Source organism: Roseomonas aerilata DSM 19363 (assembly GCF_000711725.1).
In the GTDB taxonomy this organism is placed as follows: Bacteria; Pseudomonadota; Alphaproteobacteria; order Acetobacterales; family Acetobacteraceae; genus Roseomonas; species Roseomonas aerilata.
The window spans coordinates 1-55823 of sequence record NZ_JONP01000023.1; the positions used below are offsets into that span (position 1 = coordinate 1).

Here is a 55823-nt window from a genome sequence, read left to right on the forward strand (position 1 = left end):
TTGGCAAGTTGTTTGACCAGAAAGCCAGTTTAGCCGCGTGGATCGAGGATTCGGCAGGATCAGGAAGCCGCCTGGACGCAGGTCTCCTGCTGCCAGATCTGGAAGGTCTTGGTGCGGGCGCGTCGGTACTCGCCGGCGGCCATCAGGTGCCGGCGAGAACGGAAATGCCCGTAGATCATGCTGTGGGCTGACAAGAACCGCTGAGCCTGCTCGGGCGACTTGAGCCGCTGCATCTGCCGCTCTCGCCGTCGGGCGGGCCGGTGCGAGTTCTCCGCCCGATTGTTCAAGTACCGACTGCTGCGATGCCGGACTTCGGGTAGGAGCTCGCGCCGAGCGAACCCGTAGCTCTTCAGCCCGTCGGTGACCAGCCGACGGGGCTTGTACTTGAGGCCTGCAAGCAGGCGCTTGAAGAACCGCTTGGCTGCACTTCCGTTCCGCCGGTCCCTGAACGAGGATGTCCAGCACCACGCCGTGCTGGTCCACTGCTCGCCAGAGGTAATGCAACACGCCGTTTATGCGTAGAAACACCTCCTCGAGGTGCCAGGTGTCGCCCGGCTTTAGCCTGCGCTGCCGCAGCTTGGCCGCGAACTCCGAACCGAACTTGCGGCACCAGTTCCGGATGCTCTCGTGCGTGACGGTGATGCCGCGCTCGGCCAGGATCAGCTCCACGTCTCGCAGGCTCAGGCTGAACACATGATAGAGCCAGACGGCGTGGCTGATGATCTCTGCCGGAAGGCGGTATCCGGGATAGGTGGCGGGCTCTGACGTCATCCCGTCAGATTGCCCCGGCTCGGTTGTTCCGACCACAGGTCATCAACTTGCCAATGCCCGCGGGACATATCCCTGCACGGGTCAGTTCTCGATGAAAACTCCGGTCAGTTCTCAGCGAAACTCAACAGCCCAGCTGCCGGACACCCTTATCAGTGACGATAAGCAGTCGTGCAATGCTGGCGAGCCGCAGCTCCGCACCGAGCTGCGCGATCTCGCCGAAGCCAAAATGTATGCGCATCACCTAGTTAATCAGGCCCATGCCGTCACCTCCGAAACCTTGGCCTCGGTCTTCCGCGACCCCGACGGGGCATCGGAACCCGCCGACGATAGATTCAGCGCAGAATGCGGCGGTACCGCAAATCCACCGTCGTTCGGCGGCCCTATCATAAGAAGAGCATCAGCCCTCGCGCTCAACTGGGCCTTGAGCTCCAGGACCTCAGCCGAGGTCATTGAGCCATTTGCATCCCTAGCTGAGAGCGTGAGCCCAGACGGGTCCAGACCAGATGTCCGTTTGAGGTTGGGCTAGCCGGCCTCGAACTGTGCAGGATGATCGAGGGCTGCGCCGGGTGGGCCCTCAGCAAGTTCTGTCAGCGCTCGCGCCACGGGTACCCGGGCTGGCAGAACCAGATGGCGAGGCACGAAGGTGGGCTCGCTCATTCGATCGGCAATCCCAATTCGCGCACCAGCCGCCCTAAGACGGCACGATCCCGTTCCAAGGCAGCGGCCGTGGCCGCGGGTCCGGCAGGGAAGACGAGCGCGCCGAGTTCGCGCAGCAGGCGCTCACGCAGATCGGGCATCGCCAGCACTGCCGCAACGTCGGCCGCGATGCGCTCGGCGAGCGGCGTGGGCAGCCCAGCTGGGGCGAGAAGGGTGAACCAGCCGTTCATCTCGAAGCCGGGAAGAGTCTCGGCCACCGTCGGCACCTCTTCCAATCCCGGAAAGCGCACGGCGGAGGTGACAGCAAGCGCTACCAGGTTCCCGGCGCGAAGCTGCGGCGCGATGAGCGGCGTACCGTCGATCATCAGGTCAGTGCGGCCCGCGATCGTGTCTTGCACGGCTTGCGGGCTGGCAGGATAGGGAACATTGGTTAGACGGAGGTTGAGACCACGCGCTACCTGCTCGCCCACGAAGCGCGGCAGGCTGGTTGCACCGCCGGTGGCGAAGGTCAGCCCCTCCGGCCGTTCCTGCGCCCGTGCGGCGAGGTCAGACAGCGTGCGCATGCCAGCATGGGAATTTGCAGCCAGGACAAAGGGTGTGCTCATCGTCAGCGCGACCGGCGTCAGGTCGCGAGCCGGATCAAAGGGCATGGATCGCATCAGGTGCTGGTTGAGCGCGAGCGGCGAGGTCTGCGCGAAAAGAAGTACATGGCCGTCGCGCTCAGCCCGCGCCGCGGCCGCGGTGCCGACGTTGCCGCTGGCGCCAGGCCGGTTGTCCACCACGACCGGTTGGCCCCAGCGTGCCGAGAGCCCCTCGGCAAGAAAGCGCATCGCCGTATCCGGCCCGCTGCCCGCCCCGGCCGGCACGATGACTCGCACCGGACGCACGGGAAAGGGGTGTTGCGCGCGAACTGCGAAGGACCGCGTTCCGCCAGCGAGGGCAAGACCCGCTGTTGCCGCAAGCCAGACACGGCGTCCACTTCTCGTCCTTCGCCCCAGTTCCTTATCACCCGGCACCGGGTCAGGAGCCCACGGCTCGCGCATCGCAAACATCGCGCCCTCCCTCATTCTCTCGGCAGGCGGCGGGTCTCCACCACCCGGTTGAAGCTCGCGATCTCACCGGCAACGCGCGCGTGGAATGCCTCTGGCGTACTCGCTGCGGGCACCGCGCCCATCTCCCGCAGCCTGGCATCCACATCAGGCATAGCGACGATCAGCCGTATCTCCTCGCTCAACCGGTGCATCAGGGAGCCAGGCATGCCGCCCGGTCCCATCAGACCGAGCCAGGACTCGTAGGAGAAGCCCGGGACTATCTCGGAGGCGAGCCGGACGCCGGGGAGCTCCGGCATCGGCGCGGTGGAGGTGATGGCAAGCGGCCGGATCGTCTCCTTCCGCGCCATCTCGAAAGCGATGGTCATGGTATCGATCATCAGGTCCACGCGGCCTGCCATGAAGTCGGGCAGGGCGGCGGCCGAGCCACGGTAGGGGACGTGCACCATCTCCACTCCCGTCGCGCCGAGCAGCCACTCGCCGATCAGGTGATGCCCCGAACCGATGCCGACGGAGTAGTAGCTCAGCGTACCCGGCCGAGCACGCGCCGCCGCGAGGAGGTCCTCAAGCCGCGCATAGGGCGACGACGGGCGCACCGCGAGCATCATCCCGTAGGTCACGAGCGTCGAGAGGAAGGAGAAGTCGCCGAGGGGATCGAAGGGGAGAGCGGTTCGCATCGCCGCGGCGGTGGAGTGCCAGCTCGCGGTGAAGAGGAGCGTGTGGCCGTCCGGCGCGGCGCGGGCGACCTCGGCTGCGGCGATGAGCCCAGTCGCGCCCGGCTTGTTCTCGACAACCACCGGCTGGCCGATGCGCGCGGCGAGCCGGGCGCTAACGATCCGGGCGCCGATGTCGGCGCTGCCGCCCGGAGTGGACCCGACCAGGAGGCGAACGGGCCGCGTGGGCCAGGCCGGCTGCGCCCCGGCAGGCGCGGCGCGCGCTGTGATGATGCCTGCGGCAGCTACTGCCGCCAGCCTCCGTCGCATCAGCATCGGATTTGTCCTTCCCGGCCGCCTTCCCGTCACCACGCCACCCGCAGATGGCGGATGGGTCGCCCCGGCGCCACGGCCTGAGCGGCGGTAGCGATACCCTGCGCGTCGATGCCGTAGTGGCGGCGTAACTCGGCAATCGTGCCGGTTTGACCGAAATGCTCCACGCCGAGGGCGCGGGTACGGTGGCCGTACACGGCGCCCATCCAGGCGAGTGTTGCAGGATGGCCGTCCAGCACCGTGACCAGCCGGCAATGGGAGGGCAGTCCGCCCAGCAGGCGTTCGACATGGCTCTCGGCCTCCGGCGTGCCCTGCTCGCGGGCGCGCTGCGCCTCCGTCCAGTCCGCGTGCATGCGGTCCGCGGAGGTGACCGCGAGCAGCCCGACGTCACGCCGGTCCTCCGCGATCAGCCCCACCGCTTCGATCGCTTCCGGCGCCAGCGTACCGGCATAGGCAATCACCACCTGAGGGTTAGGACCGGGACGGCGCATCCAGTAGCCGCCTGCCAGGATGTCGGCCGTCAGTTCCGCCGTCATCGCGCGGCGCGGCTGCTCGACCACGCGGGTGGAGAGTCGGAGGTAAGCCGAGGCACCGTCGGGTTCCTGCATGTGCACGAAGGCTTGGCGCAGGATCACGGCCAGCTCGTCGACGTAGGCCGGTTCGAAGCTGACGAGGCCGTCCTGCGCCAGGCCGATCAGCGGCGTGCGGATCGATTGGTGCGCACCACCCTCGGGCGCCAGCGTGGTGCCGGAGGGCGTGGCGACAAGGATGAAGCGCGCCCCCTGGTAGCACGCGTAGTTCATTGCATCGAGACCGCGCTCGATGAAGGGGTCGTAGAGCGTGCCCACCGGCAGCAGCCGCTCCCCAAAGGTCTCGTGCGACAAGCCGAGCGCCGAGAGCATGGTGAAGAGGTTCATCTCGGCGATGCCGAGTTCCATGTGCTGGCCGGAGGGTGAGAAGGTCCAATTGAAGGTCGAGGGGATCCGTTCCTTACGGAACAAGTCCGCCATTTCTTCCTTCGCGAAGAGCCCCCGCCGGTTAACCCAGGCACCAAGATTGGTGGAGACGGTGACGTCAGGGGAGGTGGTGACAATCCGCCGCGCCAACTCGGTGTCGCCTTTGGCAATCTCGTGCATTAGCAGGCCGAAACCTTGCTGCGTGGACATGGCGGGCGAGAGCGGGACGGCGAGGCTCTCCGGCACCGGGACCGTCGGTGCCGCCGGCCGCGCCGCCCGGCGGGCATGCGGCACGGCGGCAAGGAAGCGCTCCAGCGCCTCGGCCGGCGTATTCAGCCCCTCGAAGCGGTCCCATTCATGGCCCTCGCGCACGCGCATGGTGCGCCGGAAGCCCTCCATCTGCTCAGGGTTCATCAGCCCGGCATGATTATCCTTGTGCCCCGCCAGCGGCAGGCCGGAGCCCTTGATGGTGTAGGCGATGAAGCAGGTCGGCCGGTCGTGCCGGCGCGCCGCCTCAAAGGCTTCCAGCAGCATCGGCAGGTCGTGCCCGCCCAGGTTGCCCATCAGCGCCGCTAACTCCTCGTCCGAGCGGCGGGCGATGAGGGCCGAGACCTCACCCTGGTCGCCCAGTTCGTCCGTCAGCCGCCGTCGCCAGGCCGCGCCGCCCTGGAAGGTGAGCGCGGAGTAGAGGGGGTTTGGGCAGGCCTCGATCCACGCCCGCAGCCGCTCGCCGCCCGGCTCCGCGAAGGCGGCCTGCTGCAGCGTGCCATGGCGCAGCACCACCACATCCCAACCAAAGTTGCGGAAGGTCGCCTCCAGCCGTGACCACAGCCCCTCCCGCACCACGGCGTCCAGGCTCTGCCGGTTGTAGTCCACCACCCACCACGTGTTGCGGAGGCCGTGCTTCCAGCCCTCCATCAGGGCCTCGAAGATGTTGCCCTCGTCCATCTCCGCGTCGCCGAGCAGCGCGATCATCCGCCCTTCCGGCGCCGGCCCATTCCAGTCGCGCGCCCGCAGGTAGTCCTGCACCAGCGAGGAGAAGAGCGTCTGCGCCACGCCGAGGCCGACCGAGCCGGTGGAAAAGTCCACCCCGTCCGTGTCCTTGGTGCGGGAGGGATAGGATTGCGCGCCACCAAAGCCGCGAAAGTTCTGCAGCTTCTCGCAGCTCTGCCGTCCCAGCAGGTACTGGATGGCGTGGAACACCGGGGAAGCATGCGGCTTGACCGCCACCCGGTCCTCCGGCCGGAGCACGGCGAGGTAGAGGGCCGTCAGGATCGTCGCCATGGAGGCGGAGGAGGCCTGGTGCCCGCCGACCTTCAACCCGTCGCCCGTGTCCCGGAGATGGTTGGCATGGTGGATCATCCAGGTCGCCAGCCAAAGGACCTTGCGCTCCAGTTCCGAGATGAGGGCGAGGTCCGTGGCAGGCGTCTCTGTCGTCGCTTGCATGGTGGGCTCCGGGCGCAGTTCGGCCGTGATGAGGGGAGGAAAGGTCGGTTCAGTCGAGCTGGATGCCGAGCTCGCCCACGAGCGGCCGCCACGCTGCCCGCTCCGCCGAGACGCGCTCGGCGAAGACCATAGGCCCGCCTGTTAGAACGTAGGAGCCAATCGCGCGGGCGCGCTCGTGAATAGCCGGTTCGCGCTGCGAGACGAGAAGCGCAGCCGAGAGTCGCTCGACAATCGGGTCCGGCGTTGCCGCCGGGACGACGAGCCCGTTCCAGGCCTCCGCGACGAAGCCGGGGATGTCGAGCGCCTGCTCGATGGTCGGTACCTCCGGCATGTCCTCCAGCCGCTCCGTGGAACAGACGGCAAGCGGGCGGAGCTGGCCGGTCTTCAGCGCCTCCTGCGCCGTCGCGATGTCGATTACGGCCGTGTCCAGCCGATTGCCGATCAGCTCCGTTACGCTCGCGACGGAGCCGCGGGTCTGCACATCCATCATGCGCGTGCCGGTGGCCTTCATCAGCCGCGCCATGGCGAGGTGGTGGATGAAGCCCACGCCGGGCGTGGCGTAGTTCAGCCGGTCTGGCTGCATCCGCGCCGCCTCGATGAGCGCGCGGGCATCCCTGTACGGGGACTGGGCCGGGACGACGAGGAGCATCGGCACTTTCACCGTCAGGCCGAGCGGGCGGAAGTCGCGCTCGTCGTCATAAGCAAGGTTCCGGAAAAGGGCGCGGTTGAACACCATGGTCGCGTTGTCCACGCCGAGCAGGGTGTAGCCGTCGGGTGCCGAGCGGGCCGCCGCGGCAGCGCCGATAGCGGTGGCCGCGCCGGGCCGGTTCTCCACCACCATGGTAGCGCCGAGCTGCGGCCCCATGCTCGCCGCGTAGAGGCGGCAGAAGACGTCGAAGCCGCTCCCCGGCGAGGAGGGCACAATGAGACGGATCGGCCTGTCGGGATAAGCGGCGCGCGCCGTTCCGGACGCGAGCAGCAGGCCGGGCGGGGCCGCCAGTATCGCGCGGCGGCCAATGCGGGTATTCATCTTTTTCTTTCCTCCCTCTCGATGCCCGCGTTCAGGCAGGCAGCATGTCCACCGGCGTCTTGCCGGCCGGCAGGTCCGGCCGCTGCAGTAGCGCCTCCTCCGGCAGGCCGGCCTCGTAATCCCGCAACAGCTCCTCGGGATCGAAGGTCACACCGATCGGGTTCGCGGCGAAGTCGGGGCCGTGGAAGAAGGCCGAGGCCTCTGCCTTGGTGTGGAACACGTCCACCTGGAGCTCCACGGCCAGCCCGTCGGGGTCGCGGTAGTACAGTGAGACGGTGGGCCCGTGCCGGATCGGCCAGTAGGGATGGATCCCCGCCTTCGCCAAGCGCCGGTAGGTGCCCAGCAGGTCTCCCAGCGTCCGGTAGGTGTAGGCGATATGGGCCACCGTACGGTCCGCCGGTGGCACTGGCCTCAGGCCGGGAACGTGGCGGATCGCAATGCGGTGGTGCTCCTCGTCGTAGGTGAGGAAGCAGAGGCCGTGCCCTTCAAACACCACCTCCGCGTTCAGCACGGTCTGGTACCAGTCCCTCAGCCTCTCGGGCTCGCCCGTTCGCAGGACCACATGGGCGAAGGTCCCCGGAGAGACCGGCGCGGCGGGGACGGTGCGGCGTGGCGGGGTCGTGTCCATGGCGTTCCTCCTGTTCCGTTCTTCAGTCGGCGGTGCCGGCCAGCGCCGCGACGTGGCCAAGGATGTTCCGCATTGCTTCGTGAAGTGCGGCCCGTCGGTCCGCCCCGCCCTCCGGCTCCACCCAGGCGATGCGCCCATCCGGCCGCACCAGCACGGCGTAGGCCGGGCCGCCCCAGAAATCGGCTGTGCAGGCACTCCCCCCGCGCATCGCGGTGGAGAGCCGCCGGACCTGCACAGGCATCGTCCTGGGTGACAGGGTCGCGCATGCGGCCGCCCATTCCGCCTCGCTCCCCTCGGGTGCGAGAAGGGTGAACCTGTCCGGCCGCATCAGGTCGACTGTGGAGACGCCAGGCGCGATCCAGAGGTGCGGGACCGGACCGCCCGGCGCGAAGCTTGGCTGGTACCCTTCGCTGGCGGGCACCGGCCGGGCGATGGGCCGCCCGGGGGGCAGGAAGGCCCCCTCCGCCGCTGTGGCTGCCATCTCCAATTCCAGGAAGGCGAAGTGAGGAAGCTGTGCGTCGACCGCAGCGCGGATTGCCGCGAAGGCCGGGTGGCTAGGGTCGGCCCGCATCGCCGCCAGGCGGGCCTCCACAGCCGTGCCTCCGAGCCCGATCGCGTCGTCCACTTCCTGCATGCGCCGGTGGTTGCTGACCGACTGGTCGCAGTTGCGCACCGCGACAGGTCGTGTCTCCCGGGCGTAGCTATCCAGCAGCGCCGAACCGGCCTCGCCGCGGATCACGGCACCCAGCTTCCAGAGCAGGTTCTCGACGTCCTCCACCCCGGTGTTGAGGCCGAGCCCGCCCGTGGGCGGGAAGCGGTGCGCCGCATCGCCCACCAAGATCACGCGGCCGCGGCGGTACTCCGTCGCCACCTGCGCCGACATGGCCCATTGATCGACAGAGGAGATGACGAAGTCATGTGGCGCGCCGATCGCCTCCCGCACGATGTTAGCGCAACAGTCTCGGTCGAAGCTTTCGAAGGGCGTCTGTTCCGGGTCGAACCGCATCATTAGCACCTGCGAGCCCACGGGTTGGTGCATGATGAAGAAGCCCTCAAAGCCTGGACGGCGGATGAAGAACAGCACCCCCGGGGCGCGGCGGAGGAACGGTGTGACGTCGGAGCGGATGTGCACGGCGAGGAAGTTAGCGAGGACGCGCGGCCCCTCGAACCCGATGCCGGCTGCCCGACGTACGGCGCTACGGGCGCCGTCCGCGCCGATCAGGTAGCGAGTTTGGACGCGCTCATCACCACCGGGACCAGCCAGCGTGGCCATTACGCCGTCGCCATCCTCCTCGAAGCCGCGGAAGGCAGTGCCGAAACTCACCACTTCCGCCCCAGCTAACTCCACGGCACGGCGATGCAGGATGGGCTCTAGCAAGCTCTGGGGGATGTTGGCTGAATGGGCCGGGCTCACCGCGCGGAAGCGGGGCACGTCCCCCTTCATCCCTGTCAGGTCCAGTTGGCCGTAGATCAGGCCAGCGACGCTCTCGCACCACGTCACGCAGCGCTGCAGATCCACCGGCGTTGCCGCTGCTAGGACAGCCTCCGCCACGCCGAGGCGGCGGTAGACCTCCATGGTGTGGGTCTTCAGCACGTGGGCTGCGGGTTCTTTGTGCAACTCCTGCCGAGCCTCGACGACACGATGGCGCAGCCCGAGCTGCGACGCGAACATCGAGGCGAGCAGGCCGGCCGGCCCGGCGCCGACGATCAGCAGATCGAGCCTGTCATCTCTCACGGCGGCCTCCCTTCGCCACGGGGCGCGCCCGGGTGGGTGGAACGGGGCGGAGAGCCTCGCCGCGAAGCAGTTCGCCCAGCCGCTCGCGGGAACGGTAGCCGTGCTCCCGCATGAGATAGTCTGCCCGGTCCCCTTCCTCGCGCCGGAGGGCGTCGAAGATCCGCAGGTGGTCGCCATGCGCGTCGACCATGCGCGCGTAGGCATCGTCGCGCCGATCCGTGGTGAAGAGAATGGCGACGGGGGAAACCAGCGGCATGCGCGCGGTGAAGTCGTACACCTTGCCGAGCGCGCTCAGCCCGGCAGCATCCACGATGGCGGCGTGGAAGGCTCCGTTGCAGGCCGACCAGCGGCGCATACCCTCCGCGTCGCACCGACCCTGTGCGACGAGCGCCTCCCCCTCAAGGATGCACGCTTCCAGCCGCTTGATGGTGCTGGGCTGGAGGCCGCGCTCCACCGCGGTGCGGGCGGCGAAGCCCTCCAGCATGCTGCGGACCTGAAAAGCCGAGAGGATGTCCTCGGAGCTGAACGCGTTCACCACGAAGCCGCGGTTCGGGCTACCGCGCACCAGCCCCTCTGCGGCCAGGATCTCGAGCGCTACCCGGACCGGTGTCCTGGACACCTTGAGCAACTCGGCAAGGTCACGTTCTGGGACGCGCGCGCCGGCCGGTAGGGCGTGGGTCACGATCATCTCGCGCAGCTTTACCGTCACGTGCTCCACCCGGCTGGACGCGGCAGCAGCCCCGTCGCAAGCCGTGCCCGCGTCCGGCGTCAAGCGATCGTCAGGCATCGGCTATGGCATGCCATTATTTGGTATATCCCTTGGAAGATCCCTATAATCTTCACGTTGGCATGCCATACTGCCTGAATGCAAGGCCATTGCAGTTTGTGCAGGACCGCCGGCCAGGCCTGCCTTGCCGCGTCATGGCCAGCTTGCGGCATCAGTTCGGTTCGATGCCGATCTCCCGAATCACGCTGGCCCAGTAAGGGATGTCCCGCACCAGCCGCTCGCGCAGTACCTGGCGCCCTCCCCCAACCGGCGTCATGCCGAAGGTTGCGAGATGTGCCACCACGCCTGGTGCACGGATCGCTGCTTCGAGCTGCCCGTTGAGCGCCTCCAGCATCGCGGGCGGCGTGCCGGCCGGGGCGCAGAGCCCCTGCCAGTCACTGATCCGGAAATCGGATATGCCCGCCTCGGCGAAGGTCGGCACGTCCGGCGCATAGGGCAAGCGCTCGTCCGCGGCGCTCGCGAGCACGACCAAGCGTTCGTCCCTGGCGGCGTTCACGGCCGTGGAGACAGGAGCCATGAGCGCGTCGATCCGCCCGGCGACGAGATCCGGAATGACCTCCCCGGATGACCGATACGGAATGTGCGTTGCCTGGAACCCCGCCTTGCGCCGCAGGATCTCCATGCCGAGGTGCAGCACCGTGCCGATGCCGGCGCTGCCGTAGCGCAGCGTGCCCGTCCGGCGCGCTCGCTCGAGGAACTCACCGATCGTCGCCCCGGCCGTCCGGTTCACAACCAGCGCGAAGCCGACCTGGGACGCCTCGATGATCGGCTCGAAGCTCGTGAGGGGATCGTAGCCGAGGCTGCGGAAGAGCGAGACATTCGTCGCCAGTGGGCTGGCGGCTAGGAGGAGGGTTTCTCCGTCGGGAGTCGCCCGAGCCACGGCCAGGTTGCCGATGTTGCCCGACGCGCCGAGCCGGTTCTCGACAACTGTGGGCACACCGATGACGCGCGATAGAAGATCGGACAGGGTGCGCGCAGCGAAGTCAGGCGCGGAGCCCGGACCGTAGGGCGTGATGATGGTGATGCGGCGCGGCAGTGCCAGGGCAGCTGCCTGCCCCGGGGTACTCCGTACGGCCAGCGACGCCAGCATTCCGCCGAGCGCGAGCCGCCGCGTTGTGCGGCACGCGTGTTCCTTCTCCGCCGCTTCCATGTTCCAATCTCCCGTTCTTGATCTCGTTGACGCTGCCCGCACGAATGCTCCCCCGCCCCGTAACGGGCAGGCGCTGCCCGGCGCAGGGCGGGACCGCGCCGGGTGCTATGGACCTCAAGGCGGTTCCGCCCGACAGCGTAGGCTGGAGGCGACTTCTATCCGGGGCCCTTCTGTCGGGTCGCCACGACCCGGCGATCAGTGCCGGGCGCGAGCGCCCTGTCGAGGAAGCGCTGAAGCGGGTCCGGCATGTCGAGACCCTGTGCCCGGATTTCGTCGTGCAGGTTCTCGCGCGAGATGAAGATGTGCTCGGCCATGAGGCGCTCCGCCCGCACGGCCTGCCGGCGGCGCAGGGCGGTTAGGACAGCCTCGTGCTGCTCCTGCGCGCGCTGCATGTGGTGGAACAGCCGCTCCAGGTTGCCGGTGCGGAACGCGATGGCGTTCGGTGCGGTGAGCGGGTGCTGGTTCACGAGGTGCAGCGAAGCAGCCAGGGAGGGATTTCCGCTCGCCTCGACGATGGCGGCGTGGAACCGGCCGTTCATCTCGGTCCAGGGTCGGATCGTCGTCGCGTCGAAGAAGCCCGCCGCCAGGAGCCGCGCGCCCAGGGCGATGCAGTCACCGAGCGCGCGGTCCTGCCCGTCCGTCAGGCCGTGTTCCGCCACGATGCGGCAACCATAACCCTCAAGAACGGAGCGGATGTCATAGGCCGCAAGGATCTCGGAGACGGTGAACTCCCGGACCGTGAAGCCACGGTTGGGCTCACCGCGAACCAGCCCCTCCTGCTCCAGCACGGCGAGGGAGTTGCGGACTGGCGTGCGGGAGACGCCGAGCCGCTTGCTGATCGCAATCTCCTGGACGCGGCCGCCGGGCGGGAGCTCCCCGTTCAGGATCATCTCGCGGAGCTGCAGCAGGACCACCTCAAAACGAGTTTTCGGATCGTCGTCCCTGCGCATCATGCCGCTCCGCTCCAGGCCTCGGTGGAGGATGGTGCCGCGATGCACGGCACGGCCATCCCGCGCACCCGGTCGATGATGGCGTCCGCATCCGCCGGGAGTTGGTCGCAGCGCATCGCGACGTGGCCATCGGGCCGGACAAGGACGAAGCGCCGGCCGTAGAGCCTCGCGATGCCAGCGTCCTCCAGACGCTCATGCCGCATTGGGACACCGCTCCGCGCCGCGGCCACCAGCAACGGCGCCGGCGAAGCGCCATCGTCGAACTGGAGGAGGACGAAGCCCTGCCCAAAGAGGTCGAGCGTGGAGCGGCCATCCGGGAGCCAGGCATGGGGCGCGCGCGCCCCTGGCGCGGCGGAGGGACAGTAGTTCACGGGGTCCGAGTGACCAGCCTCCGCCCCGCTGCTTCCGATCCCTTCATCCACGACGATCGGCGAGCCGGCGTAGCTGTAGCCGAGGTGAATCCCCATGGATTCCCACTCCTCGCTCATCGCCCCCCGTATCTCGGAGCCCAGGCGCGACCGCGTCGCCGCGTCCATGGTGGCGGGCAGGCCAGGAACGGTGCGCATCCTCTCGAAGTTAAGGGTGGATCGCCGCGCGTTGCGGATGGCGACAGGCCGCCGCTCCACCCCGTAGCTGGAGAGCAGGTCGGGTCCACCCCAACCGTCGAGCGTCGCCGCTAGCTTCCAGGAGAGGTCGAACGCGTCGCCCAGCCCCGTGTTCATGCCGTACCCGCCGGTGGGCGAGAACTGGTGCGCGGCGTCACCCGCGAGGAAACACCGGCCAGCCGAGAACCGCTCCATCACGACCTCGCGCCGCGTCCAGGGCACGATCGAGACGAGGCGGTACGGAAAGGAGGCGCCGATGGCGCGGAGAACGGCGGCGTGCGCCTCCGCCTCGGTCCAGCCGGGGCGCCTGTCGTCGCCGAGCACCTGGAGGCGCCACATATCGCGCCCATCCATGTTGACCATTGAGGCCCAGGCACCCTCCGGCCCGATGAGGATGTGGCGGTAGCCGCCGGGTGGCGCGATCCGTTCCTGAAGGCCAGGGGCGCTGATGAACAAGTTGGTGCTGCGCGCCAGGGTGGTGCCCTCTGGTGCACCGATGCCGGCCAGGCCGGCCACGAGGCTACCGCTGCCGTCGCACCCCGCGACGTAGCGCGCCGCGACGGTGTCGCGCCGCCGCGTGGCGCTGTCCTCCAGTTCGCAGAGGACGCCGTCCTCCCCATCTCGCAAGCCGACGAGGCTGGTACGGTAGCGGATCTCGGCGAAGGCACTGCGGTGCGCGACGGCCTGCAGCGCCGGGTCGAGGAAGTTCTGTGGGCAGAGCTCATGCTTCTGCGGGCTGAAGGGTGGCGGCGCGCGCGTCGCATCCGGCTCGAAGGGCTCGCGGGCAAGTTCAGCATCGAGCAAGGCGGTCGTGAAGATCACGTCGCGTCGCAGATCGCGCGGGAAGCCGGCGGCCTCCACCACGTCCGCAATGCCAAGGCGGCGGAAGTGCTCCATGGAGCGGATGCCGACCTGGTCCATCCGCGGATGGCTCGCGCGCGCCGCGCGCTCGTCCCGCTCGACGAGAAGGTGCCGGATGCCACGCCAGCCGAGATCGATGCTCAGCGCGAGTCCGACGGGCCCGCCGCCAACGATAAGGACCGGGATGGAGGCAATCGGTGCCACGGCGGTCAGGCCGGGATCCGCAGCAGGTCCTCGAGCGGCGTGCCGGCGCGGTAGCTCGCCACGAACGCGGCTGGATCAAGTTCGACGCCGGACGGGTTCCGCAGAAAAGCCTCGCTCGCCATGAACTCAGCCATAGCCTCTAACGTCTCCTGGTTCTGCGCCGTGATCTCGACGTTGTTGCCGTCAGGGTCGCGGTAGTAGAAGCTCGTCATCGGACCGTGGTTTGCACTGCGGTGCGGGTGCAGACCCTTGGCGTCCAGCACCTCGTATTTCCGGATCAGCTCCTCGAACGAAGCGCACATCAGTTGCATATGGTGGAGGCCGGGCAAGCCCTTCCCGGGTTGCGCGGCGATGCCCGGCTCTTCGAAAATGCCAATGGTCTGGACGTAGGGAAAGTCTGTCGACAACCGGAAGAAGCACATCTTCAGGTCTGACGCCCGGGTTTGTCCTCCAAGGTCGAGGGGCTTCGTGCCCGGCGCGGGCGTCCGCTCAAAGAACGGGGCGACGCCAAGGACGGTTCGGTACCAGGCTTTCATCTCCTCGCTGCGCGAGGTCTTCAGAATGATCTCGCTGATCTTGAGCCGTGAACCCTGCTGCGGGGTGCGCTGCCCATCGGGTGCCTGATCCATCGCAACCATCCTCCCTGAGGCAGCCACGGTAAGCGCACCTCATGATTGCATGCAAATGGATTCTCGGTATTGAATGAGGGGTCTCTTTCCGCGACATTACGGGCGTCGTTATCGTAGTTAGCATCATCTTGCATGCAATCCTTCGAACGCCCACACCATCTACAGCCATGCTCGTGCTGTCCGCGGCTCAGCAGTCCCAAAGGAAAGGCGAACGTCTTGAGAGTCCCATCCCTGTCCAGTAACGGTCCTGGCGACATGTCCTGGAGTGACGTCCTGGCGTGCGAGCGTGTCGTGACGCGCTTCACGGCGGCGTTCGATGCCGGCGACCTGGAAGGGATGCTCGCCGAGTTCGCGCCCGACGGCGTCTGGACCCGCCAGGAAGGAATTGTTCGCGGCCACGGTGAACTCGAGACCCTCATGGCGGCGCGGCGGCCCGGACTGATCGTGCGTCACGTCATCACCAACATGCGCGTTACGGCGACCGGCCCCGATGCGGCGACCTGCACCTCCTACGTCACAGTGTACCGGTACGATGGCGGCTCCATGCCGGCACCGCTTGGTCCCCCGACCTTGCTGGGGACCTATCACGATGAGCTCCGCCGGAGCAGCGGCGCATGGCTCCTTTCAGGACGACGCGTCACCGTCGAGATGAAGGCGATCTAGGGAGCAAACGGATGCGTCTCGCACGCTTCGAGTTCGAAGGGCGCCCCGGCTTTGGCGTCGTGAATGGCAACCGGGTGTTCGGTCCGGCGGCAAGTGGCGCCACCTTCGAAGAATGGCTGCTCCGGCCGCCCGCCGCGGCTGCCCTAACAGGAGAGGGCATGCCCCTGCAGGCCGTGACACTGCTGCCTCCCCTGCTGGAGCCGGCCAACAGGATCTTCGCCCTCGGCTGGTCCTACCTCTCGCACCAGGAGGAGACGGACCACAAGAAGGATCCCTTTCCGTTCTTCTTCCTCAAGGATGCCCAGAGTCTGGTCGGTCAGGGAGCTTCCATCCGGCGTCCCCGCTTATCCGAAACCTTCGACTTCGAGGGCGAGTTCGCTGTCGTGATCGGCAAGTCCGGACGTCACATCCCTGAGGACCAGGCGCTAGAGCACGTGGCCGGCTACTCTATTCTAATGGATGGCTCCGTGCGGGAATGGCAGAAGCACAGCGTCACCGCAGGCAAGAACTTCGACGCCTCGTCAGCCTACGGCCCCTGGATCGTGACCCGCGACGAGATTTCCGATCCCCATGACCTGCGGCTCACCACTCGCCTCAACGATCAGGTCGTGCAAGATGCGGGGACGGGCACGCTGGCATGGCGTATCTCCTACCTCATCCACTACTGTTCCAGCTTTACCAAACTTCGCACCGGCGATGTCATTTCCACGGGGACGCCGGGCGGCGTGGGTTCGAAGCGTACGCCGCCCCTCTGGCTGAAGCCCGGCGACAAGCTGGAGGTCGAGGTAAGCGGGATCGGCACGCTCTTCAACACGGTTCGCGAAGAGGGGAGCGGCGAGCCGGGATGACGAGAACTGACCGGCGCCCTGTGGACTGCCTCGGCATCGGGGGGCCGTCCGCAACGCGGTAGCGTGGGTGGAGACACCGATGGACGGGTGGCGCGCTCCCCTGCCGCGCTGCCCCGCCACCGGAGTATCCTCTTACGGATGGCGGTCCCCACGGGGGAGGCATCGGAGGCCTTGCGGCCACGGCGTAGGTGGTCTCACCGGATTGGGCGTGGGGCGGCGTTCGACTGGCATGGCCTCGGTTCTCCGGTCTCGGCAATCAAGGCGTCGAGTGCCTCCATCGCCGGCCGGCTGCCTGCGTCACCGCGCCATTCATCTCCTCGCCGGCCCCCCGGCTCCGTGTACGCTTTGACGTCGAGATGGCTCCGCGCCCCACGCACCGCATGCGGCGAAAGGCAGGTCATTTCTCGCCGGATCAGCTCTGCCGCGCTCAGAGAGGGCGGACGCTGGACGAGGCCGGGGAACCACCGTGTCTCCCCGGCCCGGTCAGCCCCTCCATCAGCGGCCTGAACCCGCGCGGCCGGCCGTTCCATCGACGAAGCGCGCTTCGAATCGGCCTCATCAGGCCGATCATCGACGATCGGATTTGCGGCCCGTCCATGCCTTGCGGCCTAATCAGGCCGGATGCCGACCTCTCGTACCAGCTTCGCCCACATGGCGAGCTCCGTTTCCACGCGGCGGTCCAGGGTGGCAGGGTCCTCGAAGCTGACCAGTCCGCCAGCCTCCACAGCCTTCTGCCGTAGCCGCTCATCGGCGAGGATGTCACGGCATTCACCGGCCAGCCGCTCTACGACCGGGCGGGGCGCTGCTTTCGGGGCGAAAAGACCGAACCAGCTCTCCGCCGCGTAGCCGGGCAGCCCGGCCTCGGCCGCCGTGGGGACGTCCGGCAAGGCCGGGTGGCGCTCGGCGGCGGCCATGGCGAGGGCGCGCAGGCGGCCATCGCGGATGGGGACGGCCACGGGCGGTGGCGTGGTCATGTAAAACTGAATGCGCCCGGCAAGGACGTCGCTCATCGTCTCGCCCGTGCCCCGATAGGGCACGTGCACCAGGTCAATCCCCGTCCGTTGCTTCAGCAATTCCGTGCCCAGGTGCTGGAGCGAGCCGGCGCCGGAGGAGGCGTAGTTCAACTGCCCCGGCCGGGCGCGCGCGTAGGTGATGAACTCCGACAGGCTGCGCACGGGGATGGTCGGGTGGACCATCATCACCTGAGGCGCCTGCAGGATGAGGGAGACAGAGGCCAGGTCGCGGCGCGGGTCGAAGTCGCCGAACCCTTCGACCGCAGGCTTCCCGGTTACGGTACCGGAGTAGCCGATCAGCAGTGTGTGCCCGTCCGGGCGCGCGCGGATCACGGCCTGCAGCGCGATCATGCCGTTGCCGCCCGCCCGGTTCTCCACCACCACAGGAACACCCAGCCGCTCCGACAATGGCTGGGCGATCAGCCGCGCTGTGTAGTCGGTAGTGCCGCCGGCAGGACCGCTGACGATCAGCGTCACGGGGCGGGACGGAAAGTCAGCCGCCCGGAGGGGAACAGCGACGAGCAGTCCCGCTCCCGTGACCATGCCGCCGATCAGCCCCCGGCGCCCTGTCTTCCCCTGCTGCATGGTGCTTCGTCTCCTTCGTTCTTCGTCGCAGGTCCGTTGCCGGGACCTTGCGCGTCGCCGGTGCCGGCGAGAACGTGGTGCCGCTCCAGCGCCGTGATTTCATCCGCGCCGAACCCGGCCTCCATCAAGATCTCCGCGTTATGCTCGCCCAGGCGAGGGGGCTGGCGCCGCAGGCCTGCGCGCTCGCGCGTTCCGCCGAACTCCACCGGGAGGGCGGGCAGGAGGGCCTCCGCTACCCCGCCGCCGAGGGCGGAGATAGCCGTGGCGAGAAGCCCGCCACCCGCAAGGAGGTGGGGGTCCTCGAAGAGGTCGGCGGGCTTGCCCACCGGGGCCCAGGAGATGGCGGCCGCCTCGCACCGCGTCACCACTTCTTCCCGAGGAAGCTTCGCCAGACGCTTCTTCAGTTCGGGAATCAGCCACGGGCGCTGGCGGGCGCGGTCGGCGTTGGTGCCGAGGCGGCTGTCGGCGGCCAGGTCGTCGAAGCCGAAGGCCGCGCAGAAGCGCACCCACTGCGCGTCGCTGGTGACGCCGACGAAGACCTGCTCGCCCTCCGCCGTGGCGAAGGGCTCGTACACGCCCCAGGCGCCGCGGCGGGCGGGCATGGGTGGCACAGGCTCTCCGGTCGCCGCGGCGCCCGCCATATGGGAGCCGACGAGGAAGACAGCAGATTCAAAGAGGGCGCTGCCCACGCGCTGGCCCTGCCCGGTACGATCGCGTTCGCGCAGCGCGGCGAGTACGCCGACCACACCGAAGACCGCGCCCATGATGTCCACCACCGAGGCGCCGGCGCGGAGCGGCTGACCAGGCGGGCCGGTCATGTAGGCGAGGCCGGACTGGAACTGCACCACTTCGTCCAGGGCCGGCCGGTGCTCGTAGGGGCCGGCGAGGAAACCCTTGAGCGCGAGGTAGACGAGCCGCGGGTTGCGGGCTGAGAGCGTGTCCCACCCGCAGCCCAGTCGCTCCATCGTGCCCGGTCCGTAATTCTCCAGCACCACGTCAGCTCCGGCGACGAGGCGGTGCACGGCGTCCTGCCCCGCGGGTGACTTCAGGTCGATGGCGAGGGACCGCTTGTTGCGATTGAACGTGGCGAAGAAGCCGGAGGCAAAGCCTGGCAGGCGGCGCGTGTGGTCGCCGGTTGGAGCGGGCTCCACCTTCACCACCTCGGCGCCAAGGTCAGCCAGCAGGAGGCCCGCGCAGGGACCCATAATGGTGTGGGAAAACTCGAGGACGCGCAGCCCCTCCAGTGGACGGACGCTCACGCCGCTGCCCTCTCGCGGAAGGTGCGAAGGCTGCCGCCGCGCAGCAGGGCGCTCGGCAGAGGGTGCCCGACAATGCGCTCTGCCAAGTGACCCGCCTCGATCAGCGCGTCGAGATCAACGCCAGTTTCGATACCCATTTCCTCGCAGAGCAGGACCATTTCCTCGCTCGCGATGTTGCCTGGCGCGCCCTTGTGGGCGGCGAAAGGACAGCCGCCGAGACCGCCCACGGTGGTGTCGAAGCTGGCGACGCCCATCCGCAGCCCAGCATGGGCATTGGCCACGGCCAAACCGCGCGTGTCGTGCAGATGCAGAGTGATCGCTAGCTCCGGCCAGCGTGCCCTCACCTCGCCAACCAGCCGCTCCACCTGCGACGGGTTGGCCCAGCCCATGGTGTCGGCGAGCGACAGGCGGGCGATGGTCGCGCCCGCCTCCTTCGCCACCGCCATGCCACCCGCAACCGCCTGCAACACCTGGTCGGGCATCACCGCGCCCTGGAAGTTGCAGCCGAAGGCAGCCATGACGCCGATGCGCTCCACCGGAATTCCAGCAGCGAGATGCGCAGCCGTCTGTGCGCGCATCGCCTCCAACTGGCCCGTCCAGTCGCGGTTCAGGTTCTTCCGTGAGAAGGCTTCGGAAGCCGAGAGGGAGATGGAGCCATTCAGGCGCAGCCGATCGCGAAAGGTTAGGGCCCGCTCCAGCCCGCGCTCGTTGAACCACAGCGCGGTGAAGTCCACTCCCGCGCGCGGGGCGACCCCCGACACCACGGCCTCCGCATCCGCCCAGCCCGGCACGAGCTTGGGCGAGACGAAGGAGGCGACCTGGATATGCCGTAGGCCGGTGGTCGAGAGCGCGTCGATCAGCGCGACCTTGTCGGCCGTCGGGATGGGACCCGGCTCGATCTGGAAGCCCTCGCGCGGGCCCTCCTCGTTGATGGAGACGCGGCGGGGCAGGTCTGTCATGCGGGCACTCTCGCGGGTCGTGGGCGGCGGATGACGCAGTGTCAGCTCGGCTGAATCCCTGCGCGGCGAACGACGGCGCCGAAGGTCTGGCGATCGCGGCGGACCTGCTCGGCGAAGTCCCGGGCATCGGTCGGCGCGGCCTCGAAGCCTGCAGCGGCGAGGCGCTGGCGGGTGGCCAAGTCGCTGCCCGCTGCAATAAGTGCGGCTCCTGCTTTCTCCACGATCGGCGCCGGCAGGCCCGCAGGCCCGAACAGGCCGAGCCAGCTCGTCACATCAAAACCGGTTAGCCCGCTCTCTGCGAGCGTCGGCAAGTTGGGCTGCGAGGCGGCACGTGTCGCGCCGGTGGTCGCGAGCATTCGCGCCCTTCCCCCCTCTACGATGGGCGCCGCTGAGGAGAGTGTGATGCACGCCGCCTCCAGATTACCGGCCGCGAGGTCATTCGCCGCCTCGGCACCGCCGCGATAGGGAATGTGCTCGAAGCGCAGTCCTGCGGCCTGGGCGAACGCCTCTCCAGCGATATGGCCGCTGCTGCCTACGCCTGGCGAGCCGAACGTGACCGGCTGTGGACGCTCCCGCGCGGCGGCGATGAACTCCGCCACGCTGCGTGCCGGAAAACGCGCGCCGATGACCCAGACATAAGCCTGGACCGTGGCGCGGCCGAGATAGGTGAAGGCTGTTTCATAATCGACGGGCAGGTTTCGGAAGAGCAGCGGCGCGACGACATGGGCTGCGGAATCGAAGAGCAGGGTGTATCCGTCGGCCGGGCTGCGGGCTACCGCTGCCGCACCGACCGTACCACCTGCCCCCGTGCGATTCTCGATGACCACGCTCTGCCCTAACGCCTCGGACATCCGGGGCTGGAGGAGCCGCGCAATGGTGTCGGCCGCGCCGCCTGCCGCGTAGTTCACGACGATCCGAACAGGCCTCTCGGGCCAGGGCGCTTGAGCACGTCCCGCGGAAGGCAGGGCGAACGCAGCTGGAAGTCCCAGCATGACGCGGCGGCGTAGCGGCGGGACAGTTTGCATCGCTCTCTCCCAAATCGCGCAGACTAAGTGTCGCGACGTCGTTCTGTTGTGCAGAATGCTTGTTCTGTTCTAGTGAAGGTGGCAGTCTTCGGACATGCAGGTCAAGTCGGCTGAAGAAAAGGCAAATGAGGCGGCCAGGAGTTGGGCGTCCCCCGGGGTCACGGCGCTTGAGCGAGGGCTCGCCGTGCTGGACGAGCTGGGCGCGGCCGGGGGACCGGTCAGTCTAGTCGATCTCGCGCAGCGTACCGGCCTCTACAAAAGCACGCTGCTCCGGCTACTCGCATCCCTGGAGCGCTGCCGCTATGCGGTCCGCCAAGCGGATGGACGTTATCGTCTGGGGCCGGTCCTGTTCCGGCTCGGCCAGTGCTACGCGAACGGCTTCGACCTCCGAGCGGCGCTTGATCCCGCTCTCACACGGCTCGCCGCCGCGACGCAGGAAGCGGCATCCTTCTTCGTTCGCGAGGGCGAGGCGCGCCTCTGCCTGGCACGCGTGGAGGGCCGGCAAGAGGTGCGCGACTGGGTCACCATCGGAACGCTGCTACCGATGAAGGGCGCCGCGGGCCACCTGCTGCGCTGCTTCGAGACTGGATACCGTCCCGGCCTTCCACTGATCCACACCTCCTTCGGCGAGCGGACGCCTGAGGTCGCAGCGATCAGCGCACCGGTTTTTCGCAACGGCGCCGTGCTTGCCGGCGCGCTCACCGTCAGCGGCACCTGCACCCGCTTCCGCGACGAGGCGCACCGCGCTGAGATGACGGAAGTGCTGTGGCAGGAGGCGAAGGCACTGACGGCCGAACTTGATGGCGACGTCTCGAGCTTCCGGGATGGGCCCGGCTGAAGGAACGCCCATAGGTGGTGTCGGAGAGGGAAGATATGGGTCGCACGCTGCTGGACAAGCTTTGGGACCGCCACGTCATCGAGGCGCTCGCGCCCGGCGTGGATTTGATGAATGTCGACCGTCACTACCTCCTTGAGATGCGCGCCGGCGCTTTCGGGGTGCTGGAGGAACGCGGTCTCCCGGTGCGGGACCCGGACCGCACCATTGGTGTCGTCGACCACGTCGTCTCCTCTGCTCCCGGACGTGCCGGGGGTGCGCCGTGGACAGCGAAGCACCTCGCCGCAATGCGCACAGGCTGCGAACGCCACGGCGTGGTGCTGCTTGACATCGATCACCCGGATCAGGGCATTGCCCACGTTGCCGGACCGGAGCTGGGCCTGACCCATCCGGGCATGCTCGTCGTCTGCCCCGACAGCCATACCAGCACGCACGGCGCGCTCGGCGCCCTCGCCTGGGGCATTGGCTTCTCCGAGGTGGCGCATGTCCTCGCCACCTCGACCATCGTCCAGCGCAAGCCCCGGTCCATGCGGATTCGCTTCGAGGGCGAGGCGCCAGCCGGCATCACCGCGAAGGACCTGGCGCTTGCGGCACTCGCGGTGGTGGGGGCGGGCGGCGGCGTTGGCCACGCCATCGAGTTCGCCGGCCCGGCCATACGTGCCCTCGGCGTTGAGGGCCGTATGACCCTCTGCAACATGGCCGTCGAGCTGGGCGCCAAAATCGGAATGGTGGCGCCGGACGAGACAGTCTTCACATGGCTTCAAGGCCGCCGCCACGCCCCTGGCTCAGCTTACTGGAACGCCGCCGTGAAGGATTGGCAGGCTCTCCGAACGGATGAGGGCGCGGTCTTCGACCGGGATGTTGCGGTTGGCATCGCGGGCCTCGCCCCGCAGATCACCTGGGGCACTAGCCCTGAGCACGTTATGCCCGTGGACGGCCGGATTCCCGATCCGGCGGTCGCGCCTGACGACACACGCCGCAAGGCTTGGGCCGACGCGCTGAATTATATGGGCCTCGTAGCGGGCGAGCTCTTGCTCGGCCAGAAGGTAGACCAGGTCTTCATCGGCTCCTGCACGAATGCCCGCCTCTCCGACCTGCGGGAGGCCGCCTTCGCGCTCGGGGACGGCCGGGTAGCGCCGGGCGTGACGGCCTGGGTTGTCGCGGGTTCACAGGGTGTGAAGCGCGCCGCGGAGGCCGAAGGGCTGGACGAGGTCTTCCGCAAGGCCGGCTTCGAGTGGCGCGAGCCGGGCTGCTCGCTTTGCGTCGGCGCGAATGGCGAGTTCGTGCCGTCGGGAGCGCGCTGCGTGTCCACCTCAAATCGGAACTTTGTCGGCCGGCAGGGCCCGGGTGCACGCACGCACCTCGCCAGCCCCGCCATGGCGGCACGCGCCGCCGTTTCCGGCGCGATCGTCGATCCAAGGAGCTGAACCGATGGACTCCTTCACCAAACTGACCGGGCCGGCAGCGCCCGTTCCAATGAACAACCTCGACACGGACATGATCATCCGTGTCGAGCGCTCCGCCGGCGTTCCGCGCGCGGAGCTCGGGCCCTACGCGCTTGAATCCTGGCGCTTCCTTCCGGACGGCTCACCGAATCCTGCCTGCACCCTTAACCAAGCGCCCTTCAACCAGGCATGCATCCTCGTCGGCGCCGAGAACTTCGGCTGCGGCTCGGCGCGCGAGACGGCGGTCTGGGCACTGCATGGCTTCGGGATCCGCAGCGTCATTGCGCCTTCCTTTGGCGGTGCCTTTCACGACAACCTCTTCGAGAATGGCATGCTGCCGGTCCGCCTTCCAGCGGAGGAGGTGGCAGCACTGCGCTCCTTGGTAGAGCGGCACCCGATTTTGACGGTGGATCTGGAACGGCAGGAGATTCGCGGAGAGGGCGTTAGCCTTTCCTTCCAAGTGGAGCCCCTGCGAAGGAGGATGCTGCTGGAAGGGATGGACCCGATCGGTCTGACAATGACACGCGAGCCGGCAATCGCTGCCTTCCAAGCGCACGACGCAGAGCGCCGACCCTGGCTCGTCTCCGAGGCGCGTGGCGGATCTGTCAGACGAAGCACCTGATCAGGCTTGGGCTCGGCTGCCTCTAGACGCGAGACGAACATAGGCGGGCTACAAGGTCATGGCGATGGTGAGGAAGATACAGCCTCGGAAGATCGACGGGCGCGACATACAGGCTGAAGCCGCCTGCGTCGAGAAGCTGTCCAGGTTGCTGCCCGGTCTGCCCGCTATCACAGCTGTTTGCGACCCGTTGCGAACTTCGCAACACAACCGCCGAAGGAGTAAGCCCTACAGCCAACCAACCGAGCATTACCACCAGTACAAGTACCGGCTTTGATGGGCGCAGACGGTGATACGCTCCTCAGTCAAAGCTGAGTGGAGGTCTCCGAGGCAGCCTGCCACAGGCGCCCCGTCAACTTCGCTCAATATTTTGCCCGAAGCGCAGGTAACGACTCACAGTAACGCGGGTTTTGCCAAGCACCTGACAAACGTAGCCGCCGTTCGGTCATGTGGTTTTGGTTCTCCAACTCTGAGCACGTGCCAGCAAGCGGCGCGCGCGCTCGACAATGGGCAAGTCGATCATCCGCCCCTCGAAGGCTACCGCACCCGATCTTTGGGAGAGCGCCACGTCGAAGGCCGCAACGAGGCGGCGGGCCCGGTCTAGCTCCTCCTCCGTCGCGCCGTACTCCTCGTTGATGACGGGCACATGGGCCGGGTGGATGCAGGATGCCGCGGCGAAGCCCAAGGCGCGCGCGCGGCGCAGTCCCGCCCGATAACCCTCCAGGTCTTCCAGGTTGGAGAGGCTGCCCAACGAGCCCATCGGCACGATCCCCGCCGCTCGGCAGGCCGCGATGCACTGGGCGGCCCAGACATACAGCCCATCGGCCGTCGGCGCAGCGCCGAGCTCCGTTGCCAAATCCTCTCCCCCGATACCCATGCCCGCCACTCTCGGATCCGCGCCGGCGATCGCTGCCATCTGCGGCAGGGCGGCTACCGTCTCGACCAATGCCAGGAACTTTGTGCTGCCCACAGGCATGCCGCAAGCCGCCTCACGGTCGGTCACCGCGTCGGAGAGGAGGCGGACATGGTCGGGGCCGAGCACCTTGGTCAGCATCAGCGCCGCGACGCCCGGCCCTACGGCTGCCGCGATGTCCGGCACCGCCAATGACAGTGGCTGATTGATCCGCACGACGACTGCGGCACCCTCCTGCGAGACGCGCGGAACGGCGCCAACCAGCGCGTGTCGGGCAGCTCCCTTCTCGGAGGGAGGGATTGAATCCTCGAGGTCCAGGATGATCGCGTCCGCGCCACGCGTATGCGCCTTTGCGATGAACCGCTCCGCCGTTGCTGGAACGAAGAGGAGAGAGCGCCAATTCATCGTGTGGCCACCTGCGCGGCACCGGCCCCAATCAGCTGGTCGACCTCCGCGTCTTGGTACCCGGCCTGCCGTAGCACTTCTCGTGTGTGTTCCCCCAATCGCGGGGCGTGCAGCTCCTCCTCTCGCATACCGCCGCCAAATTGGTTCGGCACAGCGGTTCGGCGCAGGCGCCCCTCACTCGGGTGATCCTCCTCCCGGAAGAAGCCCCGGTCGGCAAGGTGGGGATCCTCCATCAGGTCCTCCAGCGTGTTGTAGCGGGCGCAGGGAATGTCGCGCGACCCGAGAAGATCGAGCCACTCCGCTGTCGTCCGCTCACGCAGCGCTTCCATACGCAGGCGGAAGTAGGCCGCGGCGTTCGCGGTGCGTGCGGTCGCGGAGCAGAAGCGGGGGTCGTCCCGCAGTTCGGGCCTGCCGATCGCCTCGAAGAAGCCGAAGGCCTGGGCGTTGGTGTTGGGACCGACGGTGACGTAGCCATCCTTCGTCGCCATCGGACGGTATTCAGGACTAAGAATGCGGTTGTCGCCGGTCGGGCCAACTGGCGGGTCGAAGGTCGCCGCACTCATGTGCTCGCTCATCACAAAGGATGCCATGTTCTCAAACATGGGCACTTCCACCGCCTCCCCGACGCCCGTGCGCTCGCGCCGATACAGCGCGAAGCCGATGCACTGGGCGGCAATGATGCCCGTGATGTGGTCCGTCATCACCATCGGGACGAAGCGCGGCTCCCCTGTGGCCCGCTCGAAGGTGGCAGCCACACCTGACAGGCTTTGGATGATGGGATCGTAGGCAGGGCGCTCGGCGTAGCGGCCGCCAGAGCCGAAAGCGAGGATGCTGCAATGGATCAGACGTGGGTTCACGCCGGACAGCGCCTGATGGTCCAACCCCAGCCGGGCGAGTGCCGAAGGTCGGATATTGGAGACAAAGACATCAGCTTCCTCGACTAGGCGCCGCATCGCGGCCATCCCCTCGGACCGCTTGAGGTCGAGGCAAACTGAGCGCTTGTTGCGGTTGAACTGGATGAACTTGCCGGACATCCCGGGATTCCGGCTGCCCTGGGCTAAGTTTCGAAGAAGATCTCCCCCAGGCGGCTCCACCTTCACGACCTCTGCTCCCTGGTCGGCCAGGGTGCGCGTGCAGATCGGGCCAACCACAACGGAGGTTAGGTCCACCACCCGGACACCCGCGAGCGGGCCGCTCATGCGGCGAACTCCAACGTCATCTCCGCTGCCAGGAAGCCATCCTTGTCAGCGGCCCAAACGTGCATGCCGCCCCCTTCCGTTGCGGCGCCACGAAGGGTCATGTGGTCACCCACGAACATCGGTCGCGCGAGCCGGGCGCTGAAGCATTTCAGAGGATCTGGCGCTCGCCTTAGAGCGGCATCCACCATCAGGTGCATCGTCAGGCCCCCGTTCTGCACCACTCCCGGGTAGCCCTCGACGCCACGGGCATAGTCGGCGTCGTAATGGATCCGGTGCGCGTTCCAGGTGATGGCGCCGTAGCGAAACACCTGCACGGGGTCGATGGGCACGATGTCTGTCCAGACCGCGTCGGTGGGCGCTCGCACGGGCGGATTGGTCGCGCTGGAGGCGCCAGGCCGCACGGCCTCACGGTACAGCGCGTCGAACTCTTCCACAGCGATCACCTCACCACGCGCTTCCACCGTCCGGCGCATTGTCAGCAACACCATCTCGCCAGTCCGCCCCGTTTTGGGAGTGATGGCGGCCACCTCAGTCCGCCGCGACACCATGTCGCCCACGCGCAGCGTGCCAGGAGTGCGAACCCGCCGCCCGGCACCCATGCGACGCGGTAGCGGGATGGGCGGCAGAAACTCCCCGGCCCGCGCATGCCCATCTGGACCGATGGCCGACTGGCGTGGAATGTCAGCGAAGAACAGCCCAAACCAGTGCGGTGGCAGCGCATCGCCGGGCGCGACCTTATTGGGATCGCTGTCGAAGGTCGCGGCGATCCGGCGTACCGCCGACAAGGTGATCTCTTCCTCATCCACGCGGCTCCGGCCGATCCAGGTGGACAGTTCCGGCATGCTGACCGCGATTGCTTCGGCAGCGCTCATTGAACGGCGATCTCCAACCGGCGAATAAGCGCCGCCCAGCGCTCACCACGCTGGCGCAGGAAGGCCGAAGCCTCCGCCGGCGTGTTCGGCGCCGCCGGATCGGCGCCCACGCGAAGAAAGCCGGCACGAACGGTGTCGCTGACGAGGGCGTCATTCAGTGCTGTGCTCAGGCGCACCACGATATTGGCTGGAGTGCGGGCGGGCAAGCCAAGTGCAAAGGCATTCACGGCCTCGAAGCCCGGCAAGGTCTCGGCCACTGTCGGCACGTCCGGCCACTGCGGGTTACGTGCGGCACCAGTCACAGCTAAAGCTCGGATATTGGGGTCAGCTTTGACTGGCTCCGCCTCCGGCAGGCCCAGGCAGCGCGCCTTCACGCGACCGGCCAAGAGGTCAGTCATTCCTTGGGTACTCTGACGATAAGGCACGTGGATCATCCGTAGTCCGCCTGCCTGCTCCAACAGCATCTCCATGGAAAGATGTGTTGTCGCACCGATGCCTGAGGACGCATAGGGCACGCTGTCTGGATGTACCCGCACGTAATCGATGAATTCAGCCAGCGTCCGCACCGGCAGCGACGCGTGAGTTAGTATGACATTCTGTGCAGTGCAGAATAGCCCGAGAGGCATGAGGTCGTGCTGCCAGTCGTAGCCGGGGTTGCGGTACAGCGCCGCGTTGACGCCACCCAGCGTTCCCGTTGATCCACTGAGAATTGTATAACCATCGGCGGGTGCACGTGAGACCAGTTCTGCCGCGATGTCGCCCGCCGCTCCCAGACGGTTATCCGGCAGGACCACTTGGCCTAGGTGCTGCGCCATACCATCGCCGATCAGGCGGGATACGATATCTGTCTGCCCCCCGCCTCCGTAGGGAATGACAAGCCGGATTGGTCGGTCGGGGTAAGCCGCTTGGGCAACGCCGGACGCGGTCATAGCTGTCGCAACAACAAGGGCTGTCCGACGCCCAACAAGGGCTGCCGAGGTCATAGGCCGGGTTCCTCTCTGCCTGCGCTCATGGACGCGCTTGCGACCACTCTAACCCTTCGGATAGCCTCGCGGCGCTTCACAGATGTGAACTTGGAGGGCAGGTGGCGGCGGACGGAATTACGGCAGTGAAGTCAGCCCGCCGCACTATTGAGACGCTGGAGCTCTTCGCCGAAACGCATCGCTCAGCGAGCGTAAGCGAGGTAGCGGCATATCTTGACGCACCGATGTCCAGCACCTCAGTTCTGCTCGCTGGATTGGCACGGCTTGGCTACCTCGAACAGGACCCGGTGGACCGCCGGTATCGCCCGACGCTCAGGGTCATGTTGCTTGGCGCTTGGCTACAGGATCGCCTATTCGGAGAAAGCAGCCTACTCCGCCTTGCAGAAGGCTTGCGTACAACGACTGGTATGACTGTGCTGATTGGTGTGCAGCGAGGAGCTTCGGTCCAATACATTCTCACGCTACGCCGCTCCGTATCCGAAGGTGGTGGTCACATGAGGGCTGGAATGCTGCGCCCGATGACCAGGGCGGCTGTGGGCAAGGCCCTGCTGTTCGGCATGACAGACCAGGAAGTGGGTCGCATCCTGCGGCGCGCGAACGCCGAGGAGAAGGACGCTTCCAACCGGATACCGACATCGCGCTTCCTTACCAATTTGCGTGCCGAGCGCGCCGCCGGTTGGGCAGAGAGCAGTGGCGCCGTACGCCCTGGCCTGTCGGTCATCGCCGTACCGCTGCCCTTGTTGGCAGGGCAGCCGCCGCTCGCAATCGGTTTGGGTGGAGAACAGCCAGATATCGAAGCCGGGAAGAACATTCTGGTGAATGCTTTAAAGAAGGCTTGCAAGACATTGGCGCAGGAGAGCGCAACGGCAGCGCATGCACCAACCGGAGGAGTGGGCGAACAGCGCGCTCAACGACATAGACAACCTAATAAGACCGGCTGTTGAGCGTTCTAGGGTCAGGACTCTCGACTGCATGACTGAGGGTGTGGCAGGGGCATGATGCCAGATCCGGAAGGCATTGGTGCGCGCGCCGGTATTCGCCGGCCGTTCTCAGGTGCCGGTCAACCACCTCATCGTCGCGCGCCTGATCGACCGCTCCGACTTGCTCGACGGGCTCAGCCAAGCCGAGAGTGGGGGCGAGTGGGCGGAGCGTACCTTCGGCCGAGCCGATGAGGTGCGTCGGCCCGAGCCGGGGAGCCGGAGGTCAGCCTTGCCAAAGTCCAGGGACTTTCGATGAGAACCGGCTTTGGAGGGGCACCAGTGCTGCCCCGGTTCGCTCTCCTGCGTGGTAGTTTCAGGCCTCTCCCGCCTCCCTCCGCGTCAAGCTCGTGACCCCCGCCCGCAAGATCATCCACGTCGACATGGACGCCTGCTACGCGTCGGTCGAGCAGCGGGACGACCCGTCGCTCGCGGGCAAGCCGCTGGCAGTCGGTGGCTCGCGAGAGCGCGGGGTCGTAGCCGCCGCCAGCTACGAAGCACGCACCTTCGGGGGGTTTTGTTAGCGCTCGCGCCAGAACTGCCGTCACTCGTTGGCTGACGCTGTCATTCTATCCTGCCACGAGAATGGCAAGGGCGCTTTGCGTACGACGCAGATGAAGCACGCGACGGCGACTGGCGGAAACATGCTGGTTGTGACGGACTTGAGGGCGGAGGTGATTGCGGAGTTCGTCGTAGCTGCGACAGAAGCGCTCGGCTGAGGTGAAGCTCTTGAACCCGCTCATACATCGGATGCGGCCTTTGATGCCCCGGTGGTCCTGCTCAAGCCCGTTGTTCCTGTAAGCACTAGTGCGGTGAGTGACCCGCTTGCCAAGCATCGAGCGGATCGCCCGTGGGTACGAGCCATGCCCGTCTGTGGTGACCTTCTCGGGGACGATGCCTGTCGCCGAGTTGGCCGAGCGGAAGAACGCCTGCGCGGCCGCCATGTCGCGGTGCTCGCTGAGCATGGTGTCGACCAGGTCACCGTTCCTATCCATCGCCCGATACAAGTAGCACCAGCGTCCACGGACCTTCAGGTATGTTTTCTCTATCCCGGCCTCGCGGGTCAAGGCGCTTCTATTTCATTTTAACAACTCCTCTCATCTTCGATGCCGCCCTGATATCTGCTGTGCGCGGTCCGTCCTCATTGCCCTACTGTTGCTGCGGCGTGGTCCCAGAGGTGACAGTCTTCTCTACGTGCTCAGCGCGATCGGCCGGCACAGGATGGGGTCGGTCAGGTGGTCCGGAGCGATTTCATCAGCGGTCTCTCACCGAGGTGGGACCAAACGTAGCTGCGCTCTCGAACCAGCCCGTCCCTCGCGGGACCCGCCACGGTGTGGCAGGGCAGCCGGGCCACCGCTCAGGCAGCCTCGGCCTGCTTCGTCCAGCGGAAGGGCTCGCCCGACCGCCACATCGCGTGCATCGTCACGGCCAGCCGGCGTGCCGGGGCCACTTTGGCGCGCCGTGCGCCTCGTGCCTTGGCCAGGCGCATGGCCCAGGCCTTCAGGGCTGACCAGCGGCCGCGTGTCATCATCGCGTTCGCGGCCACATAGAGCAGCCTTCGCATGCCCCGGTCGCCCATCTTGCTAATCCGTCCGCTGATGTTGAGCTCGCCGGAACTGTACTGTCGGGGCGTGAGGCCGAAGTGAGCTCCAACCGTTCGTGACTGCTGAAAGCGTGCTGGGTCATCAACGCAGGCCTTGAATGACAGCGCGGTATGCGCCCCCACGCCCGGGATCGTCATCAGCAGGCGGCACACGGGATCATGCTGGGCCGTGGCGATGATCTGCCGGTCAAGAGCAAGGATCTGGCGCATGATTGTGGCGCGCGCCTCCAGCAGGGGGCGGATGATAAGGTGCAAGGCATCCGACCCACCGATCCGCTCCAGGACGTCCTCGGCAAAGCGGCTCCCGCGGGTTGGGAAGTGGATCCCCTCGAGGCGCAGCAGGCCACGGACCGTGTTCTCCAGGGCAACCCTCTGGCTATGCAGTGTCCCACGGGCTGTCAGCAGTATGCCCCGGCGCTGGCTTTCCTGCGACTTGATCCAGACCTCGCGATAGCTTCTCACGCGCATGAGCTCGGCTATGCCGCGGGCATCATTGCGGTCGTTCTTGTTTCGAAAGCCCGCCTGCAGGGCCGCCGCCGCATGTCGTGCATCGATACACACGGCAGAGCGCCCAAGCCTGCGCAGTTCCAGGCAGAGCCAGGACGATGTTCCTCCGGACTCCAGACCAATGCGCTCGCAGCCCAGTTCATTCTCCCCGAGAAAGCGGCTGATCACCTCCGGGTCGGTGGCCAGCTTGGCCTCCCTGACCACCCGTCCATCACCGTCCACTACGCAGAGCGCGGTCTGCTTCAGAGACACGTCCAGTCTACAAAAGAGCATGGCACCGTCCTCCAGAGCTGGGGCATGAAGCTGGCAGGCTGCTACCAGCCCTCCCAAACCAGGCATCCCGCTCCGCCCGAACAAGGGGCGGCGGCTACGCCGGGCCGGGATACCCCATCTCGTCCACGTGCCAGAAGCGACGCCCGGGGCCGTTCTTCCCGTGTCGGCGCTGCCGCAGTTCACCCACGAGAACCGGCGCGAGCTTGGCCTCCCAGTCCCGCGCCGCCTCATGGCTAAACACAACGTCACGGAGGAGGAACATCTCCGCGAGGTCCCGAAGGTTGAGGCGGTAGCGGAGGCGCCACAGAACCACGAGGGCAATCACGTCGCTCGGGTAGTGGGCCCGGTTCAGCACCCCCGAACTGCGCTCGTTAGACCCTCGGCCGCAGGCGCGGCACCGGAAGCGCCGGTAGCCCTGGGCCGTACAGTCCGGCCGCTCAGTCACCTCAGCCGAACCGCAGCCCACGCACTCCATTTCGGGCTCCTAGCCGCCCATCAACCCGTCAGGAGCCTACCCAAAACTGCCCCGCTTGCCGATCCGGGCACCCCTGGCGCGAGAGCTGACAGAACCCTCTCTAGCAGCCTCGAAGCCCAAGCCATCGTTCGGGCAGTCGCCGGCCTTGGCGCGACACTCCGCATGACGACCACTGCAGAGGGTATCGAGACCGAGGAGCAACTCACCGCCCTGCGAGCGATGAGGTTTGACGAAGTCCAGGGCTACCTCTTTAGCAGGCCGGTTCCGGCAGGGCAGATCGCCGTGGCGATCAGCGCGTGCCGAAGGCGGATCGCCGCGGCCGTGTAGGCCGGAACGCGTGTCCACGGCAGTGATGGAAGGTCAATGGCTGCTTACGCCCAGGGCCTCGTCCGGCTGACCGGTGTCGCACGCTGGGTGCCGCTGGGGCCGTGCGTCGGGTCCGGAAAGCAGAACGGATACACGATCAGCCAGGAGGAGCGTGCTCACCGGCTTGCGGAGGAGCGAGAGGGATCCTGAGACAGCGCCGCTGACCGCGAGCTCGGCCGCGTCCATCGCTAATCGCTAAGCCCGTCAGCAGGATCGCGGGCAGGCCGGGATGGCGCCGCTGCGCCTCGCGGATGAGGGCAAGGCCATCGATCCCGTGCATCGAGAGGTCGGTCACGAGGAGGTCGACCGCCTCGCCGGCGTCAAGAAGGGCGAGGGCGGTCGCGCTGCTCTCGGCGGTGAGGAGCGAGAACCCCGCCCCCTCCAGCCCCTCGGCCGTGATCTCCCGCGCGAGAGCCTCGTCGTCCACCAGCAGGATGCGGCCTCGCCGATCTGTCGGCCTCCAATGGGAGGTGACGTCATCAGGGGCAGCGGTTGGGCCGTCGGCGACAGGAAACCAGAGCGAGACGGCCGTTCCGCGCCCGACCCCGCTCTCGATGTGGAAAGCACCGCCGCTCGACTGCGTTGCACGGACCAGCTTGCAAGCGCAGTGAGGCGCGGGGGCATCCGGGATCATGGGACGCGGACATACTCCGGGCGTCCAAGCTCAAGCATGCGGTTCAACACACCTACAGCGATGGTCACCTCAGTCGCACGGCGCCCGCTGGTGCGCGAACGCAGCGCGCCGCCGATGACGCGCTTTAACCTACTGATGTCCGCTTCGACGAGAGCGCGCCAGTTGTAGCCAGACACCTTCTGCCAGGCCACGCGTCCGCGCTCGGCGATGGTCCGGAGGTGCTCGTCGCGCCGGGTTGGCGCCGTCCCGGCCGTGGCGCTCGGTACGGCACCGGACCGGGGTGGCACGATCACCGCAGCATCGGGATGTCGTGCAGCGACCTCACCATAGACGCCATCCTGGTCGTAGGCGCCGTCGGCGGTGAACGAGGCGATTGGGTCTGCGACCTGGTCGAGCAAGGGGCCAACCTGCGAGGCGTCGTCGACGTCGTGCGCCGTCAGGGTGGACGCGACGATCCGCCCGGTGTCGGCGTCCACCCCGATGTGCAACTTGCGCCATGACCGGCGTGCCCTGCTCCCGTGCTTCTCGACGAGCCACTCGCCCGAGCCACATAGCCGCAGCCCCGTGCTGTCCACCAGCAGGTGTATGGGGCGCGTGCCAGCACGAGCCTGCGGCACCTTCAGCGTCTCGCCCCTGCGGCTGAGGGTGCTGTGGTCCGGCACGGCCAGATCCAGCCCGAGCAGGGCGATGATCGAGCCAATCAGGCCTTCGGTCTGACGCAAGGCAAGCCGAAACACGGCCAGAAGCGTCAGGGCCGTGGAGAGAGCCAGCTCCGAATAGCGGGGTTGGCCGCCCCGCGTGGTCCGGGGCTCACCCTTCCAGGCCGCGACTGCCGCCTCCGTGAACCACACGATCAGACTGCCGCGCCCGCGCAGGGCCGCATCGTACTCCGCCCAGTTCGTTGCCCGGAACCGCTGCTTAGGAATATGGTGACCACGGTCGGCATTGGCCTTGTACCGCAAGCTGCGCTCTCCTGGAGGATGACGAGCCGCCGACCCCTCGGGAACCTAACCTAGCCAGACCGCCAGACCGATCCGTGCACCACAGTGGGTCGTCGGGGCACCCCAGCCCCATCCCACCCCGCTCTGGCCTCAGGTCCGATCCATGCACCACGGCCCTAGAAGGTAACCAACTGGGCTGAGTACGACGCCGGCCTGCACGCCTGCGGCAGTCTCACCGTGTGGTTCACGGCAGAGGCGATCCAGGGTTGGCGAGCCCGGGACCGTGCATCGCTGGTTCCTGCGTCTCTCGCGCTCGGGCACCTTCGAGCACCTGGCGCACACGCTGACAGTGGCCGACCGCGAGCGCGTGGGCCGGGAGGCCTCGGCGCCATCTCGCCCGCCTTCCTCCACGACAGCCGCGGCGGTGCGGCTCTCCTGGCCATGTCGCGCCGTCCCTGGCCGTTCTCGCCCGCTGCTTTGCCGATCGCCCCTATGCCGGTCCGCATGTCGCCCGAGTCTCGCCCGTCGTCGTCACCCTCATCGGCAGCACACCCGGCCAGAAGGGCTTCGCCGTGCAACCCAGGCGCTGGGTGGTGGAGAGATCCTGCGCCTGGTTCGGCCGCTGCCGACGCCTCGCCCGCGACCACGAGGCCACTATCAGCTCCGCCGTCGCCTTCTTCACCCTCGCCGCCGCCATGATCCTCGTTCGGCGACCGGCTCAGCCGTTATGAAGCGGCCTCTCGGCGGAACTCAACAGCAACAGCACCCATCGGGACCGTCATCTGCGTTGTTTGGCTGGCCGGAGAGCCTCCTCCACTTTCCCACCCTTGCGTCCCATGGACGGGATATTGCGTCGAAGCTGCGCGAGACTGCCAAGCAACGTCTCGATAGCGGGAGCCGAAAGGCCGTCTACCAGGCGGGCATGCCGCTCCATGATCTCGTCGAATATGGTGTCGTGCAGGGCGCGTCCCTCCGAGGTGAGGGTCACCGCGAGCCTGCCCCGGGCATCCCCGGGCATTCGATCGATAAGGACCAGCGCACGCTGTTCGAGGGCACGTAGCGAGCGGCTTACTGCAGCCTTGTCTAGTTCCGCCTCGGTGCCAATCGCGTAGGCGCTCGCGGAGCCCTCAGCCGCCAGAAAGGAGAGGATGCGCCACTCGAGAAGCGTGATGCTGTAGCGCTGCCGGAAGAAGGCGTTCGCGGACTGCCGCAACTCGGCGACGAGTTTAGAAAGAACAACAGGCAGGTAGCGGTCGAAGTCCACCACCTCCGCCGTACCGGCCTGGGGCGTTCCCGCCGCCGGTCGGCGGAAGCGTGTCTCGCGCTGGTCGGCCATCCCCGGTGATCACCTCCATAGTGTGTCCTCAGGTAGCTGCACGGCAGAATTCTCGTTGACAACCTATGTTTTTACAACCATTGATTTGACAACAGAAAGCGGCGGAGGCCGACCTCGCAGGGAGGGCGTCAATGCGTGAGGCGATCCGCCGTGTCCTGATCGTTGGGGCCGGCCATTCGGGCGGGGCGCACGCGCTCGCCCTCCGGGAACTCGGCTTCGTCGGGAGCATCACCCTGGTGGGGCACGAAGCGCACGCGCCCTACGAGCGGCCCTCGCTGTCCAAGGGGATCCTCCAGGGGGAGGAACGGCCTCTGCCCCTCGCAGAGCCCTGGCGCTGGGCGGAGGCCTTCGACCTTCGCCTCTCTACCCTGGCCACGGCCATCGACCGGGTGGCGCGGGAGGTCACGCTCTGCGACGGGCGCCGCCTTCCCTACGACGCCCTCGTCCTCGCGACCGGCGGGCGGCCGCGTTCGCTGTCGGTGCCGTGCGCCGCAGCCGTGCACCGGCTGTCCACCCTGGACGAGGCCCGCGAGCTACGCGGGCGGATGGTCGGCGCCCGCAGCGTGATCGTCATCGGCGGCGGCGTGATCGGACTGGAGGTGGCTGCCAGCCTGCGCGCCGCCGGTCTCTCGACAACTGTGCTGGAGGCCGGGCCGCGGCTGCTCGGCCGCAACGTGCCGCCCGACGCCGCCGAGTGGATCGCGGCGTTGCACGCTCAGGAGGGGGTGGCCATTCGGACCGGCGTTGCCATCCGCGCGGTGGAGGGTGACGAGGGCGGGGTGACGGTCCGCCTCGAAGGCGGGGAAGTTCTGGAGGCGGATCTCGCCGTGCTTGGCATCGGCATCCTGCCCCGGACGGAGCTGGCCGAGGCGGCGGGCCTGCCCTGCCGCGACGGCGTCCTCGTCGATGCGGGCTACGCCAGCATCGACGATCCGCACGTCTTCGCCATCGGCGACGTGGCCTCGCGGGAGGGAGTCGGCCGGCAGGAGACGTGGTTCCATGCCGGCGGCTCGGCGCGCGCCGCTGCTCGGGCGCTGCTCGGGCTGCCGCCGGAGCCGGCGGATGTACCCTGGTTTTGGAGCGACCAGTTCGGCCGGACGCTCCGCGTGGCCGGCGCGCCGATGACGGCTGATACGGTGGTGCCGCGCGGCGCTGCCTTCAGTCTCCATCTCCGGTACGGACGGATCGTCGGCGCCGCCGGACTCGACTCGCCGCGGGACTTCGCGATCGCCCGACGCCTGATCGCGGCCGAGGCCCGCCTCGACGCCGGCCGGGCCGCAGAGCCCGGCACGGACCTCCGCAAGGCCGTGGCCGCGTGATCCCTCTCCACCACCACGCCGCGAGGACCGCATGAACCTCTCCGTGCCGCCGGACAGCGTCCGCTCCTCCTTCTCCGACCTGATCGACGACCGGCCCGAGAGCGGCGTCTTCGCGGTGGACCGCCGCGTCTTCACGGACCCGCGGGTCTACGCCGCGGAGATGCGCCACATCTTCGAGGCCACTTGGGTCTTCCTCGGCCTGGCATCGCAGGTGGCGCGGCCGCACGACTTCATCACCACCTACATCGGCCGCCAGCCCGTGCTGATGACCCGCGACAAGGACGGCCGGGTGCGCGCCTTCCTCAACACCTGCCGCCACCGCGGCACGGTCGTCTGCCCCTTCCGGCAGGGCCGGCAGAAGTTCCACGTCTGCCGCTACCACGGCTGGGCCTACGACAGCGGCGGGCGCAACGTCAGCGTGACGGACGAGGCGATCGGCGGCTATCCTGACGGCTTCCGCGAGGCCGGGCATGACCTGATCCCCGTCGCGCGGCTGGACAGCTACCGCGGCTTCGTCTTCGCCAGCCTCTCCACCGATGTGCCGGACCTCGCGGAACACCTCGGCGAGGCGCGCGCCTTCCTCGACCTCGTGGCGGACCAGAGCCCGGCGGGGCAGCTGGAGATCGTGCCGGGCGAGATCGCCTATACCTTCGACGCGAATTGGAAGCTGCAGTTCGAGAACGGGCTCGACTACTACCACTTCGCCTCCACGCACAGCTCCTACGTCGACATCCTCAAGCGCCGCAAGGAGGTGGCCGCGCCCGGTGCCGGTTTCCCGGAGGAGGAGCCGCCCGACGAGGCGGAGGGCCAGGGGTGCTTCCACTTCGACCGGGGCCACGCCGTGAACTGGTCGGTGAAGCGCTCGCACCTCTACGGCCGGCCGCTGTCAGCCGATCCTGACTGGATGGAGGCGACGCGGGCGCGGGTTGGATCGGTGCGGCTGAAGTGGATGCTGCGCCAGCGCAATCTGACGATCTTCCCGAACCTGCAGGTCATCGACATCCAGTCCGCCCAGCTCCGCACCTGGCGGCCGCTCGGCCCGAACCGGACCGAGATGGTCTCCCACTGCCTCGCGCCCGTGGGGGAAGCGCCGGCGCTGCGCGCCATGCGGATCCGGAACTACGAGGACTTCTTCAATCCGTCCGGCCTCGCCAGCTCCGACGACAACGTCATGTACGAGTTCTGCCAGACCGGCTACGCCGCGGAGGCGGGGCCGACTCAGGGCTACCTGCGCGGCCTGGGCGACAAGGGCGATGCCGGGCCGCACGCAGCGGAGCTCGGCATCGCGCCGCTCGACGCCGCCTTTGGCCCGCCTGGCTTCGGCGACGAGACGAACTTCCACCCGGGCTACCGCGAGTGGCGGCGCCTGATGCGCCGCGGCGAGGAGGCGGCGCCGTGACGGACGGGATCGTACCGACCCGCGCGGACGCGCTCGCGATCGCCGCCGCAGTGATCTTCCGCGAGGCCCGCCTGCTCGATCGCGGCGATTGGGACGCCTGGGTAGGCCTCTACCGGGAGGACGCCCTCTACTGGGTGCCGGCCTGGCTGGACGAATACCGCACCACGGCCGACCCGCTCACCCAGGTCTCCATGATCCACCACGACTCCCGCCAGGGGCTGGAGGAGCGGGTCGCGCGGATTGAATCCCGCAAGTCCATCACCGCCCTCCCCCTGCCGCGAACGGTCCACCAGATCGGCAACCTGGAGGTCGTGGAGGTGGCGCCGCACCGGATCGCCGCTGAATCCGTCTTCGCCGTGCACGTCTACGATCCGCGGCTCGGCAAGGAGCACACGCGGCACGGGCGCTACGCTCATACGCTCGCTCTGGACCGTGACGAGTGGCGGATCGCGCGCAAGGTGATCACCCTGGCGAACGACCGCGTGCCCACCGTCCTCGACTTCTACAGCATCTGAGGGGCGGACGATGGAGAGCCAAGGCTGGGAGAACCAGGCCGGGACGTGGCGCCGCGTCGTCGACGCCGCTGAGATCCTCGAGGACGAGCCGCTGGCCGTCGAGGCGGACGGCCGCAAGATCGCGCTCTACCGCGTGGACGGGGACGTCCACGCCACGGACAACGTCTGCACGCACGCCTACGCCCTGCTGTCGGATGGCTTGCTGGAGGGGTGCCAGATCGAGTGCCCCCTGCACAACGCGCGATTCGACGTGCGGACGGGCCGGGCGCTGTCGAGCCCGGCGGAGAGGGACCTGCGGACCTACCCGGTCCGCGTGGTCGATGGCGGCGTGGAGATCCTGTTGCCGGGCTGAACCGCCGCGGGACGAGGGTTGGGAGGAACGAATGAACGACATCGGACGGCGCGCGGCGCTCGGCGCCGGGGCTGGACTGCTGGCGGCGGGGCTGCTCGGAGCAGGGCGCGGGGAGGCGCAGCCGGCCTTCCGGCCGAGCCGGCCGGTACGGCTCGTCGTGCCCTTTCCCCCGGGTGGGCCCACCGATCTGCTCGGGCGTCTGGTGGCCGAGCGGCTCTCCGTTCTCTGGGGCGTGCCGGTAGTGGTCGAGAACCGAGCCGGCGGCGGCACGGCGGTCGGCACCAACGTGGTCGCGCGCTCCGCGCCGGACGGGCACGTGATCGGCCTCGTCATCAGCTCCCACGTGATCAACCCGGCGCTGCGCGACGACCTGCCCTTCGACGCGCTGCGGGACTTCGCCCACGTCACGCAGATGACCGAGGCCCACGTCGCCTTCGTCGCCAACGCCGCCCTGCCGGCGGACGACCTGCGCGGCATGATCGCGCTCTCGAAGCGCACGCCGGAGGGGCTGTCCTACGCGTCCCCGGGCGTGGGCTCCCTGTCGCACCTCGTGGGCGAGCTCCTGGCCTCCGCCACCGGCGCGAATATGGTGCACATCCCCTATCCCGGCTCCGCGCCGGCGCAGACGGACCTGCTGGCGAGCCGCGTGCCGCTGATGTTCGATGTTTGGCATTCCGTGCGATCCCACGTGGAGGCGGGCCAACTCAAGGTCCTCGGCCTCGCCTCGGGCCGGCCGCTGCCGGGCTGGGAGCGGCTGCCGCTGATCCGGGACATCGTGCCCGGGATCGAGGCGGCCTCCATGTTCGGCATCGTGGCCCCCGGCGGCACGCCGGCTCCGACCGTCGCCGCACTGGCGGCCGGCATCCGGACCATCCTCCTCTCGGGCGACATGCCGGAGCGGCTGCGCGATCTGGGCATGGAGCCCGTCGCCTCCACGCCGGAGGCCTTCACCGCCTACGTCGCGGCGGAGATCGCGCGGTGGCGGACCGTGGTGCGCGAGCGCGGGCTGAAGCCGGCATGACGGGCGAGCTGATCCGAAATCCGTCCCCCGTGGGAGAGGTGTTCCCGCCCGTCGTCGCGGAGGCGGCGGACGGTGCCCCGGGCTACCGGCGTTCGCCCGACCAGGATCGCGTGGCCCCGGCGCGCCATCCCGTGGTGGTGGCCGTGGTGGTGGTAGGCGCCGGCCCAGTGGGCCTCACCGCCGCCATCGACCTGGCGCAGTCCCTCGAAGGAACCGGCCAGGACGTGCTGCTGCTGGACGACGACGACCGCCTCTCCGAAGGGTCGCGCGCCATCTGCTTCGCCAAGCGCACGCTGGAGGTGTTCGACCGACTGGGCTGCGGCGAGGCCATGGTGGAGAAGGGCGTCACTTGGAACCGCGGCCGCGTCTTCCACCAGGAGGAGCCGGTATACAGCTTCGACCTCCTGCCCGAGGGAGGACACCGGCGACCAGCCTTCATCAACCTCCAGCAGTACTACGTAGAGGGCTTCCTGCTGGAGCGCGCCCGAGCGCTGCCAGGCCTGGAGATCCGCTGGCGCAACCGCGTCACCGCCGTGGCGCAGGACGACGAGGCCGTGACGCTGACGGTGGAGACACCGGAGGGCTCCTACGCGCTGCGCGCGGGCTACGTCGTGGCCGCGGACGGTGCCCGCTCTCCCATTCGCCGCGCCATGGGGCTGGAGAGCCGCGGCCGCTCCTTCCGCGACCGCTTCCTCATCGCCGACGTCCGCATGACGGCCGATTTTCCCGCCGAGCGCTGGTTCTGGTTCGACCCGCCCTTCCACCCGAACCAGTCCGTGCTGCTGCACTCCCAGCCCGACGGCGTCTGGCGCATCGACTTCCAGCTCGGCTGGGACGCAAACCCGGAGGAGGAACGGCGGCCGGAGCGGGTGATCCCGCGCGTGCAGGCGCTGCTGGGGCAGGATACCACCTTCGAGCTGGAATGGGTGAGCGTCTACACCTTCTCCTGCCTGCGGATGGAACGGTTCCGCCACGGGCGCGTGCTCTTCGCAGGCGATTCCGCCCACGGCGTCTCGCCCTTCGGCGCGCGGGGTGCGAACAGCGGCGTGCAGGACGCGGATAACCTCGCCTGGAAGCTCGCCCTGGTGCTGCGCGGCGAGGCGCCGGACTCCCTGCTGGACAGCTACGATTCCGAACGCGTGGCGGCCGCCGACGAGAACATCCTGAACTCCACCCGCTCCACCGACTTCATCACGCCCAAGAACGAGAGCAGCCACACCTTCCGCGACGCGGTGCTAGACCTCGCGCGGGACTGCGCTTTCGCCCGCCGTATGGTGAACAGCGGTCGCCTCTCCCTGCCCACCACATACGACGCTTCGCCGCTGGGCACGCCGGACGCGGATTCCTTCGCCGGGGCGATGGTGCCGGGTGCCCCGGCGCTCGACGCACCGCTCGCCGGAGGCTGGCTGCTGGAGCGGCTGGGCGGTGGCTTCACCCTGCTGCACCCCGGCGGCGAGACGCCCGCCCTGCCGGAGACCGTGCCGCCCCTGCACCTCGTCGCACTCACGCCAGAAGAGGATGCCGAGGGGCTGGCCGCCGTCCGATACGACGCGCGCCCCGGCACCACCTACCTGATCCGCCCGGACCAGCATGTCTGCGCCCGCTGGCGCCGCTTCGACGCCGGGGCCATCCGCACCGCCCTGCGCCGCGCCACGGGAGCCCCGGGATGCTGAACACCGAGTCCAACATGGCCGCACCGGACGTCTTCTACGAGGCGCTACTCGCCGCCTACCAGGACCTCACCCCTACGCAGGCACGGACGGTGGATGCCCGGCTGATCCTCCTCCTCTCCAACCATATCGGCGACGCCGCCGTGCTGCGCGAGGCGCTGGAGCGCGCGCGCCAGGGCATTGCCCCCGCCGGGCACGATGCCGTCCTCGCAGCCCGAGCCTGAACAGGAGAACCGCATGTCCGGCTTCGCCAGCGCGAACGACCTCTCCGAGAAGACCATGTCCTTCGACGAGCTCGCCCCTGGCCTCTACGGCTACACGGCGGAGGGCGATCCGAATTCCGGCGTGGTGGTGGGCGACGACAGCGTGCTCGTCGTCGACGCGCAGGCCACGCCCCGCATGGCGGCGGACGTGATCGCGCGCATCCGCCAAGTGACCGATAAGCCGGTGAGGCACGTGGTACTGTCACACTACCACGCCGTCCGCGTCCTCGGCGCCTCCGCCTACGAGGGCGCGGAGATCATCGCCTCCGACATCACCCGCGACCTGATCGTCGAGCGCGGCCAGCAGGACATGGACAGCGAGATCGGCCGCTTCCCGCGCCTGTTCCGCGGCAAGGAGAGCATCCCCGGCCTCACTTGGCCGCACGTCACCTTCCGGAAGAAGATGACGTTGTGGATGGGAAGGCGGGAGGTGCAGATCATCCAGATCGGCCGGTCCCACACCGCCGGCGACACGGTGGTGTGGCTGCCGAAGGAGCGGGTGCTCTTCTCCGGCGACTGCGTGGAGTACGGTGCCACCCCTTATTGCGGCGACGCGCATTTCGCGGACTGGCCGGGCACGCTGGAGGCGATCCGGGCGCTGAAGCCGGTCGCGCTGGTTCCGGGCCGCGGCGGGTCGCTCACCACGCCCGATCGGATCGAGGAGGGGCTGCAGGGCACGGCCGACTTCACCGCCGACCTCTTCGCCATTGCGCGCCGGGGCGTCGCGGCGGGCCACTCCCTGAAGCAGGTCTACGACGAGGCCATGGCCGCCGTGCGCCCGAAATACGGGCATTGGGTGATCTTCGAGCACTGCATGCCCTTCGACGTCTCCCGCGCCTACGACGAGGCGAAGGGGCTGGACCACCCGCGCATCTGGACCGCCGAGCGCGACGTGGAGATGTGGCGTGCGCTCGAGCACGGCTCCGAGATGAAGTCGGCCGAACTCGACCGCTAGCGGCGTGATCTGTTCCGCCAGTGCGGGTTTCCGCACCGGCCTACGTTTCATTCAGAGCACAGAGCGAGGATGGCTCAACATGCTGATGCGTCGGAAGTTCGCGTGGCTCGGCATTTCACTGGGCGGCTTCACCCTGCCGTCTGCCGCCCGAGCGGCACCGCTCGACCTCGCCCGCGTCATCGCAGGCTTCCCACCGGGCGGTACCGTCGACACGGTGGCGCGGCGGGCGGCTGACAGTCTGTCACCGACCTACGCACGCTCCGTCATCGTGGAGAACCGGACCGGCGCGGGCGGGCAGATCGCGGCGGCGGCCGTCAAGAACGCCTCTCCGGAGGGTGCCATGGTACTGCTGACGCCGCTCGGCGTGCTGACGCAGCAGCCGCACACCTTCGCGCAGGTGCCCTACGATCCCTTCGCCGACTTCACGCCGCTGACGGCCGGCGCGTCCTTTGAGTTCGCGTGGGGCGTGGGACCAGCGGTGCCTGATGCTGTCCGAACCGTCCCGCAATATCTCGAATGGTGCAGGGGAGGAAATAGCCGAGGCAACTTCGGCTCGCCCGCGGCGGGAACCACGCCGCACTTCGTCGGCATCATGCTCGGTCGAAGTGCCGGGGTCGAGATGACGCATGTCGGCTATCGTGGCACGCCGCCAGCCATCCTCGACATGATCGGGGGCCAGATCCCGGCCGTCTGCGGACCGGCCGGCGAGTTCCTTCAGTACGTCAATTCGGGCAAGTGCCGCGTGCTGGCCACAAGCGGCGCCCAGCGAAGCCGCTTTCTGCCGAACGTACCCACTTTCGTCGAGCAGGGCTTTGCCGATCTCGCCTTCGAGGAGTGGTTCGCCTTCTTTGCGCCGGCCCGTACGCCGGCCGCGCGCGTGGAGGAGTTCAGCCGCCTCGTGGCGGACGCCTTCGCTGCGCCGGCCATAGCGCAGACCTTCGCTATTCAGGGCCTGCAGGTGAAGGTGAGCCGCCCCGCCGAGCTGCGCGACCGACTGGCGAGTGAGTACGAGACCTGGGGCAGGATCGTGAAAGCCGTCGGCTTCACGCCGCAGAGCTAGGAGAGGGTGTCGATGGAAGGCGTCAGGAGAAGCTACCGCGTGGCAGCCGTGCAAGCCGCCCCAGCGTTCCTCGACCTTCAGGGGTCGGTGGCGAAGTGCATCGCCCTGATCGACGAGGCGGCAGCGGCATCGGCGGCCCTTGTCGCCTTTCCCGAGACTTTCATCCCAGGCTATCCCTGGTGGATCTGGCACCACTCGCCGGCCTCCATCTTCCAGCATGGCTTCGTCGAGCGCTATTTTGAGAACGCTCTGAGCTACGACTCGCCCGAGGCCGCCCTTCTGGCCGAGGCGGCGGCACGCCGGGGGATCGTCGTCGTTCTTGGGCTTGCCGAGCGCTGCGGTGGCAGCCTCTACATCGGCCAGTGGATCCTCTCCTCGTCCGGCGCCACCCTGCTCCGACGCCGGAAGCTGAAGCCGACGCACGTGGAGCGCGCGGTTTTCGGTGAGGGGGCGGGATCGGACCTCGCGGTGGTGGACAGCGAACTTGGCCGGCTGGGCGCGCTCAACTGCTGGGAGCACCTGCAGCCACTGTCCAAGTACGCGATGTATGCACAGAACGAGCAGATCCACGTCGCGGCTTGGCCGAGCCTGTCAAGCGGCCAGGGGCGCCCGGTCTACGCTCTCGGCCATGAGGTCAACAACGCTGCGAGCCAGATCTACGCTGTCGAGGGCGGTTGCTTCGTCGTGGCGCCCTGTGCGCTCGTCTCGCAGGAGATGGTCGATCTCGTCTGTACCGATGATCGCCAACGCGCAGCCTTCGTGAAGGGCGGAGGGCGGGCAATGATCTACGGGCCGGACGGGCGACCGCTCTCCGAACCCCCTGATCCCGAGTTCGAGGGTCTCGTCATGGCCGATGTCGATCTTGGACGGATCGCGCTCGCCAAATCGTTGGTGGACCCGGTTGGCCACTACGCGCGGCCGGATGTGGTGCGGCTGCTGCTGGACCGCTCCCCGGCCATGTCGGTCATGGAGCGCGATTTGTCGAATCCGGTGGATGACACGGTGAGGCACGCCACAGCAGCGAGAACGACCACGACCTGAGAAAGTGGATGATCCTTAGGAGGACAGCGTGTTGACCGGAGCATCGTCGTTCGGACCTCACGGATCGGGCGCGCACTGGGACCCGCCCTATCCCGCCCATTCTTCTCTGTTCGGGAGCGAGGTTCGGGATCCCGTCATTTCCTACGTGGGACTTCAATCGCGGTCGGAAAGTGACTTGTGGGATGCCCTTCCATGCGTGCGGCTGTTCCTGGAGGCGGCGAGCGGGCCGGATTTCGAGGAGTATTCCGGCTATCGCGATGCGCGGGATTTCACCAACGAGGTCTTTGCCTGCTACTGGCTTGATCGAGCCCGCCATGATGCATGGCTGCGTTCGAGTGGCTTTGTTGAGTGGCTGGAACATCCGGATCGGCTCGGGGGCAAGGTGGGAATCTGGCAGGAGACGATCCATGTCTCCCTGGATCGAATGGAGACCATCGCCGGACAGCCGGATTACGGGATCGCCCGCGCCGCGCTGAACAAGGGCGATACGACCCGCGCGCACGCTTACTTCGGATCGATGAGGCACCGGATCGGAGCGGCTTCCCGCGATGGCCTGGAAAGCTCGCTGGCTACCTTCCCACTGGAGGCTGCGCGACTGACATGCGGTCTGCTGGTACGGGTCCTGCCGCCAGCCAACATGGCTGTCATTCGATCGGGGCAGGATTGGGGAGCTGTTCAGGATGATGAGCTGAGAACCTATTTGGGGGAGGTGCATCCGAAGCTGGTTCAGGGCATGGAGTTCCTGCGCGACTATCCAGCGGACGCCGGATGCTACTCCTGCCGGTTCATGATGGAGCAGGGGCCGGACAGGAAGCCGACAAAGAGATCCTCCGGATTTGCAATGTTCCTTTCGCTACGGCATCTGGAAAAATGGTCGAGAAGCCATCCGACTCATCTCGCGATTTTCGAGAGCTTCTGGGCGATGGTGCGGAAATACGAGAATGCTCGGAACCTGCGCCTCTGGCATGAAGTCATAGTCGTAGGGGATGAAAATCCCGAGTTCATCTACGTGAATTGCCATGATAGGACGGGCCTACTTCGGTGGTCATTTTGACGGCATTTACATCCGGAATACGATGATCTCGTATTTGAGAGCCCGCTTCATAACGGCTGGGTTGGGGTGAGCGGCGGGGGTTCTGCGCATTCGGAGGGTGTCTGACGTCCTTCGTGGTGGCCATGTGGACCCCTGCCGCCCGCGTGCAGCTTGCGCGCGGCTCTCATTGCCAGGCGGAACACAGCACATAACGTCAGGGCGGTCGCGATCGCCAGATTCGGGTACTTCGCTTGGCGGCCCCGGCCGCTGCGTGCCTCAGCTCGCCACCCCTCGATCGCCTCTGCCGTGAACCACACAGCGAGATTGCCGCGGGCGCGCAGGCCGGCGTCGTACTCAGCCCAGTCGGTTACACTCTGGCGCTGTCTGGGAATGCGGTACCGGTGGTCAGCATTGGCTTTGAACGGCATGACGGGCGTCCCTCAGGGTTCGAGGGATCGTCCCTGTGCCAGCCCCAAGGCGCCCGATCGGGCGACCCGTGCAACAAGACGGGGTGCAGCCGGGGCGCTTGAAGGCGGCTGAGGCTGGAGGCTAATCGCGTCCAAGCCCGGTTTCTTCGATACGCCGCAGGACGGCTAGAAGATCACCGCCAGGCTTCCCGGCCGCTCCGAACAGCTTCGCCTGTACCGCGATCACAAGCGGCATAGCCTGCCTCAGCGCCGCCACGCCAGCTTCCGTCACCTCCACATGTCTGGCGCGAGCGTCGGCCTCGCTGCGCGGCCGTGCGGCCATGCCTTTGGTCTCAAGCGCCTTCAGCACCTGCGAGACCTGCATCGGATGAATATCGCCTAGCCGCGCCAGGGCCACCTGGGTGACAGGCTCGCCGGAACGCGCCATCCACGCCGCCAACGCCAGCGCGGTGAACTGCAGATGGGTCAGTCCGACGGGGCCGAGGGCCCGATCAACCTCGCGCACGTAGCGGTGGACCACTCGCCACAGGACGAAGCCCACGGCGTTCTCGGGAGCGCCAAGCGTTTCGTGCCTGAAGAGTTCGGCAAGGACGGGGAGATCTGCAGCCATGATCGCTTCTATGTCCACCCCGCTCATGGCGCACCAGGCCCAATCACCCTTGAAAATGATAAAGGCGTTTATCAAATTCAGCCGCTAACTGGCTGGAGAGATGCCATGCGCGACGAACCGCTCGACATTGCTTTTTGGAACTACGACCGCACTCGTGCTCTGAGCGATGGCCGCGTGAGGATCGAGGGCATCGAGGCGCGCTTCCATACCGCCCCTATTGTAACCGAGATCTTCGAGGCCATGGTACGCCGCGGCGCCTTCGATGTGTCCGAACTCGGCCTGACGTATTTCCTGCGCACCTTCGCCGATGGTCCCTCGCCCTTCCTGGCGCTGCCCGTCTTTCCCAACCGCGCGTTCCGTCACTCGGCCATCTACGTTAGCACGGCCAGCGGCATCGAACGTCCCGAGCAGCTGACGGGCCGGACGATCGGTGAACTGGCGCTTTACGGGCATGATGCTGGGGTGATGCCGAAGGGGATCCTCGCCGACGAGTTCGGCTTCCGGCCCGAGTGCAACCGCTGGATCGTGGGCGGGATCGACTTTCCGATGAAGCCCATCGACTTCGTTCCACAGTCCCATCCGGCGGGGGTGGAGGTGACACTGGCGCCGACGGGCACCGACCTTGGTGCCCTGCTGGAGGCGGGCGAGATCGATGTGCTCATCTCCGCGGACGTGCCCCGCTGCGTGCTTGAGGGCTCACCCCGGGTCCGTCGCCTGTTCACGGACCACAAGGCGGTGGAACGCGACTATTTCCGACGCACGGGCATCTTCCCCATCATGCACGCCGTGGTCGTCACACGCGAACTGGCCGAGCGGGAGCCGGAAGTTGTCCAGGCAGTCTACCGTGGCTTTTGCGATGCCAAGGCAGTCGCGGCCGAGGAGCTGGTTCGCGGCATGACGTTCAACAACATGGGGTTGATGATCCCATGGCTGACCGATCTGCTTTCGCAGGATCGCGAGCTGCTAGGTGCCGGCTGGTGGCCTTACGGCATCCGACCGAACCACGCGGCGATCGATGCCGTGCTGCGATATCACCACGAGCAAGGACTGACCGCCCGGCGCCTCTCGGTCGAGGAGGTTTTCGTGCCCTACCTGCTGGACAAATAACAGGAGGGGCAGCGGTCCGAACCGGTGTCGGGTCAGGGTCGCGACCGCCTAAAAACTCCCCCTCTCCCACATAGTGGCTTTCCTGGATGTTCCACCTCGAGTTTGAAGTCACAGATGTGCATGTGCGCACCCGTCGTGTCCGCGTAGCCGATGAGCGCGCCATCTAACCGTCTGGTTATGGAACTTCCTTGGCAGCTTCAGCGATGAGGCGTGCACGGGCGACATCGTTTGGACCGGCGTGTCCCTCGGGTTGGTCCACTTGGCACGGGCGAGCTTTCGTCGAGCTCTGAGGCGCTCCTTGACTACCTGGTTGGATGTCCTGCCATCGAGGACGCGCTGGCGTCGTGCGTTGTAGGCGGCGTTGAAGCCGCGGAGCAGCCCTTCGAGTTAGGCGTGCAACCAGATAGTGATGACTGAGTCTCGATCCTTGGAGAATCTGACCCAGCCACACCGTAACGTCGAGCCATGCAGCGCAGTCGGCCGGCGTCCCAACTGGCGCAGCGTTAGGCCACGTGCAGTCTGATCTCACCAATCCCCTCAGTGCCCCCGGTCACGGTATCGCCGCGCTGGATCGGACCCACATTCTCGGGCGTGCCCGTCATTGTGAGGTCGCCGGGCCGCAGTTCCATGGAGCGGGAAGCAATCGAGATAATGTCCGACACCGGCCAGAGGTTCTGTGAGCTTTCGCGCCGGAGGCGCGGTCGAACGCAGCCTGAAGCTGTCAGCCTACCCTGCCGCCAGAATGGCGAGCGCGGATGTCGCACGACGGAGCTGAAGCATGCGGCGGCGGTTGGCGGAAACATGCTGGTTGTGACGTACACGGGGGCGGAGGTGGTTGCAGAGTTCGTCATGGGCTTGGCAGAAGCGGTCAGCTGACGTGGAGTTCTTGAACCCGCGCATACATCGGATCCGGCCTTCGATGCCTCGGTGATCCTGCTCAAGCCGCTTGTTCATAGAGGCGCTGGTGCGGTGGGTGACCCGCTTGTCCAGCGTTGAGCGGATCGCCCGCGGGTAGGAGCCATGCCCGTCCGTGGTGATCTTGTCGGGGACAATGCCGGTGGCGGACTTGGCCGAGCGGAAGAACGCCTTCGCGGCCGCCATGTCGCGGCGTTCGCTGAGCATGGTATCGACGAGATCGCCGTCCCGGTCGATTGCCCGATACAGGTAGCACCAGCGTCCACGGACCTTCACGGAGGTCTCATCGATGTGGCAAGAGCGGCGGCCGACGCCGCTCTTCCCAAGCCGTCGCTGGCGCAGTTCATCCGCCAGCGACGGTGCGAGCTTGGCCTCCCAGGCCCGCGCCGCCTCATGGCTGAACAGGATGCCGCGGATGAGGAACATCTCGGTCAGGTCGCGGAGGGTGAGGCGGTAGCGCAGGCGCCAGAGCACCACGAGCGCAGCGCCGGGGTACTGCGCCCTGTTCAGCATCCCGGCGCTGCGCTCGTTGAACCCTCGGCCGCAGGCACGGCACCAGAAGCGCCGGTAGCCCTGAGCCGTACGGTCCCGCCGCTGAGCCACCTCGGCCGAACCGCATGCCATGCACTCCATTCTTGGCTCCCAGTCGCCCGTCACCCCGACAAGAGCCTATCCACCCCGTCCCCACCTCGCCAATCCAGGCGCCCCTGGCCCGAATGCTGACAGAACCGCTGCGATCGGCCGGACGCTCTTTCCGCTACCGCCAGAGGAAGCAGGCCGTTCCGCATCACGCCGCCTCCAGCGTCAGGACCTCGCCGCCGCTCTCCCTGAGGCGGGCGAAGTAGGCATCTTGGTCGAGCAACTGGTAGGGAAAGTAGAGCCCGGCCGGGGTCGCCGGGCGGCCGTCGAGCCCGACCAGCCGCTCGAGGATCATGGCGACCCCCATTCCCATCAGCGGCGCCGCTCCTCCGCGGTGGACGACCGCGTGGCGGGTGCGGAGCGACCGGCCCGCATGATCCTCCCCGGCGAGTTCGATGATGATCTCGGTCGATGCCGGCTCGCCGCGGCGCCGGGTGGAGCTAACGCTTGTCGCGAGATCGAACCTCACGCTCGGCGCGCCGGTCGCCGCCGCCAAGCCGACAACGTCGATCGAGGAGAAGCCGGTGGCCTCCACCTCAGTGCCGTCGGCGGCGCGGAACCTCGCCCTGGCATCATCGCCGGCGCGCCACACGTAGCGGCCCCCGCGCCGCGTGAGCGCGGCGGGCAAGGTGTTGTTCAGCCGCTCGAAATCCTCGGCCACTGCCGGACCGCCGGTGTCCTGCTCATCGACGAGCGCGCCGATCGCGATGTCGCGCACCCGCCCGAAGCGCCGGGCAAGGCCGAGAGCGGGGACAGTCGTGGCGCCCACGAGCCATTCATAGCCGAGGACGACCGGCGCAGCGCCCGGCCGGTGCATGAAGGCTGCGACCTCGGGCGCGATCTCGTAGACGCCCGAGGAAATGCTGATGTGCGGCACGCCCCGCGCCTGCGCGAAGCGCAGCCCGGCGATCCTGTCGTCGGAGAAGAGGACGGCGACGGCACCCACCGGGCGCTCGCCGAGGCCGAGATCGTCGGCGTCCAAGTCGAGTGCCGTGCCTTCCGCGCGGCCGATCTCCGCCGCCGTCTTCTCCACTTTAGCGGGATCGCGCCCGCCGATCAGCAGCGGCAAATGGGGGTGGGCGGCGCGGAGGAACTGACTCTGGGGCACCTCGCCACGCGCGCCGACGTCTCCAAGCCAGTGGCCTACGATCACTTCGGCACGCGATCGGGGCTGCTGATTGAGCTCTACCGATGGATCGATGTCGAGCGGGTGAACGCCTTCCGGGATGCGATGGCCACCGGAGAGCGGAGCCCCGAGGAGTGCATCCAGGTCCTCGCGGCCGCCTACATCCACTGCGCCGCAGATAAGACCGACGAGTTCCACGCGGTGGGTGCCGCGCTGGCCGGCAGCGAGGAGAAGGCCGCGGTGTTTCAGGAGCTGCTCGACAACTCCGTGCAGATGTTTGTTTCGGTGCTCCGGCCCTACAGCACCCTGCCGGCGGCGGAGCTGGAGCGGCGCTGCATCGGCCTGGTCGGCGCGGGCGAGGCACTCTCGGCCGAGTTGGCGCGCGGCAGGTCCAACGAGGCCGAAGCCGCCGGAGCGCTCGCGTCTCTGATCAGGGGCGGGTTGAGCGCACTGGATTAGTTATGTCTATATCATCATGCCAGCCATAGCCCTGATCTTGGTCCCGACCGCTTCGCCTCAAAGTCTGGCCCAGCGGCCTCCACCACCATGGCTAGGCTTGGCCAGAAGCGGCATGGGGGCTTTCGGTCGTGATGCCTGCCATGCTGGACGTCGTCTTCGTAGCTACGGGCTGCCGACAAAGGTAATGCCAAGCCTGTCCGCCACCCGCCGTGCCGTGGCCTCGCGCCGCGCGGTGATCCCCTTCACGCTCTCCCGCATCGCGGCGAGGACCGCGGGCGGCGCGCTGTCCGGCGTGCCTGCATCGAATGGCGGCTCCGGTGCGTAGACCATGTGGAGCTGGATGCCTTGCGCCACGGCATCCCCGCGCAGCTCTGCCGCCAGCCGCAGCGCGCCGTCGATGCCCGCGGTAACGCCCGCAGCGAAGACCCAATTGCCGTCCACCACCACCCGCTCATCAACGGGGATGGCGCCGAAGCAGGGCAGCAGGTGAAAGGAGGCCCAGTGAGTGGTTGCCTGCCGGCCCTTCAACAGCCCCGCAGCGCCGCAGACCAGAGCGCCGGTGCAGACGGAGAAGATGCTCTGCGCGCCTTCGGCCTGGCGGCGGATCCAGCCCAGCACCTCTTCGTCCTCCATCAGCGCCTCCTGTCCGAAGCCGCCGGGGATGTGCAGCACGTCGAGCTGCGGCGCATCGGCGATCGCGGCGTCGGGGCTGATGCGCAGCCCCTTCACATCGCGGATCATCCCGTCGGTCTTGCCGTAGAGCCGGTAAGTGGAGTTTGGGATGCGCGCCAGGACCTCGAAGGGGCCGGTCAGGTCAATCTGGTCGATGCCGTCGAAGATCAGCGAGCCGATGTTGAGGTGGCGGTCGGGGTCGATCATGCGTGGAGGTCCATGGCAGGGGTTGCGCCGCGCGCGGAGGCGCGGCGGAAGCGATCCCGGTAGTCGCCCGGCGAGGCGCCGAGCTGACGGATGAAGGCGCGGCGCATCGTCTCCTCCGTGCCGAAGCCGCAGCTCTCGACCACGGCGGCCAGCCCCCCCTGCCCAGCCTCCAGACGTTGTCGGGCCGCCTCCACGCGCAGGCGCTCGAGGAAGCGGGCCGGCGTGAGGCTGGTCTCCTCCCGGAAGACGCGGGCGAACTGCCGGGGACTGAGGCAGGCGCGCTCGGCCATCGCCTCGACCGAGAGGGGGCGGTGCAGGTTGCCGGGAAGCCAAGCCATCAGCGCGTGCAGCCGCGACCCGCCCTGGCTCTGCGCGGCCAGGACGTTGCTGAACTGCTTCTGGTCGCCGGGACGGCGGAGGAACAGCACCAGCTCCCGCGCGACGGCTAGTGCCAGCGCGTGGCCGTGATCCTCCTCGACCAGAGCCAGCACGAGGTCCATGCCCGCCGTGACCCCGGCCGAGGTCCAGAGAGGGCCGTCGCGGATGAAGATCGGCTCGGGGTCGACCTCCAGGCCGGGATGGCGCCGCGACAACTCGTCGCAGTAGCGCCAGTGGGTGGTCACGCGCCGCCCTTCGAGCAATCCGGCTGCGGCGAGGATGAAGGTTCCCGTGCAGACGCCGACGAGGCGCTCCGCCCGTGCCGCCAGGTGCTGCACCATCCCTTGCAGTCGCCGGTCCTCCGCGCGTTCCCGAGCACCCTCTCCGCCGATCACGATCAGCGTATCGAGCGTCTCCAAGCCGAGCAGCGTGGCCTCGCTCGCCATGGGCTCGAAGGCGAGCCCGGCCGAGGTCTGCGCGAGACCCGGCGCGGCCACCACATGGTAGGTGGCGTCGTAGAGCGGCGTGGGCTCTGACGTCCCGCGCCCCGTCGCGTGCAGCCGGCCGGCCTGTGCCAGCACCTCGGCAGGGCCGGCCAGGTCCAGCAACTGCACCGGGGCCGCGCCGAGGATAACGACGCGGCGAGGGGTGGGATGGGCGCTCTCCATGTCGGCCATGCTGCTACCCCCCAAGCATGGCAGCAATGCCATTCTACCCACAGATCCTGTCATTGCGGCCATGGCAGAAGCCGTGGGGACAACGTCATTGCGGCCGACTACGGCCCGGAGCAGATATTGCCTTGCCTCACTACGTTGATTCTCAAGGAGGGCTTGATGGCCATGTTGCAAGGGAAGTCCGCCCTGGTGCTCGGCGGCAGCCGCGGGATCGGGGCAGCTATCGTCCGGCGCTTCGCGGCCGAGGGGGCGGCGGTGACCTTCACGTATGCTGGGTCACGCGAGGCGGCGGAGCAGGTGGCGGCGGAAACGGGTGCCACGGCGGTCGTGACGGACAGCGCCGACCGGGACGCCGTGATCGGGCGGGTGCGGGACAGCGGGCCGCTCGACCTGCTGGTGGTGAATGCAGGGGTTGGCGCCTTCGGCGATCCTCTGGAGGCGGACCCGGACGCGGTGGACCGGCTGATCCGCATCAATGTGAATGCGCCCTATCACGCGGCGGTGGAGGCGGCGCGGCGGATGCCCGACGGCGGGCGCATCATCGTGATCGGCTCTGTTAACGGCGACCGGATTCCCTTCCCGGGCCTGTCAGCCTACGCGATGAGCAAGTCGGCGCTGCAGGGGATGGCGCGGGGGATGGCTCGGGACTTCGGGCCACGCGGGATCACGGTGAACGTCGTGCAGCCCGGGCCCGTCGACACGGACATGAACCCGGCGAACGGGCCGATGAAGGACATCCAGCACGCCGTGCTGGCCATCAAGCGCCACGGGCGGCCGGAGGAGGTGGCGGGCATGGTCGCCTGGCTTGCGGGACCAGAGGCGAGCTTCGTGACCGGGGCGATGCACACGATCGACGGCGGTTTCGGCGCCTGATCGTGCAGCACGCGGGTCGGCTGGGACACCGGCTGCCCCGGCCGGTTTCCCTTAGCTCAATTCAGCACCGCAAGACCTTGCATCGCCGTCAGGCAACCCACGGTCGGCATTGGCCTTGAACGGCAAGCTGCGCTCTCCTGGAGAATGACGGGTCGTCACCCCCTCAAGATTCTAACCTGCCCAGACCGCCAAGCCGACCCGTGCAACACACTCGCCTCCGGGGTGACGCGGGCGTTACAACCCGCTACAGGGCTTTTCATGCGTCGCCACCCGAGAGGCCTTGTTCGCCTCCTCGCCTGCCTGCTGCTGCTGCAGTGGGCCGGAGCCGTGTTGCCGCACGCCCGTGCCATGGCGCAGCTTGCTTCGGCCCAGCTAGTCGAGCTCTGCACTCACGAGGGAACCCGCCAGACCCTGGTCGGCGATGACGGGCAGCCGATCAAGGCGAGCCAAGCCGTCGACTGCTGCACTCTGTGCTTTGGTCCGGCCGCCCTCCCGGTCGCCGAGCCCTACGCCGTGCCACTGCCCGTGGCCTATGTGCTGGTGGCCGAGCATTTCGGACGGGAGGGGCTGCCCTCCAGCCCGCCGCGTGCCCCGCCCCAGCAACCCAGGGCCCCACCTTCCACCTGACACCGGCTCCTCGCCGGGCGAGGCCCACTGGGCCGCGCCCGGTCTTGTCGCGCATGCTGAGCATGCCGCCTCACCGCTGTTCAGGAACGCGCACCATGCGCCTTACCATCTCCTTTCCGCATACGATGCGCGACATCCATCACATCGCGCCCGCCCCTGCTTCGCGGGCTCCATTACCCCACGTCATAACCATCGGCCTCGGCTGCGTCCTCCTTGCCTCCACCGGCCTGACAGGGCCGGCCCTTGCTCAGGACGAGCCCGTTCAGGTGCCGGAGGTTCGGGTCCAGGCTGGAGCCTTCGGGACCGGCGCGGCGGCCGCGGCAGCCCGCCTCAACCAGCCGACGCAGACGGGGAGCCTCCTCGGCCTGACCCCGGCCGAGACCCCGGCCACCGTCGACGTCATCACCCAGGAGGAGATGCAGGAGCGCGGCCTGCGCGACCTCACCGAGGTCTACAACGCCGCTCCCGGCGTCCGCGCCGGCAACATCCCGGGCTCTCCGGCTGCGGCCAACGTCCGCGGCCTGCCCCGGACCGCGGTGGGATACCTGCTGGACGGCGCCCGGTCGGTCGACCCCAGCATCGTGTCGCGCGACTACGACAGCTTCGCCTTCGAGCGGGTGGAGTTCATCAAAGGGCCGGCTTCCGTCGTGAACGGCACCGGCTCACTCGCCGGCACCATCAACCTCGTAACGCGCCAGCCCGTCATCGGGGCCAACTTCTACGAGGGGCTGCTGGGTTATGGCAGCTTCAACGACTTCCGCAGCGGTGCGGGGTTCAACCACTCCTTCGGGAACTGGGGCGCGGTCCGCTCGGCCTTCAGCTACTCCACGTCAGACGGCTACGTGGACGACACGGATGCCCGCCGCATCTCCTTCACCACTGCCTTCACGGCCCGCGCGACGGACCAGCTGACGCTGGACACCTCCTTTGCCTACTTCCGGGACGATTTCGGCACCCCCTACCAGGGCCAGACCACCGTGCCGCGCGCTTTTGCACGGGACCCAAGCGGCGCGGTCACCGCGCCAAACGGCTACGTCATAGACCGGGCGACCCGCAGCCGGAACTACAACGTCGAGAACGGGGTCCAGCGCTCCGACGCCTTCCTGCTCCGCCAGAACGCTCGCTACCGCCTTTCCGCCGAGTGGACCTTCTCGAACGAGTTTTCCTACTACAGCTCCGACCGCCGCTGGGCGAACTCGGAGGACTACACCTTCAACGCGCGGACCAACCTCCTGGACCGCAGCTCGACCCTCATCACGCACGATCAGCAATTCGTCTCGGACCGGATTGCGGCCGCCTAT

At 67.8% G+C, this 55823-nt stretch carries 55 protein-coding genes and 3 pseudogenes (1 of these 58 running past the window's edge); 25 read left to right on the top strand and 33 right to left on the bottom strand.

The features are described from left to right. Positions 1–59 precede the first annotated feature (59 nt). The 12 genes and pseudogenes from BO39_RS21030 to BO39_RS30270 all read right to left on the bottom strand — a co-directional run bounded on the left by BO39_RS21030 (position 60) and on the right by BO39_RS30270 (position 14444). Positions 60–771, bottom strand: a pseudogene (locus BO39_RS21030) (IS6 family transposase). A 653-nt stretch (positions 772–1424) separates the two neighbouring features. Continuing rightward, positions 1425–2315, bottom strand: coding sequence for a Bug family tripartite tricarboxylate transporter substrate binding protein (locus BO39_RS21035; RefSeq protein ID WP_169742798.1), 891 nt, complete (start codon positions 2313–2315; stop codon positions 1425–1427). A 176-nt stretch (positions 2316–2491) separates the two neighbouring features. After that, positions 2492–3466 carry a tripartite tricarboxylate transporter substrate-binding protein gene (locus tag BO39_RS21040; protein WP_043837172.1) on the bottom strand — a complete coding sequence of 325 codons (975 nt, stop codon included), beginning with the start codon at positions 3464–3466 and terminating at the stop codon, positions 2492–2494. A 29-nt stretch (positions 3467–3495) separates the two neighbouring features. Further along, positions 3496–5865: a hypothetical protein gene (locus BO39_RS21045; RefSeq protein WP_043837174.1), complete on the bottom strand. Its 2370-nt coding sequence runs from the start codon at positions 5863–5865 to the stop codon at positions 3496–3498. A gap of 49 nt (positions 5866–5914) precedes the next feature. Next, positions 5915–6895 (bottom strand): Bug family tripartite tricarboxylate transporter substrate binding protein, encoded by a 981-nt coding sequence (locus tag BO39_RS21050; RefSeq protein ID WP_043837175.1) that lies wholly within the window; start codon positions 6893–6895, stop codon positions 5915–5917. 31 nt (positions 6896–6926) lie between these two features. Beyond that, a complete protein-coding gene (locus tag BO39_RS21055) occupies positions 6927–7523 on the bottom strand; it encodes a VOC family protein (RefSeq protein ID WP_052402389.1) in 597 nt (198 codons plus the stop codon). A 22-nt stretch (positions 7524–7545) separates the two neighbouring features. After that, the gene (locus BO39_RS21060; RefSeq protein ID WP_043837176.1) at positions 7546–9258 is read right to left on the bottom strand and encodes an FAD-dependent monooxygenase; all 1713 of its coding nucleotides are present in this window, start codon (positions 9256–9258) and stop codon (positions 7546–7548) included. Then, positions 9248–10045 carry a GntR family transcriptional regulator gene (locus BO39_RS21065; protein ID WP_052402390.1) on the bottom strand — a complete coding sequence of 266 codons (798 nt, stop codon included), beginning with the start codon at positions 10043–10045 and terminating at the stop codon, positions 9248–9250. The genes BO39_RS21060 and BO39_RS21065 overlap by 11 nt, the downstream gene beginning before the upstream one ends. Before the next feature lie 151 nt (positions 10046–10196). After that, positions 10197–11195, bottom strand: a complete 999-nt coding sequence (locus BO39_RS21070) for a Bug family tripartite tricarboxylate transporter substrate binding protein (protein ID WP_052402391.1) — start codon at positions 11193–11195, stop codon at positions 10197–10199. A gap of 155 nt (positions 11196–11350) precedes the next feature. Beyond that, positions 11351–12148: a GntR family transcriptional regulator gene (locus BO39_RS21075; protein WP_156963808.1), complete on the bottom strand. Its 798-nt coding sequence runs from the start codon at positions 12146–12148 to the stop codon at positions 11351–11353. Further along, positions 12145–13815, bottom strand: a complete 1671-nt coding sequence (locus BO39_RS21080) for an FAD-dependent monooxygenase (protein ID WP_052402393.1) — start codon at positions 13813–13815, stop codon at positions 12145–12147. The genes BO39_RS21075 and BO39_RS21080 overlap by 4 nt, the downstream gene beginning before the upstream one ends. 5 nt (positions 13816–13820) lie before the next feature. Continuing rightward, positions 13821–14444: a VOC family protein gene (locus BO39_RS30270; RefSeq protein WP_052402394.1), complete on the bottom strand. Its 624-nt coding sequence runs from the start codon at positions 14442–14444 to the stop codon at positions 13821–13823. A gap of 255 nt (positions 14445–14699) precedes the next feature. Here BO39_RS30270 and BO39_RS30275 point away from each other — a divergent pair, with 255 nt between their 5' ends. Together BO39_RS30275 and BO39_RS21095 are read left to right on the top strand one after the other, a co-directional pair. After that, the gene (locus BO39_RS30275; RefSeq protein ID WP_281175614.1) at positions 14700–15107 is read left to right on the top strand and encodes a nuclear transport factor 2 family protein; all 408 of its coding nucleotides are present in this window, start codon (positions 14700–14702) and stop codon (positions 15105–15107) included. Between the two features lie 11 nt (positions 15108–15118). After that, positions 15119–15955: a fumarylacetoacetate hydrolase family protein gene (locus tag BO39_RS21095; RefSeq protein ID WP_043837177.1), complete on the top strand. Its 837-nt coding sequence runs from the start codon at positions 15119–15121 to the stop codon at positions 15953–15955. Positions 15956–16563: 608 nt separating this feature from the next. Here BO39_RS21095 and BO39_RS21100 read toward each other — a convergent pair. The 4 genes from BO39_RS21100 to BO39_RS21115 are packed head-to-tail and all read right to left on the bottom strand — an operon-like array spanning position 16564 to position 20679. Continuing rightward, positions 16564–17553, bottom strand: coding sequence for a Bug family tripartite tricarboxylate transporter substrate binding protein (locus BO39_RS21100; protein WP_052402396.1), 990 nt, complete (start codon positions 17551–17553; stop codon positions 16564–16566). Next, positions 17520–18812, bottom strand: coding sequence for a CaiB/BaiF CoA transferase family protein (locus tag BO39_RS21105; RefSeq protein WP_245615308.1), 1293 nt, complete (start codon positions 18810–18812; stop codon positions 17520–17522). The genes BO39_RS21100 and BO39_RS21105 overlap by 34 nt, the downstream gene beginning before the upstream one ends. Beyond that, positions 18809–19771: a hydroxymethylglutaryl-CoA lyase gene (locus tag BO39_RS21110; protein WP_043837178.1), complete on the bottom strand. Its 963-nt coding sequence runs from the start codon at positions 19769–19771 to the stop codon at positions 18809–18811. Before BO39_RS21110 ends, BO39_RS21105 begins: the two co-directional genes overlap by 4 nt. A 41-nt stretch (positions 19772–19812) precedes the next feature. After that, positions 19813–20679 carry a Bug family tripartite tricarboxylate transporter substrate binding protein gene (locus tag BO39_RS21115; RefSeq protein WP_052402397.1) on the bottom strand — a complete coding sequence of 289 codons (867 nt, stop codon included), beginning with the start codon at positions 20677–20679 and terminating at the stop codon, positions 19813–19815. 211 nt (positions 20680–20890) lie between these two features. Here BO39_RS21115 and BO39_RS21120 point away from each other — a divergent pair, with 211 nt between their 5' ends. From BO39_RS21120 to leuD, 3 genes are read left to right on the top strand one after another with little or no spacing between them, the layout of a single operon-like run. Continuing rightward, positions 20891–21634, top strand: coding sequence for an IclR family transcriptional regulator (locus BO39_RS21120; protein WP_043837181.1), 744 nt, complete (start codon positions 20891–20893; stop codon positions 21632–21634). Positions 21635–21669: 35 nt separating this feature from the next. Then, a complete protein-coding gene (locus tag BO39_RS21125; protein WP_043837183.1) occupies positions 21670–23058 on the top strand; it encodes a 3-isopropylmalate dehydratase large subunit in 1389 nt (462 codons plus the stop codon). Positions 23059–23062: 4 nt separating this feature from the next. After that, the gene (gene leuD / locus BO39_RS21130; protein ID WP_043837185.1) at positions 23063–23698 is read left to right on the top strand and encodes a 3-isopropylmalate dehydratase small subunit; all 636 of its coding nucleotides are present in this window, start codon (positions 23063–23065) and stop codon (positions 23696–23698) included. Positions 23699–24140: 442 nt separating this feature from the next. Here the strand turns inward: leuD and BO39_RS21135 are convergent, their stop codons facing one another. The 4 genes from BO39_RS21135 to BO39_RS31330 are packed head-to-tail and all read right to left on the bottom strand — an operon-like array spanning position 24141 to position 28067. Continuing rightward, on the bottom strand, positions 24141–25013 hold the full coding sequence (locus BO39_RS21135; protein ID WP_043837187.1) for an HpcH/HpaI aldolase/citrate lyase family protein: 873 nt from the start codon (positions 25011–25013) through the stop codon (positions 24141–24143). Further along, on the bottom strand, positions 25010–26212 hold the full coding sequence (locus BO39_RS21140; RefSeq protein ID WP_043837189.1) for a CaiB/BaiF CoA transferase family protein: 1203 nt from the start codon (positions 26210–26212) through the stop codon (positions 25010–25012). Before BO39_RS21140 ends, BO39_RS21135 begins: the two co-directional genes overlap by 4 nt. Next, positions 26209–27084: an HTD2 family dehydratase gene (locus tag BO39_RS21145; RefSeq protein ID WP_052402400.1), complete on the bottom strand. Its 876-nt coding sequence runs from the start codon at positions 27082–27084 to the stop codon at positions 26209–26211. Before BO39_RS21145 ends, BO39_RS21140 begins: the two co-directional genes overlap by 4 nt. After that, the gene (locus tag BO39_RS31330; protein WP_084698328.1) at positions 27081–28067 is read right to left on the bottom strand and encodes a Bug family tripartite tricarboxylate transporter substrate binding protein; all 987 of its coding nucleotides are present in this window, start codon (positions 28065–28067) and stop codon (positions 27081–27083) included. The genes BO39_RS21145 and BO39_RS31330 overlap by 4 nt, the downstream gene beginning before the upstream one ends. A gap of 125 nt (positions 28068–28192) precedes the next feature. Between BO39_RS31330 and BO39_RS35580 the strand changes: the two genes are divergently transcribed. Then, positions 28193–29011, top strand: coding sequence for an IclR family transcriptional regulator (locus BO39_RS35580; RefSeq protein WP_169742799.1), 819 nt, complete (start codon positions 28193–28195; stop codon positions 29009–29011). A 416-nt stretch (positions 29012–29427) separates the two neighbouring features. Beyond that, positions 29428–29556 (top strand): annotated as a pseudogene (locus BO39_RS31340) (Y-family DNA polymerase); the annotation flags it as partial. A gap of 57 nt (positions 29557–29613) precedes the next feature. Here the strand turns inward: BO39_RS31340 and BO39_RS21160 are convergent. The 3 genes from BO39_RS21160 to BO39_RS34525 all read right to left on the bottom strand — a co-directional run bounded on the left by BO39_RS21160 (position 29614) and on the right by BO39_RS34525 (position 31782). Further along, positions 29614–30111 (bottom strand): DDE-type integrase/transposase/recombinase, encoded by a 498-nt coding sequence (locus BO39_RS21160; protein WP_052402401.1) that lies wholly within the window; start codon positions 30109–30111, stop codon positions 29614–29616. 290 nt (positions 30112–30401) lie between these two features. Further along, positions 30402–31427 carry an IS110 family RNA-guided transposase gene (locus BO39_RS21165; RefSeq protein ID WP_043837195.1) on the bottom strand — a complete coding sequence of 342 codons (1026 nt, stop codon included), beginning with the start codon at positions 31425–31427 and terminating at the stop codon, positions 30402–30404. A gap of 94 nt (positions 31428–31521) precedes the next feature. Then, positions 31522–31782, bottom strand: coding sequence for an IS6 family transposase (locus BO39_RS34525; RefSeq protein WP_169742797.1), 261 nt, complete (start codon positions 31780–31782; stop codon positions 31522–31524). On the opposite strand from BO39_RS34525, the gene BO39_RS35265 reads away from it, so the two are divergent. Beyond that, positions 31765–32229, top strand: a complete 465-nt coding sequence (locus tag BO39_RS35265) for an EAL domain-containing protein (protein WP_156963813.1) — start codon at positions 31765–31767, stop codon at positions 32227–32229. The two genes, BO39_RS34525 and BO39_RS35265, sit on opposite strands and share 18 nt — an antisense overlap. Before the next feature lie 136 nt (positions 32230–32365). On the opposite strand, the gene BO39_RS33700 is transcribed toward BO39_RS35265, so the two are convergent. Continuing rightward, entirely contained in the window at positions 32366–32695 is a 330-nt protein-coding gene (locus BO39_RS33700) for a response regulator (protein WP_169742800.1), read from the bottom strand. 203 nt (positions 32696–32898) lie between these two features. After that, complete coding sequence (locus tag BO39_RS21180; protein ID WP_043837196.1) at positions 32899–33864, bottom strand: IS5 family transposase; 966 nt, start codon at positions 33862–33864, stop codon at positions 32899–32901. Positions 33865–34123: 259 nt separating this feature from the next. Between BO39_RS21180 and BO39_RS35270 the strand changes: the two are divergent. After that, positions 34124–34574 (top strand): annotated as a pseudogene (locus BO39_RS35270) (transposase family protein); the annotation flags it as partial. 47 nt (positions 34575–34621) lie between these two features. Here the strand turns inward: BO39_RS35270 and BO39_RS21190 are convergent. Next, positions 34622–35179 carry a MarR family winged helix-turn-helix transcriptional regulator gene (locus BO39_RS21190; RefSeq protein WP_043837199.1) on the bottom strand — a complete coding sequence of 186 codons (558 nt, stop codon included), beginning with the start codon at positions 35177–35179 and terminating at the stop codon, positions 34622–34624. Positions 35180–35310: 131 nt separating this feature from the next. On the opposite strand from BO39_RS21190, the gene BO39_RS21195 reads away from it, so the two are divergent. The 11 genes from BO39_RS21195 (at position 35311) to BO39_RS21245 (ending at position 45828) form a co-directional block, all read left to right on the top strand. Beyond that, positions 35311–36498 (top strand): NAD(P)/FAD-dependent oxidoreductase, encoded by a 1188-nt coding sequence (locus BO39_RS21195; RefSeq protein WP_043837201.1) that lies wholly within the window; start codon positions 35311–35313, stop codon positions 36496–36498. A gap of 31 nt (positions 36499–36529) precedes the next feature. After that, positions 36530–37897 (top strand): aromatic ring-hydroxylating oxygenase subunit alpha, encoded by a 1368-nt coding sequence (locus BO39_RS21200; protein WP_052402404.1) that lies wholly within the window; start codon positions 36530–36532, stop codon positions 37895–37897. Continuing rightward, positions 37894–38412, top strand: coding sequence for an aromatic-ring-hydroxylating dioxygenase subunit beta (locus BO39_RS21205; RefSeq protein WP_211257503.1), 519 nt, complete (start codon positions 37894–37896; stop codon positions 38410–38412). Before BO39_RS21200 ends, BO39_RS21205 begins: the two co-directional genes overlap by 4 nt. A 10-nt stretch (positions 38413–38422) precedes the next feature. Next, on the top strand, positions 38423–38764 hold the full coding sequence (locus tag BO39_RS21210) for a non-heme iron oxygenase ferredoxin subunit (RefSeq protein ID WP_043837204.1): 342 nt from the start codon (positions 38423–38425) through the stop codon (positions 38762–38764). A gap of 31 nt (positions 38765–38795) precedes the next feature. Continuing rightward, positions 38796–39785, top strand: coding sequence for a tripartite tricarboxylate transporter substrate binding protein (locus BO39_RS21215; RefSeq protein WP_043837206.1), 990 nt, complete (start codon positions 38796–38798; stop codon positions 39783–39785). Continuing rightward, positions 39782–41458 carry an FAD-dependent oxidoreductase gene (locus BO39_RS21220; RefSeq protein ID WP_084698334.1) on the top strand — a complete coding sequence of 559 codons (1677 nt, stop codon included), beginning with the start codon at positions 39782–39784 and terminating at the stop codon, positions 41456–41458. Before BO39_RS21215 ends, BO39_RS21220 begins: the two co-directional genes overlap by 4 nt. Further along, complete coding sequence (locus tag BO39_RS21225) at positions 41452–41679, top strand: DUF2783 domain-containing protein (RefSeq protein ID WP_043837208.1); 228 nt, start codon at positions 41452–41454, stop codon at positions 41677–41679. Before BO39_RS21220 ends, BO39_RS21225 begins: the two co-directional genes overlap by 7 nt. A gap of 13 nt (positions 41680–41692) precedes the next feature. Next, on the top strand, positions 41693–42673 hold the full coding sequence (locus tag BO39_RS21230; protein WP_043837209.1) for an MBL fold metallo-hydrolase: 981 nt from the start codon (positions 41693–41695) through the stop codon (positions 42671–42673). Between the two features lie 79 nt (positions 42674–42752). Continuing rightward, positions 42753–43733, top strand: coding sequence for a tripartite tricarboxylate transporter substrate-binding protein (locus BO39_RS21235; RefSeq protein WP_043837210.1), 981 nt, complete (start codon positions 42753–42755; stop codon positions 43731–43733). Between the two features lie 39 nt (positions 43734–43772). Next, positions 43773–44774, top strand: a complete 1002-nt coding sequence (locus BO39_RS21240; protein ID WP_245615314.1) for a carbon-nitrogen hydrolase family protein — start codon at positions 43773–43775, stop codon at positions 44772–44774. A 145-nt stretch (positions 44775–44919) separates the two neighbouring features. Next, positions 44920–45828, top strand: a complete 909-nt coding sequence (locus BO39_RS21245) for a phenylacetaldoxime dehydratase family protein (protein WP_281175615.1) — start codon at positions 44920–44922, stop codon at positions 45826–45828. Between the two features lie 47 nt (positions 45829–45875). On the opposite strand, the gene BO39_RS31355 is transcribed toward BO39_RS21245, so the two are convergent. Both BO39_RS31355 and BO39_RS21255 read right to left on the bottom strand, forming a co-directional pair. Next, complete coding sequence (locus BO39_RS31355; RefSeq protein WP_084698336.1) at positions 45876–46235, bottom strand: transposase; 360 nt, start codon at positions 46233–46235, stop codon at positions 45876–45878. Positions 46236–46356: 121 nt separating this feature from the next. Next, positions 46357–46845 (bottom strand): MarR family winged helix-turn-helix transcriptional regulator, encoded by a 489-nt coding sequence (locus BO39_RS21255; RefSeq protein ID WP_043837214.1) that lies wholly within the window; start codon positions 46843–46845, stop codon positions 46357–46359. Between BO39_RS21255 and BO39_RS21260 the strand changes: the two genes are divergently transcribed. Further along, positions 46804–47952, top strand: a complete 1149-nt coding sequence (locus tag BO39_RS21260; RefSeq protein WP_211257505.1) for a substrate-binding domain-containing protein — start codon at positions 46804–46806, stop codon at positions 47950–47952. The genes BO39_RS21255 and BO39_RS21260 overlap by 42 nt on opposite strands. 503 nt (positions 47953–48455) lie before the next feature. Here the strand turns inward: BO39_RS21260 and BO39_RS31360 are convergent. From BO39_RS31360 to BO39_RS21275, 3 genes are all read right to left on the bottom strand, one after another. After that, entirely contained in the window at positions 48456–48755 is a 300-nt protein-coding gene (locus BO39_RS31360) for a fumarylacetoacetate hydrolase family protein (RefSeq protein WP_084698337.1), read from the bottom strand. Continuing rightward, entirely contained in the window at positions 48679–49380 is a 702-nt protein-coding gene (locus BO39_RS21270) for an IS6 family transposase (protein WP_211257506.1), read from the bottom strand. The genes BO39_RS31360 and BO39_RS21270 overlap by 77 nt, the downstream gene beginning before the upstream one ends. A 274-nt stretch (positions 49381–49654) precedes the next feature. Next, positions 49655–50575 carry a hypothetical protein gene (locus BO39_RS21275; RefSeq protein ID WP_211257507.1) on the bottom strand — a complete coding sequence of 307 codons (921 nt, stop codon included), beginning with the start codon at positions 50573–50575 and terminating at the stop codon, positions 49655–49657. Between BO39_RS21275 and BO39_RS21280 the strand changes: the two genes are divergently transcribed. Further along, a complete protein-coding gene (locus tag BO39_RS21280) occupies positions 50576–51091 on the top strand; it encodes a TetR/AcrR family transcriptional regulator (protein ID WP_043837298.1) in 516 nt (171 codons plus the stop codon). A 162-nt stretch (positions 51092–51253) separates the two neighbouring features. Here the strand turns inward: BO39_RS21280 and BO39_RS21285 are convergent, their stop codons facing one another. Both BO39_RS21285 and BO39_RS21290 read right to left on the bottom strand, forming a co-directional pair. Next, the gene (locus BO39_RS21285; RefSeq protein ID WP_043837222.1) at positions 51254–51970 is read right to left on the bottom strand and encodes a DJ-1/PfpI family protein; all 717 of its coding nucleotides are present in this window, start codon (positions 51968–51970) and stop codon (positions 51254–51256) included. Continuing rightward, positions 51967–53025, bottom strand: coding sequence for a GlxA family transcriptional regulator (locus BO39_RS21290; protein ID WP_043837224.1), 1059 nt, complete (start codon positions 53023–53025; stop codon positions 51967–51969). Before BO39_RS21290 ends, BO39_RS21285 begins: the two co-directional genes overlap by 4 nt. A 156-nt stretch (positions 53026–53181) precedes the next feature. Here BO39_RS21290 and bdcA point away from each other — a divergent pair, with 156 nt between their 5' ends. The 3 genes from bdcA to BO39_RS21305 all read left to right on the top strand — a co-directional run. Then, positions 53182–53895, top strand: coding sequence for an SDR family oxidoreductase (gene bdcA / locus BO39_RS21295; protein ID WP_043837228.1), 714 nt, complete (start codon positions 53182–53184; stop codon positions 53893–53895). Positions 53896–54153: 258 nt separating this feature from the next. Beyond that, complete coding sequence (locus tag BO39_RS21300; protein WP_342666334.1) at positions 54154–54522, top strand: DUF2946 family protein; 369 nt, start codon at positions 54154–54156, stop codon at positions 54520–54522. A 95-nt stretch (positions 54523–54617) separates the two neighbouring features. Continuing rightward, positions 54618–55823, top strand: partial view of a TonB-dependent receptor gene (locus tag BO39_RS21305; RefSeq protein WP_052402407.1) — the 5' portion only. The gene runs 1062 nt beyond the window's last position; only the first 1206 of its 2268 coding nucleotides appear in the window; it begins with the start codon at positions 54618–54620; the stop codon falls past the right edge of the window.

What these genes read in the sequence shown, in the direction of transcription:
- BO39_RS21040 (WP_043837172.1), bottom strand. Translation starts at nt 3,466, where the DNA reads ATGCTGATGCGACGGAGGCTGGCGGCAGTAGCTGCCGCAGGCATCATC.
- BO39_RS21045 (WP_043837174.1), bottom strand. Translation starts at nt 5,865, where the DNA reads ATGCAAGCGACGACAGAGACGCCTGCCACGGACCTCGCCCTCATCTCG.
- BO39_RS21050 (WP_043837175.1), bottom strand. Translation starts at nt 6,895, where the DNA reads ATGAATACCCGCATTGGCCGCCGCGCGATACTGGCGGCCCCGCCCGGC.
- BO39_RS21055 (WP_052402389.1), bottom strand. Translation starts at nt 7,523, where the DNA reads ATGGACACGACCCCGCCACGCCGCACCGTCCCCGCCGCGCCGGTCTCT.
- BO39_RS21065 (WP_052402390.1), bottom strand. Translation starts at nt 10,045, where the DNA reads ATGCCTGACGATCGCTTGACGCCGGACGCGGGCACGGCTTGCGACGGG.
- BO39_RS21070 (WP_052402391.1), bottom strand. Translation starts at nt 11,195, where the DNA reads ATGGAAGCGGCGGAGAAGGAACACGCGTGCCGCACAACGCGGCGGCTC.
- BO39_RS21075 (WP_156963808.1), bottom strand. Translation starts at nt 12,148, where the DNA reads ATGATGCGCAGGGACGACGATCCGAAAACTCGTTTTGAGGTGGTCCTG.
- BO39_RS30270 (WP_052402394.1), bottom strand. Translation starts at nt 14,444, where the DNA reads ATGGATCAGGCACCCGATGGGCAGCGCACCCCGCAGCAGGGTTCACGG.
- BO39_RS30275 (WP_281175614.1), top strand. Translation starts at nt 14,700, where the DNA reads ATGTCCTGGAGTGACGTCCTGGCGTGCGAGCGTGTCGTGACGCGCTTC.
- BO39_RS21095 (WP_043837177.1), top strand. Translation starts at nt 15,119, where the DNA reads ATGCGTCTCGCACGCTTCGAGTTCGAAGGGCGCCCCGGCTTTGGCGTC.
- BO39_RS21100 (WP_052402396.1), bottom strand. Translation starts at nt 17,553, where the DNA reads ATGCAGCAGGGGAAGACAGGGCGCCGGGGGCTGATCGGCGGCATGGTC.
- BO39_RS21110 (WP_043837178.1), bottom strand. Translation starts at nt 19,771, where the DNA reads ATGACAGACCTGCCCCGCCGCGTCTCCATCAACGAGGAGGGCCCGCGC.
- BO39_RS21120 (WP_043837181.1), top strand. Translation starts at nt 20,891, where the DNA reads ATGCAGGTCAAGTCGGCTGAAGAAAAGGCAAATGAGGCGGCCAGGAGT.
- BO39_RS21125 (WP_043837183.1), top strand. Translation starts at nt 21,670, where the DNA reads ATGGGTCGCACGCTGCTGGACAAGCTTTGGGACCGCCACGTCATCGAG.
- leuD (WP_043837185.1), top strand. Translation starts at nt 23,063, where the DNA reads ATGGACTCCTTCACCAAACTGACCGGGCCGGCAGCGCCCGTTCCAATG.
- BO39_RS21135 (WP_043837187.1), bottom strand. Translation starts at nt 25,013, where the DNA reads ATGAATTGGCGCTCTCTCCTCTTCGTTCCAGCAACGGCGGAGCGGTTC.
- BO39_RS21140 (WP_043837189.1), bottom strand. Translation starts at nt 26,212, where the DNA reads ATGAGCGGCCCGCTCGCGGGTGTCCGGGTGGTGGACCTAACCTCCGTT.
- BO39_RS21145 (WP_052402400.1), bottom strand. Translation starts at nt 27,084, where the DNA reads ATGAGCGCTGCCGAAGCAATCGCGGTCAGCATGCCGGAACTGTCCACC.
- BO39_RS31330 (WP_084698328.1), bottom strand. Translation starts at nt 28,067, where the DNA reads ATGACCTCGGCAGCCCTTGTTGGGCGTCGGACAGCCCTTGTTGTTGCG.
- BO39_RS21165 (WP_043837195.1), bottom strand. Translation starts at nt 31,427, where the DNA reads ATGCTCTTTTGTAGACTGGACGTGTCTCTGAAGCAGACCGCGCTCTGC.
- BO39_RS21190 (WP_043837199.1), bottom strand. Translation starts at nt 35,179, where the DNA reads ATGGCCGACCAGCGCGAGACACGCTTCCGCCGACCGGCGGCGGGAACG.
- BO39_RS21195 (WP_043837201.1), top strand. Translation starts at nt 35,311, where the DNA reads ATGCGTGAGGCGATCCGCCGTGTCCTGATCGTTGGGGCCGGCCATTCG.
- BO39_RS21200 (WP_052402404.1), top strand. Translation starts at nt 36,530, where the DNA reads ATGAACCTCTCCGTGCCGCCGGACAGCGTCCGCTCCTCCTTCTCCGAC.
- BO39_RS21210 (WP_043837204.1), top strand. Translation starts at nt 38,423, where the DNA reads ATGGAGAGCCAAGGCTGGGAGAACCAGGCCGGGACGTGGCGCCGCGTC.
- BO39_RS21215 (WP_043837206.1), top strand. Translation starts at nt 38,796, where the DNA reads ATGAACGACATCGGACGGCGCGCGGCGCTCGGCGCCGGGGCTGGACTG.
- BO39_RS21220 (WP_084698334.1), top strand. Translation starts at nt 39,782, where the DNA reads ATGACGGGCGAGCTGATCCGAAATCCGTCCCCCGTGGGAGAGGTGTTC.
- BO39_RS21225 (WP_043837208.1), top strand. Translation starts at nt 41,452, where the DNA reads ATGCTGAACACCGAGTCCAACATGGCCGCACCGGACGTCTTCTACGAG.
- BO39_RS21230 (WP_043837209.1), top strand. Translation starts at nt 41,693, where the DNA reads ATGTCCGGCTTCGCCAGCGCGAACGACCTCTCCGAGAAGACCATGTCC.
- BO39_RS21235 (WP_043837210.1), top strand. Translation starts at nt 42,753, where the DNA reads ATGCTGATGCGTCGGAAGTTCGCGTGGCTCGGCATTTCACTGGGCGGC.
- BO39_RS31355 (WP_084698336.1), bottom strand. Translation starts at nt 46,235, where the DNA reads ATGCCGTTCAAAGCCAATGCTGACCACCGGTACCGCATTCCCAGACAG.
- BO39_RS21255 (WP_043837214.1), bottom strand. Translation starts at nt 46,845, where the DNA reads ATGGCTGCAGATCTCCCCGTCCTTGCCGAACTCTTCAGGCACGAAACG.
- BO39_RS31360 (WP_084698337.1), bottom strand. Translation starts at nt 48,755, where the DNA reads ATGTTTCCGCCAACCGCCGCCGCATGCTTCAGCTCCGTCGTGCGACAT.
- BO39_RS21270 (WP_211257506.1), bottom strand. Translation starts at nt 49,380, where the DNA reads ATGCTGAACAGGGCGCAGTACCCCGGCGCTGCGCTCGTGGTGCTCTGG.
- BO39_RS21280 (WP_043837298.1), top strand. Translation starts at nt 50,576, where the DNA reads ATGGGGGTGGGCGGCGCGGAGGAACTGACTCTGGGGCACCTCGCCACG.
- BO39_RS21285 (WP_043837222.1), bottom strand. Translation starts at nt 51,970, where the DNA reads ATGATCGACCCCGACCGCCACCTCAACATCGGCTCGCTGATCTTCGAC.
- BO39_RS21290 (WP_043837224.1), bottom strand. Translation starts at nt 53,025, where the DNA reads ATGGCCGACATGGAGAGCGCCCATCCCACCCCTCGCCGCGTCGTTATC.
- bdcA (WP_043837228.1), top strand. Translation starts at nt 53,182, where the DNA reads ATGGCCATGTTGCAAGGGAAGTCCGCCCTGGTGCTCGGCGGCAGCCGC.
- BO39_RS21300 (WP_342666334.1), top strand. Translation starts at nt 54,154, where the DNA reads ATGCGTCGCCACCCGAGAGGCCTTGTTCGCCTCCTCGCCTGCCTGCTG.